The organism is Shewanella sp. GutCb, assembly GCF_002836135.1.
Lineage (GTDB): Bacteria > Pseudomonadota > Gammaproteobacteria > Enterobacterales > Shewanellaceae > Shewanella.
The window spans coordinates 1-57,671 of sequence record NZ_PJBL01000012.1 but is presented as its reverse complement, the minus strand read 5'-3'; the positions used below and the strand labels follow the sequence as shown (position 1 = coordinate 57,671).

Here is a 57,671-nt window from a genome sequence, read left to right as displayed (position 1 = left end):
TTTGTTTCATCAATCTCTTTGAATTTGTTTAGATCCAGCGAACCTTCAATAATCCCAATAGGACGGTATGCATTATGGGGAGCATAAAGAGGAGCACTTATCGCGACAATAGGATCGTTACCAAAACCTCGGCCTAAAAAGACCGGTGATATGAAATTTCGTTGGTTTACAAACGATTCAATAAAGTAATCTCGATCAATAATACTGAGGTCGGTATCGTTACCAGTGAGATCTTTTAATCGTGAAACTGGACTCGCTCCCTTGATATGTCCTTGTTCGTTGGCAATGAGCATAGTGATAAAGCCTGGGTACATTTGATGCAGTTTAGACAGCGATAATTGCTGTTGAGCTAAGGTTGTTTCGCTTAAACTTAATCCGCTAGCGGCATTGTTTAACGCTTGAACATGAGTATCTATGTAGGCTTGAGCCAAGGTTCCTAACTGCAGTGCTGATTCTTTAATGTTATCGCTTAATAGTGATTGATAACGATTAATAAACTGATTATTAAACAATAGTGCAGCTAAAAGTAGCGCTAAGGAAATGACGAGAGTAAATGCGTAGGTTAACTGCGCATTAAAAGTGCGTCGTTGCTTGTGTTTAGCTTTCGGTTGAAAATACCAAAAAGAGGGGGTTAAGATAACAAGTAATGAGCCTATTCCTGTATAGAAAACCCCATTAATACCTTGCTTTAGTATGATAAATGGTAGGTGACTACTCGGTAAATTGGTATTGAGTATGGCGTACACATAAAACAGTGGCATCCCAATAACAATCCAAAAAGCGATACTTGCATAGAGCGAGTAGAGATCTCTTCTCCTTGCTAAACCTAGGCATACAGCTTCTATTGGAAACAGTAAATAAACATGCCAACTATCCCACCCGATAAACAGGCCTGACACGGTTATCATTGCTGTATAGAGTGCATACCAAGGGCCGAATAAGATGGCGCAAATAACGTAAGTGGCATTACCGAGAATAAGTTGTATATTGGCAAATAGAGGCAATGGGTAGAGGTTAATGATGAAACCTACTAGCCCTAATATGGATGCGATGAGAAGTTTTTTCTGGTTGATTTTGTCCAAAAGCGAAACCTTTGATTTGGCTAAGCAAGATTACACGTTAGCCATTTTTTATTATAAGTCACACTTTACAATCTATTAACTTTTCTACCGGATAGCAACTGTTATGGTGCCACCGAACTGGATTTCGATGTATTTAGTCATTGTGACTATGGTCATTGTATAAAAAATCGCTATGTGAATTTTTGTTTAGTTTTTCCTACCTTATTTAGTCTTAGTCGCTTGCGGACATGACCGAGTTCACAGCATTGATATCCAGTCATTTTTTATCCAGCATTTATTCATCAATAGGGCATCTTTTAATATTCAGTTAATATTAACTCATATGATATTAGTCATGGGATCCCATGGTCTAAGTCTCTATTAATTAATGGACTTTAGCTGGTGGGGTTTTTGAACGTGCATCTTAAATCGACGGTGAAAAATCGTATTTAAGTGCAACTACTCCGTGATTAAGGAACCGTTATGAAATACTTATCTATGTTCGCAGTGCTGGTCTTTTCCGCTTCAGCTATGGCGGTTGATTGTACCGATTGCCACGAAAAAATCGACGTGGCTGCTCACACTGAAATGGAAGCGACAATCAACACTTGTAACGATTGTCATGATATGGCGAGTGCACATGAGCTTGATGCTGAGCTCCACACTGTCGACTTAACAATCAAAGAGTGTGCTGATTGTCACGACTAACGACATCGTTAGCTGTGAGTTCCCAATAAAAAAAGCCAGCTTTTCAGCTGGCTTTTTTTATTGATATTTGGTCGGGATAACAGGATTTGAACCTGTGATCTCTTGTCCCCCAGACAAGCGCCCTACCGAACTAGGCCATATCCCGAATTTTGCTACAGAACAAGTTATAAACTAAGGGGCATTCTGAAGAGCAAGCACTGTATCAAGTCATAATTGTGAGTGCAAGCGCTTCATTAAAGTCTTCGATTTGTTTGGCTAGTTTATACCCAAGTTGTTTGGGTATGTCTTCTTTTGACGCTATTTTAATGAATATAAAAGCGTCTTCCTTCGCGCATCACTTCAATTAGCTCGGGTGCACTCAACTTCTTTTTAAGGCGTTTCTTATATTCACTATCGTAAATTCGATATTTACCGTGGCGATCAATCGTGGTTATTTCAGATTCTTGGTAAATGGCGAAAATACGGTTATCACCAGTATAGACCCATGACTCATCACTGGGCTGCATAAGACTGCTGCCGGCGCTGAAATCAGTGGCTGGGTTAGTGCAACCCAATGTTTGGACCATTAATGTCGGTACAAGGGCATTGTGGGTCGTTCTGTAGTTGATACGCTTGGCAGCCCTTTGGTTTGGCCAATGGATAACCATTGGTACTCTAACACTGTCAGGAGATAGATTGGTTCTGGCTTCGTTAGGATTGCTGGTAAACATTTTCCCGCTGACACCAGTAATCACAACCATGGTGTTCTGGGGTAGGTCGCTCAAGATTTTTTCGAGTTGAGTATCGATAAAATTCAAAGATTGACGGTATTGATTGAATAATACTTTTTGTGCAGGCTTAAGTGCTTTGTCTGCTTTTACCGTTTTAATCCCCAAGAAACCGATAGGAGTATCATAGCTATCGGGTGATTTTAGGTTTAATAACGTAAACCAAGGTTTTGTTGCTGCTTGAGTCCATTGGCGCCAGTTGTTAATCGAACTGAGGTCTGAGCGGGCATAACTATCTTGGTGTTGAGCATCAATACGTTCAAAGTCATTAAAAATTGCTTGCGGGCGAGCAAGAGTATCGACGGTGGTAAATAAACCTAATTGGTAGCCGCTGGCGATGAGTTCTTGAGTCAATACCGGGCTTTCATAGTGCAGGTCTATTGCGTTCATATAACTGCCTTGCAAGCCATAAAGTAGACTAAACATGCCGCTATTAAACTGGTTGCCGCCGCTAAGATGCTGTTGAAAAGAGAGGTTTTTATTAGCGTAGGCTGCTAAAACGGGCATGGTCGTATCATTAACAAGCTTTGCTTGAAGGCTGTCAATGGCAATAAATAGGATATTGGGCTTATCATCCGCCACGCACTGCATTGGCGTTAGAGGATATTTAAGACTGATTTTCGGGCGGAGGTTCGTTTGATGAACTTGAGTGTTATCAATGCCATAACTTTCCATAAAGCTTCTTGCTGTCGCGGGATAGGATAGTGGATAAGCATCATCAAATTGTGTTATTTCAGTGACTTCGGCAGCATCTCCCCATATGTGAATAAGGTGACTGGCGATAAAGCACATACCAACAACGACAACAACTTTGTTGCCATAATTGCGCTTACGAATTTTTTCGATACGCTTCCATAGATAATTAGCGAGGGTAAGCTCAATCGCTAAAATACCGATAGGCGTAATAATATAGGAGGTACCTTGCAGTAGCCCGTTGAGATCAGTCCACGCTAAGTCAAACACAAAAGGGCTAAGATGCAGACCGTAGTCGTCATAAATAATGGTGTCGTATAGCAATATACACAAGCTTAAGGTCGCCACAACGGCCGCATAGCCTCTGAGGATTTTTGAGTAAGGTAGCAACAAAGTGACGGGGAAAATGAATACCAGATAAACCATGAAAGCAAGAAAACTGAAGTGGCCAATGGTACTGAATGCGAGGTAAACCGAGCCTATAATCGATTCAGGAAAACCGACAGTGTCGAGATACCGATAACCAACCACAATAGCAAGTAAGCCATTAATGAAAGCGAACCAATGTCCCCAGCTTATTAAGCGTGAAACTCGATCTCGTCCTAACTGTTTTTGTCGCTCAACCATGTTGACCCATTATTCTGTAAATGCGGTTAATGGGTTTAATCACTATCGTTAAACCCTTACTCAATGTGGTTCCTACATTTAATCTTAGTTATTTTTTACTGACTGAGATAATGCTTTGGCAAACTGCTCGGTAACAACGGCGCGAGATTCTGCAGGCACTTTGTTTTGCAATAAATGTGTAACGCAATTGCCAAGTGCCATCAGACTCAAGTCTGTGGGGGCTTGGTGTTTCTCTAATACTGCTAAAAGCTCAGCAATGATAGACTCAACTTGCGTGTTTGAATTTTTTGATTTGATAGCCATAATTGAAAAATTTCACTTTAAGTCCTGATTAACGGCATATAATAACGGATTTTTTCAATAAGCTCTGCACTTTTTACCATTGAGCGAGTGCTTTTATCATTTAACTAATCGATGCTGTGAGTAAGGTCGTGCTTCCATATTATTCTGAACATAGCGGTTAAATGCATAATCGGCAAAGAGTATTAATCAAACTAGGTTATTCAACCTACATCTTTTAGTCAGAAATACGTTGATTTATTCATCTTTTATTGTCTTTCATTAGCGTGCTTTTTCAGTGTGATCGATTACACTTCTAGCCACTATTTTTCGTATGGATTTCTGGGTTTTGTCTGGTATGATGTCTGCCTAAATGTTTCCGGCACAGCAGATGTTATCTTACGGCTGTGGTTGTAAACTGACTTATCTATTTCATATAGAGCTGACTATCAGGCTATCGCTCTAAGCAACTTTCTATCGAGGCTCAATGAGTATTAACGTCGAACAAGCAATTATCCATGCCATTTCTCAAGATGGAGAAGGTCAGCTCAGCTGTCGGTTACGCCCACAACCGCTATTAAATAGTCAAGCCGTTGAGACGATGTTAGATGAACTCCATCACACCTATACAGGTAAGGCTGGTAAAGGCTTTGGCCACTTCGGTATTAGTGGTGAAGATGGTGAAGCTAACACCCAATTTGAAACCGCACTGAGCCAATATCGTAATAACGCACTGGGCTTTGTTGAGTTTTCGGGTATTGCTGGAAAATTGTTGCAAGAAGAGTTAGCCAAGTATGACTTTAGTACCGGTGGTTTCCTGTTACTGTCCTGTTATACCTACATGACCAGTGATTACCTTTTTGTGTCGCTACTGAACGCCAAGTCATCAATGACCGTTTTAGATGATATGGAGTTAACCCAAAATACCCACCTTGATCTCAACAATATACTACTTGCTGCTCGGATTGATTTAACGGAATGGCAAGCCGATCCTGACTCTAAAAAGTACATATCTTTTGTCCGTGGACGAGCGGGCCGTAAAGTGGCTGATTTTTTCCTCGATTTCATGGGCTGTGTTGAAGGTGTTAACACCAAAGCGCAAAATAAATCACTATTGAATGCGGTTGAAGATTTTGTCGGCGGCAGCGAATTAAACAAAGATGAGCGTCAAGTCGCTCGTGAGCGCGTGTTTGATTACTGCACCGAACGTTGTGATGAAGGGGCTGACATTCACATGAAAGATCTCGCTGATGAGTTAGCGGATCAAGGAATGGATTCATTTTATGAATTTGCTCAAGGCGGTAACTATGAGCTTGAAGAGGAGTTCCCAGGAGACAAGCCAACACTTCGTCAGTTGAAGAAGTTTTCAGGTACGGGTGGTGGAGTAACGTTGAGCTTTGATAGTCAACACTTGGGCGAAAGAGTTATTTACGACCCAGTGTCAGACAGCATTATCATCAAAGGCGTCCCTGCAAACCTTAAAGATCAACTGGATCGTCGCTTGAAAGGCGAATAAAAAAAGAAGAGTTTAACTCTGTTGGGTTTAAACCGAGTGTATTAGCACTCGGTTTTTTTATGGCAGCAGATAATAGCCTTGATTAGGCTTAAAGTGGTCGAATAATAATGCTTATCATTGTAAGCTACAGAAATTCTAAAGAGGGCGGCTAAAAAGCTGCTTTTTACCTGTTATTACATCCTGCAGCCATCGCTGCCTGGACGGTGCAAGGTAGACTGTTTTTCTACCTAGGAGCTCAAATGCAACTGTTTGTTAAAGATTTAACTGTTATTGATTTTTCTTATCTTTGTCCTATTCGTGGCATGGTAGGAGAGAGCTGGATTGTCGATGTTTTGCTCGACGGTGGTTTAGATGAGCAAAACATGGTGCTCGATTTTGCCAAAGTGAAGCGCGTAATTAAAAGTACTATAGACGATATTGCTGATCATCGTTTGTTGGTGCCTACTGCTTGTAGTGAAGTTCGTTGGCAACAGCAAGGTGACCGAGTATGGATGGATTTTAGTAGCCAGCAAGGGGATATACATTTAGCGTGTCCTTCGCAAGCATTTGCCTTAATTCCAAGTGAAATCATCGATTTTGAAAGCGTAAATGCGTTTTTGCAAAAAGCGCTTAAAGAGGTCTTGCCTGCAAACGTTGAGGGGATCTCTTTGACGTTGAGAAATGAGTTCCATGACGCTCCATTTTACCATTATACCCATGGCCTAAAGAAGCATGATGGCAACTGTCAGCGTATCGCTCATGGGCACAGAAGCCCCGTGACCGTATTTGAAAACGGCGCAGCAGCGCCTAAATGGGATGAGTACTGGGCTAAACGCTGGCACGATATCTACCTCGGTAGCGAAGAAGATTGTGTCTCGGTGAACACCCTAACGCTGTCACCACAGACAAACGTCAGCGACAACACTCATTTTGGTTTTCATTATCAAGCGCCACAAGGTGATTTTCAGCTTGCAATGCCAAAAGAGTGTTGCGATGTTTTGCCACATGATACGACGGTTGAATTGTTAGCTGACTACATGGTGCAAACCTTGTCAGAAAAAGTACCCCGCAGTGATTTTAAAGTCATCGCTTATGAAGGCGTTGGCAAGGGTGCAATTGCCAGCCGAAAAGCCAATAACTAGTCTTTTTTAGGATCTCACTTTGAGCAAAATAATCCCTATCGTCATTGCAAGTCTCGTGAGCAGTTTATCGTTGCAGGTAAATGCTCAAGTTGAATTGAATGGCGAGCTTAAACAAGGTTCGTTAATTCGCGCCAAAGTTAAACCGGGTACTCAGGTTTATTTAAACGATGCTGCTATTGATGTAAATTCTGAAGGGCAATTTGCGTTTGGTTTTGCTCGGGAGGCACAACTCAAGCAATTGCTTAAACTTGTTTATCCTGACGGATTAACAGAGTTAAAGCCGCTGACTTTAGCAAAGCGACAATACAAGATCCAAAATGTGAATGGGATCAGTAAGAAAATCATGAAGCCTGATCCCAAAGCCCAAAATCGTGCGGCACAAGACAGTAAGCAAGTCAAAGCGGCACGAACACAATTTACTAAAAGCAACGCGTTTAACCAAACGTTTATTTGGCCGCTAACGGGGCGTATTTCAGGCGTTTACGGCAGTCAACGTGTCTATAATGGTAAACCTGGCACTCCACATTATGGGGTCGACGTTGCCGCAAAAACCGGGACTGTTGTGGTTGCACCTGCTGATGGTGTTATATCGCTTGCTGTTGATGATATGTTCTACTCTGGTGGAACGATGATTATTGATCATGGCTTCGGTGTTAGTTCAAGCTTTTTACATTTAAGTAAGTTGTACGTGAAAGAGGGCCAAGAGATTAAACAAGGCGATAAGGTCGCCGAAGTTGGCGCGACAGGTCGTGCAACAGGGCCTCATCTTGACTGGCGAGTGAATTGGTATCAGATGCGACTTGATCCAACCAGCATCGTCCCTTCGATGAAAAGCGTACTGGAAAATCAAGCAGTGCATTAGCGTCTAAGATGAACCTCTTACATAACAAAAAAAGCAGCGATAAGCTGCTTTTTTTGTTATTAAGATTATTTACGTTATCAAAGCCTGCTGTACAGCATACTAAAAGAGATGGCGTGCTATTCCTTGTTGCGTTTTTTCCACTTAAAGAGCACTGAGTACTTCCATAACGTTTTAATGGTGAAGTAGGACGTAACCGAACACAGTAATCCAAAAACCAAGCAGCCTATTAGAAAAGAGGGGCCAATGGTTTCTATGGATGACTCAACCCATTGCCAACTAGCCTCGAAAGCAAACTCTTGCGGATGATGCCCCAATATTTTTGCCCCTAGTATATAGGCCATATAGAACATAAACGGCATAGTAACGGGGTTTGTGATCCAAACAAGCGCTACGGCAACGGGTAAGTTGACGTTAAATAAAATCGCTAGCGCTGCAGCCAGTACCATCTGAAATGGCATTGGGATCCACGCAACAAAAAGTCCTACAGCAAACGCCCCCGGTGCTGAACGCCTATTGAGAGCCCATAAGTTAGGCTTTAGTAATAGATCGCCGAACATGCGTAGATTTTTATGATTACGCAGTGTTTCAGGCTTGGGCATAAATTTTTTTATAAGTTTTTTTGGCATAACTCGAATTTACTGTCTTAACTAACTTCATTATGAATGGATTCATGTGTGGCTTCTGCGCCACGATATTATCAGCAATGATCTGGCCATCGCTCCCTCAGCTATCCTTGGTGCCGTTGTGTATTCTAATGGCTGTGGTCGTGATTCAGCGTGCCCCTATGTTAGCTGGTTGCTTATTAGCACTCAGCTGGATAACGATGTTCTATGCGTTATTAATGGACTGGGACACGGGTGAAAACACTGACGCTATCAATGTTAGGGGCGAAATCATATCACTAGTTCATGCAAACGGCGACTGGATTAGTATGGATATTATGCTGGTTGATTCAATTTTGCCCCACAAGCTCACAAGAAAGCTTAGATTATCGTGGTCAAAACCGCCAAAAGTTAAGGTTGGCCAGCAGTGGTTATTCACTATTAAGCCCAAGTCGATTACAGGCCCTTTAAATGAAGGAGGGTTTAATCAACAGAAATACCTACTGAGTAAACATGTTTTTGCTAAAGGCAAGGTGACGGCAGGGCTGTTACTCGGCGACAAAAAAGGTGTTAGAGACAAGCTCATTGAACAGTTAAAACCCGCATTGGCTGAGTACTCTTCACAAGACTTGCTGTTTGCTCTTTTAGTTGGCGATCGAAGCCTAATGACATCAGAGCGTTGGTTACAGCTGAGAAATACCGGTACGGGTCACTTGTTTGCGATATCAGGCCTACATTTATCAGTGGCTTGCTTTTGGATATTCCTGCTGAGTAAAACGTTACTGTTTCACTTTTTGCCGACTCAAGGACGGCGTAACAATGTTATCGCTATGGTGCTTTGTGCCGTGACGGCAATTGCTTACGCGTATTTAGCGGGTTTTTCGGTATCAACTCAACGCGCCCTCATTATGCTATTAGCCTATATATCGTCATGGCTATTGAGTCGTTTTTCAAGCAGTTGGGAGAGATTGTTGTATGCGCTATTTATGGTGTTGTTACTGGATCCTTTGAGTCCACTTAGTGCCAGTTTTTGGCTGTCATTTATGGCGTTGACGGTTATTTTAATCACTATAGCAAGGTTTAATCCGCAAAGGCTTGAAGCCTTAGAAACTAACGTGGCGACCAATCAGCCTGCAGTTAGCTCAATTGCCAAAGTATTGCGTATAAAAGTGGCTAATGGCTGCAGTGGCATTCAACACTGGATTGTTGCATTTTGGGCGATACAGTGGCGATTGGCTCTTGTGTTAGGGCTAGTACAAGCGACTTTCTTTGCTGGTACGTCGATAATCAGTATTGCAATCAACTTTCTTCTGGTGCCTTGGTTTAGTTTTGTTGTTTTACCCGTTGCTTTATTATCACTGTTGATATTTATCATGGCAATGTTGGCGGGTGTTGCTCCTGAGTCACTTAATCTTTTTTGGCTGACACAGTTAACGATGGAACCGGTACTGATGCTGTTAGACATGGGCAGCAGTATCGAGTTTGCTTGGCTTGATCTGTCAACACAATGGATAGCTGCTGGACTGAGCGCGATACTTGGGATTTGGCTCTGTTTGCAATTTCGCGCTATGCATTGGCGCTTCGCCTTTAGTGTCATGTCGCTGCCGGCCCTAATACTGGCTTATCAAGCGATATTTGGTGTGCAACATCAGCAATGGAAGGTACATTTATTGGATGTAGGCCAAGGGATGTCAGCCGTGATAGAGCGCAATGGTCGAGCTATTATTTACGATACCGGAGCCCGTTTTGGTGAAAACTTTAGTTATGCCGAGCGTATAATTTTGCCGTTTTTAAAGAGTAAAGGCATTACTAACATTGATTACTTAGTGATTAGCCATGCTGATAATGACCATGCTGGTGGCGTGTCAGTCGTTATGACGGCTTACCCCGAGGCCATCGTTATAGCAGATGATAAAAGGTGGGGCACGGTTAATTGTCGACCTAAAAATATTGTGTGGCAAACCATCAATCTCGAGATTATTGGTCCTTTAATACCTGCTAAAGGCAATAATGGCTCATGTGTGATCCGTTTATTCAAAGATAACAACAGTATTTTGCTCACGGGAGATATTGAACATGAAGCGGAGCAAAAACTTATACATCATAAAGGCATTGCCAGTTCAGTGATGACAGCGCCACATCATGGCAGCAGAACCTCTTCAAGTGCACGTTTTATTGATGCGGTATCACCAACACTGGTGTTGTTTCCTGCGGGGTTTAATAACCGATATGGTTTTCCCAAGAAAGATGTTTGGGCGCGATATGATGATTTGGGTATTGATACGTTAGTGACTGGAGAACAGGGACAAGTCAGTGTTGTTTTTCAGTCTGACAGTACCAAAATTTATACATATCGGTCAGATTTTGCGCCATTTTGGTATAACAAAGTGTTTAGGTTTGGTGAGATCAAAAATCCAGAGTAGAATGCTTCTTTTGCCAATACGTAAATTCTCTCAATGACAACATCTCCTAAAAATGAAGTCTGGACAGTCTTTAAGCGCCTTCTCGGCTATTTGAAACCGCTTAAGAAAGTACTGTTTTTTGCCGTTATTGGCTTAATCATGTATGCATTAGTTGATGCCACATTTATTGCCGTCATCAAACCTTTCATTGATGAAGGTTTTGTCGGGCAAGCAAGTCAAACAGCTTCTGGCGGCCTAAGTAATCTTGATCTTGGTACGAGTGGTGGCTTTAGCTCTAGTAGTGACGTGTTACTGATCGCTCCTATTGTGGTCATTGTGTTGTTTAGCCTACGTGGCTTAGCAAACTTTCTGTCGACCTATTGCATCGCTTACATGAGTGCTCGAGTGATAATGGATATGCGCCAAGAGGTGTTTGAACATTATCTGACTTTGCCTGTGAGTTATATGGACAATGAGAACACGGGTAATCTTATATCCCGCGTGACCTACGATACAGAACAAATCGCCCGCGCGACGGGTAGTGCGCTGATCACTATCGTGCGCGACAGTATTACGGTTGTCGGCATGATAAGCGTTATGTTCTATTTCTCTTGGAAACTATCATTAGTTATTCTGGTTATCGGTCCCATTATCGGGTTGATCATTGCGGTGGTTAGCCGCCGATTTAGAAAAGTGTCGAAGAATATCCAAGCTGCAATGGGTGGTGTTACCGCCGCGACAGAGCAAATGCTTAAAGGCCATAAGAATGTATTATCTTTTGGCGGTCAGGAAACGGAAGCGCAGCGCTTTGCAAAAGTAAATGATCAAAACCGCTATCAAACAATGAAACTCGCAACCGCTCAAGCGATTAGCCAGCCACTAGTGATGATTATTGGCTCATTTGCGATTGCGTTTATCTTATATGCAGCAAGCATTGATAGCATGAAAGCAGAGCTCACAGCAGGTACCTTTGCGACAATTTTGGGTGCTATGCTGGCAATGTTACAACCCATTAAAAACCTTACCCGCGTTAATGCCGAATTCCAACGGGGTATTGCAGCTTGTACGACCGTGTTTGCATTGCTTGATATCAAGCCTGAAAGGGATAACGGAAAGCTTGAAGTTGAACGTGTTAAGGGTGAACTTGCATTTAATAATGTTGATTTCAGCTATTCTGGGCATGAGAAATTGGCGCTAAACGGTATCGAATTTAAAGTTGAACAAGGTCAGACGTTGGCGTTAGTGGGCCGTTCAGGATCTGGTAAATCGACTATCGCCAGTTTGATCACTCGTTTTTATACGGGGCTAAAATCGGGCGAAATCACCCTCGATGGCGTCAATATTGATGAGTACAAGCTCACCTCTCTACGCAGCCAAATAGCGTTAGTCTCCCAACAAGTGACCCTATTTAATGACTCCATTGCCAATAATATTGCTTACGCCTACCCTGGTGAAGCTACGCGCGAGCAGATTATTCACGCTGCGACCCTAGCGCATGCGATGGAGTTTATCGACCCTATGCCACAGGGGCTTGATACCCAAATTGGTGAAGATGGTGTCATGCTCTCTGGTGGTCAAAGACAACGTATTGCGATTGCGCGGGCGATATTACGTAACTCGCCTGTATTGATTTTAGATGAAGCAACATCGGCCTTAGACACTGAATCAGAAAAAGCGATTCAAGGCGGGCTTGATAACCTAAGACAAAACCGAACTTCGATTGTTATTGCGCACCGATTATCAACCATTGAAAGCGCCGATCAAATTCTTGTTGTTGACCAAGGCAAGATTGTTGAGCGAGGCACTCATACGTCTTTGCTTGCAAAGCAGGGCGTATATTACAACCTGTATCAGATGCAGTTTGGAAGCTAAATGCAGTCTTGGGTAAACAAACTCTGGTATGACGGCCATATACTCAGATTTGCGCTGTGGCCGCTATCAATCATTTTTGCAGCTGTCAGCTGGGTTAGGCGAAAGCTGTATATCCTAGGTGTAAAATCGGCAGTCAGATTGCCGGTTCCTGTGATTATAGTGGGCAATATTACGGTCGGGGGCAGCGGTAAAACACCGATGGTCATTTATCTAATTGAACTTCTACGTCAGCATGGATTAAAGCCCGGTGTCATTAGTCGGGGCTACGGCGCGAATATCGATGGCGTGCGCAGTGTACGCCCTAACGATTCTGCAGCGGTGGTCGGAGATGAACCCGCGATGATAGTCGCCAGAACCTCAGTGCCTATGGTTGTGGGGTCTAAAAGGGGGGATGCCGCACATCAGCTGTTATCAGATTTTGATGTCGATATCATCATCAGTGATGATGGATTACAGCATTATGCATTGGCCCGTGATATCGAGCTGATCATTCTTGATGGTGAAAGGCGTCTTGGTAACGGCATGCTGCTGCCTGCTGGCCCATTAAGGGAAGGGTGTTGGCGTACCTCTACGGTCGATCACGTTATTGTTAATGGCGGGGCTGCTAAAGCGAATGAACAGCAAATGCGACTGCAACCAACACTCTGGCATTCTGTCAGCGCTAATAGAAGTCAATTAAAAGCCCCTGAACCTGAGCAAGCCGTGGTGGCGATGGCGGGTATTGGTAACCCAAGCCGCTTTTTTGATACTTTATCGGACTTAGGTTTCAGGCCTGATAAAGTACAGGCATTTGACGACCACAGCGCTTATACCGAAGCAGAACTAACAGCATTCGCGGGTGAACATCCGTTACTGATGACAGAAAAAGATGCGGTGAAATGTCGCGAATTCGCAAAAGATAACTGGTGGTATTTAGCCGTAGATGCGAAGCTACCACCTTCATTTGATCAACAACTTTTGGCCCGCATTAAACAACTGGTCATAGATAAACAAAGGTAACAGCATGGCATTTGATAAAAAATTACTCGAAATTGTTGCTTGTCCAACGTGCAAAGGAAAGCTTGAATATAATAAAGAAAATAATCAGCTTATTTGTAAGTTCGATAAAATTGCTTACCCGATCAATGAAGGCATTCCTGTATTGCTTGAAAACAAGGCCGTGCCGCTGACTGAAAGTTAATCCCATTATGAGCCATTTTCAGACCTCTTACTGATAGGACAAATTTTGGCACTGGAGTGACATATTACAAAAAAGCGCTATTTAGCGCTTTTTACTTTCCGCCACTCCAATGTGGCTTAGTCGTGACTCAGCACGTACAACCCGCTCGCGTAACCCTCTATTTATAAAATGAATATCTGAAGTTGTTAAAACGAGTCATCATAAAATGATACTTTTTGACGTATCTAGGCTTAATATCTGATAACAATTCTCTATCATGGTAGCTCGAAAATCAAACAGACTTGGCCAGCTATACCTTTTCAATTACTTAGCGAACAGTCAGGTTAAAAAATGAGCGATCGATCAAAATTTAACCATATTCATTTGTTGTTCCGCCAACTCCTTTGCTAGTATGCCGTCAGTTTTTACTGGTCAGCCCAGAGCTAGCATGCGCTATAGCTCTCTGCACATGATGATTTAATAATCCTTGTATCAGAAAATTCAAAATAAGAAATCTGTCATTAGATCGATTTAGTTAGGTAAGTTTTACTTTTAGGGGAAATGATTTTTGAACAAAGAAAATGCCATAGTGGCATCGAACTCGGCTGCCAATTTTTTAAAGTTCCCAGCCACGGCATTACTGGTTTTTTCAGCCATCACTTTTTCCGCATCTTCGTTTGCTTCATCTGCACACGAAGAAACACATGCTAGAGTCGGAGCTCATGAGAGAGCTTCAGCCCAAGGTCAAGCAAACCGCCAAACTAGAGATAAACAAGTTTCTAAGCAACAAGTCGAAGAACAGACCTTGATGCTTGCTAATCGTATGGCTGAGTTTCGTCGTGCGAAAAAATCAAATAAGAAGCAGCTTAAGCAAGAGTTAATTGCGTACACTCAGGCCCGCCAAACTCTGCTCATCGACTTAGTTAAAACCGATCCCTCTGCGGCAGTGCGTGCAGTGTTGCCAGTATCTGCCAGAGCCGGTATGCCGGAGGACATTCTGGCTATGTTGACTCAGAAGCGTGAGCTTAAGGGTGAGTTGGAAGTGGTATACGTGGATTATGAAGATGGCAGTCAAGGTCACCTGCGTCATTCGTTAATGACAGATACCGGGCCCGTTGATCTGCACCTGTCCAAGAATAGCAAATTTGATGAACTGAAAACGGGCGTTCGTGTTAAAGCTACAGGCTGGATGTTCAACGGCTCTGATGCCGATCAAATTGATTCAGCTTTAGTGCTCAATGATGAGCTAACGAGTTTACAACTTCTCGCTGATACGGCGATAGCCAGTGTCAGCGAGACTACATTGTCGGGTACATTGGGTGAGCAACGTACACTGGTTATTCTGGTAAACTTTCAGGACAACACCAGCGAGCCTTGGACTGTAAAGGAGGCTGAGGAGTTAGTCTTTGGTACCGTCAACAACTTTTACCAAGAAGCATCTTACGGCCAAACTTGGCTCAGTGGTGATGTAAATGGCTATTTCACCTTGCCGATTGATGCAACGTGTAGCACCAACTCAATCGACAATTATGGACGTCAGGCGGTTATCGATAGTGGCATAGATACCGCGAGTTATGATCGCTGGGTGTATATCTATCCCGAGAACACTAATTGTGGCTGGACGGGCCAGGGAACAATCGGTGGCAATCCTTCACGTGCTTTCATCAATGGCTCGATGACCCTGCGTACCGTTGGCCATGAGTTTGGCCATAACCTTGGGCTACATCATGCCAAAGATCTTGATTGTTCTGATGGGGTATTAGCGGGTCGTTGTTTGTCATTTGAATATGGCGATACTATGGATATCATGGGTAAATCTGGAATCACAGGCCATTTCAATGCTTTTAGTAAGCAGCAACTCGGTTGGATCACCTCTTCAGCGGGCGAAGTTATCACTGCAAGCAGTGATGGTAACTATCTGTTGGATGCCTATGAGACAGCACCGACGGGTGCAGCCAAGGCACTTAGAGTACGCCGCGGTAACGATGCTGTTACTGGTCAACCGCTGTGGTATTACCTCGAGTATCGTCAGGCAATTGGTTTCGACAGTTTCTTAGCCGATATGAGCGGTATAACAGATGGCGTGGTATTGCATCTGGCGACTGAGAACGACATGCAGAGTAACCTGTTACTCGATATGACACCTAACAGCGGCCTTAATGATTTCGATGATGCAGCATTGTTGGCTGGCACCAGTTATCAAGATCTTGATGCTGGCGTGACGATAACGACTGAATGGACCGATACTACCGGAGCGAGCGTCAATGTTAGCTACTCAGGTCTAAGCTGCGTTAAGGCTAATCCAAGTTTGTCATTGCTACCTAATGAAAGTGCTTGGGTAGAGGCGGGCACTGCTGTGACCTATAGTGTATCGGTCACCAACAATGACAGTGCTGACTGTGCAATGTCTGATTATGATGTGTCAGCGCTTGTTCCTAATGGCTGGACGGCGACACAAAAGAGCCTCAGTTTATCAGCAGGGCAGAGTGGTACAGTGACACTTAATGTGAACTCATCAAGTACCGCAGCCGATGGTTTTTACGATATTGCAATCAGTGCAGCAGACCTTAGTGATCGCAACTACGCTCAGACGGGGATGGTGAGTTATGTTGTGGACTCTCCAGCAGCGGTGTGCGTAATGGCTAGCCCAAGATTTACCTTGTCGGTCGACAGCAGTGGTGAGCTCGCATCGGGAGCAATAGCAACCTATCGCGGCACATTAACCAGTCAGGATAGTAGCAGCTGTGCCAGTAGTGATTTCGATGTGACAGCTAACGTTCCTGCCGATTGGCGCTCTGACAACCTTGTGGTGAGTTTAGCACCGGGTGAGAGCCGCAATATTAGCTTAAATGTGGAGTCATCCACAGTGGCTAAAGACGGCACTTATGATTTCGATTTAAGTGCTCAAAATAGCGTAGAAAATAGCTATATAGGCAATGATTTAGCGAGTTATACCGTATCAAACCCACTCGCGACATGTACGCAAACAGCGCCTACTATTGTGGTGTCGAATCCTCAGGGAGCAGAAGTGGTAGCCGGCACGCAGGTTAGTTACAGTGCTACTGTGACCAGTCACGATAGTGAAACCTGTTTGGAGGCCAGTTTTGATGTATTTGCCGATGTCCCTACAGGCTGGAGCGCGAGTAATACCAAGGTGAACCTCGCACCCGGTGCCAGTGCTGTGGTGAATATTAGCATCACCTCTGATGCAGTAACGGCCGAGGGTTCATTTAACATCGCAGTTAATGCGCAAAATGCCACTGACACAAGCTATTTAGGCAGTGACAGTGTCAGTTATACGGTTAAATCGATTGCTAATACGGCCCCTGTTGCGGTTAATGACAGTGTCAGCATGTCATCTAAAACTTCGGTGGTTATCGATGTACTTGCCAATGATTGGGATGCAGAAAGCGATGAGCTTATTATCGTCTCGGTGAGCCAAGGCGCAAAAGGCAGTGTACAAATCACTAGCAGTGGTCAGGTGTTATATACACCAGCAAAGAGCTTTAAGAGCAGCGACAGTTTTAGCTATACCATTAGCGATGGTGATATGACGGCAACGGCTTCGGTTAGCCTTAGCCTGAGCGGTTCTAGCGGTGGTAATGGAAATGGTCATGGCAATGGTAAAAAATAGTCTGTGATATCGTTTACATCTTAAGTCAATTCTTATCGATTGCGATATAAAGAGGGCGGCGGTAATTACCGTCGCCCTCTTGCTATGTCACATTTGAATTATGGTTAACTTTTGAGTGCTATCTGTTACTCAATGGTATTAACTTCAACGGAAACGCCGTTGATTACTTCCGTGCCTTCATCGTCTGCTACGATTGCGACTACGCCGTTAACACCTCCAGCTAAGAAACTGATAGCATCAGTATTCTCGATTCCAGGCCTTAATTCTAAGGTAAAGGCACAACTATAGGTATCGGTACCCGAGCCACTGTAACCAAGCACTGTTCCTATGGCACAAGCCGAATAGGAAACTCCTGCATGTTCACCGCCTATTGCGTTACGGAAAATAAAGTCAGCACCTGCAGCACCATCGACAACGTCAACGCCCATAACAGTAAGATCTGTTAAGGTCACATCTTCGAAACCGCCATTAGATAGCTCTAGCACTACTAGCATACTGGTGGCAAACGCCATATCAGTATCTGGAGCCAGTGGTGTAAAGGTCACAAGAGCGTCATCCGATGCGTCCACATCTTGGCCGTCTTCATCGACACCTCTGATGGTGGCCGTATTTAGATGGGTGTCACCGGCGTTACCTTGCAGACTCTTGGTGATATCACAACTTGCATAATCGCCAGGTTCTAATACAAAGCCACTAAGGGCTGTGTCAGCGATAGGATTGCCATTCACACTGTCGACCATACAGTCACCGGTTAGAATACCGAATGGCACGTCGACAAGACTGCTGAAGGTCACATCATCCACACCTGCAGCGTTAACGGTAAAGGTAAAGTTATAGCTAACATCGCTATAGTTGTTTGGATCGTCACCGGTTTCTAGTACCTCGGTTGGTGTCGCTGTTTTAACCAGGGTGATAGACGATGGCACATCGCGGATATCAACCATTGCTGAGTCATTACCCGTTGCTTGATCAAGCTCATCATCTACCGCTGTAGCTGACACTACATTGGAGTGCAGATCGCCCGCATTGCCGCCAATGAACTTAGTGAAGGTACAAGTGTAAGTACCATTTTCGGCGATACTGGTGGAAAGTGCGGAACACTCATCGGCTAGAAGATCACCAAATACGGTGTCATTTAACGCGGTTAGCGTCAGTGGAGAATCCCAGAACTGGGCATCATTGTCGACCGTAATGGTAAACAGAACATTAGCACCCGGTTCCAAGACTTCCGTTGGGTTAGCGGTCTTGGTTACGGTAATCGCCGGTGCCAGATTGGTGATCTGTACCGTGACTTCGTTACTACAGTGATCGCCTGCAACGCTACTTGGAATAGCTGCACAGCTATCACCGTCAGTGACGATATCACCGTTCTTATCCAACAGAGCTAGCTTGACTAAGTCATCATAGAACTCAGGGCTTTGATCATCGGGCAAGTCTCTGTCGACAATATGAACCGTGAAGGCACAACTGTATGAGGCGCTAGGCAATATTTCACCGCCGTTAGCAGGTTGTGAACAGTTGCTTGCAGTCAGGTACACACCGTCTACCAAAGGCAAGACAGTATCTAGACCACCCCACAGATCGACCGTTCTGTCGAAGGTTCCTTCGCCGCCAATATCAATCTCATCAGTGAGTGATGTGATAAACAGTGAGGTCTGCGCATTAGGGTTAGTAAAGGTCATGGTATAGTCAAATGTGCCGCCTGGCTCAGCGCGAGATGATGGGTGGCCAATGGCTAGTGCTTTAATTACCGTTGGTGGAGCTGGTTTAATAAAGACATCGATATTAAAGGTGTCACAGTTACATTTGGATTTGTTGTTGGGGATCTGCCCAGCGTATGGATCTTCTCCATAGGTACAATTACTTCGTTCGATGTTATCCCAAGCCGCACAGTAAGTGAAGTCGGCGCGATTGTCCTGATCACCATCCGCACACAGCATGGTGATGGTCTCACCCTGTAGTACGTATTCATCTGGGCCATTTGCCTTGGTGATGTCACCACATTGATCGCCGTCTAACTGTACATCAGCGGTCTCGCCACTGTCACCCGGGATCGGTAAGATCATACTACAGTCACGCAGACCGGGACCATGCACGACCTGAGGGCTTGCATCTGTCAAAGGGAGATAGAAGGTGGTATCCCAACGCGCGTTGGCGTTGGTTCGTACGGTCACATCTGCCTCGAAGGAGAATACGTCACCTAAGTTACATTCCGCGCTAGGGTCGGTCGGTGTCACCCTAGTGATCTCGACGTCATTTGCGGTACAGTTAAGTGCATCCTGCGCTAGCTTATTGCCATCTTTCATGAGGTAGGCATCGGCCATACAGTACTTTTCAGTCGGTTCGTTCAGAGCGAGCCAGTCGTAGGCGCCAGCGTTGGCGGTCGTCAGACTCGTGACACCATAGAGGCTTGTTGTACTTATCAGCGCAATACCTAGCGCCCTGATAAGCTGTTTGCATTTAAATCGTTTCATAATATTTACCATCCTATAAGTGAATACGGATAAAACGTGCTAATTACTTGTTGTTTATTAACAACTTTAAACAAAGTTGTTGCTTGGGGTGTTTCAATATTTGGCGTAAAAGCATGGTTGCGCCATGGTTGGCATATTGCCGATAAGGCTGATTACCTGGCTGAAACAAGCGTTTATGACTGGGTTACAGTGAGGTTTATTTCAAACTTATGGTTAAAGAGTAAGCAAGCGTTAGGCCGTTTTGGTAGGTTATTGAATATGTTGATTAAAAACTTAATCGGCTGCGTTTTTAATGCACTTCTGTATCGTTGATGTAACAGCGGCTAATGAAGATTTATCTTAAGTGGTTGTTTGTAAATGATTTGGTTGTAAAGCTGTTCACATTGGCGCTGTAACGCCTGTTACAGTTGCTGTTGTAATACAGAGTAAACAGACTGGCTCAATTGTTGTTTTGCAGAATAGGTTGAAAATATCAATTGGAAATATATTGATCATATTCGGGTTGTGGGTCGTGGTAGACGTAACTTTAGCTCGGTTTTAAATTTAATGAGCAGCGGGGCAGTTTGGCTTGGGTAATAGTGAAAGTCAGGCTGGAGTCATAGAGTCAGTGCAATAGAGCTTTATAAATAGCAGCTCTGTAGTTAAGTGGGTTTAGCGGCTAGGGTAATGGCTGGCCCTTTAACGGATTTTACAGTACCGGATCTTAATCACCGAATTGAGCTGTTATCAAGGTGATAATCCGTTGATGTAGAGTTATTGATAGGACAATTGCCAGTAAGAGATTGATATGAACTGTACTGGCATTGTGCAATCTAATATTGCAACGGATTAACCGATAGCGCCTTCTTGCCTGTGGCTCATTAATCGTTTGCTGCAGGCTTTGCGAGCAGGTCATCGATAAGTAAGGCAAAGGTTTCATAACTTTGCGCGCCAACGACAAGTTTTGGACTTATCAATTGATTGTTTTCAACTCTACCAATGATGAAGCTTGGCGTGCCTCTAATCCCTAAGGAAGTGCCGTAGGCGACATCTTGCTGTATTTTGCTTGCTATCGCTTCATCGAGCAGACAGCTGCTAAATTTGTTCATGTCTAAGGATAAGCTGGTGGCTGCCTGTTGATATACCTCATCACTGAGTTGCTTCATATTTTCAAATAGTGAATCACGCATAGACCAGTATGCACCCTGTTGTAGACTGCAATTTGCGGCTATCGCGGCCCCCTTGGCTTTTGGGTGAAAATTTAACGGGAAATCTCGAGTCAGGTATTGAACTTTACCGGTATCGATGTAACTGGATTTAAGTTTAGGAAAGGTTTGGTCGATAAAACGTTTGCAGTAAGGGCACTGGTAATCAGAAAACTCAATAATGGCAAGTTGTGCGGTTTTTTCGCCCAATAAGGGCAGAGTGCCATTTGCCGTTAAGTCAGTTTGAGTGGGCAAGGTTTTATATTGCGGTTTCTGTGAGCTCATTGCGATGGTATGTATATCGTTAACTTGGCTGCCTATGCGACTGATATCCTTTTTCAATAGGCTAACGTCTTGCTTGAGTGAGCTTATCTCCTCTTTTAATTTTGCGTCACCTTGTGGCTGGCAAGCTACAATAAATAGCGATGTCAGTATTAACACAATAGATTGTTTTTTATATCTTAACATTGCCGCGATCCTCGATGTCTAAATGAATGTGGGTTGCTATTGCTATTGCTATTGCTAGAGTTTGATTTTGCATTTTTTAATGAGACGATAAAAAGTCGTTCTGGATATTTTTAGTTCGCGCGCGGCGGCTGATATGTTGTGGTCATTACGTTTGATAGCGTCTAGTAGCAGTTCTGTATCTATCTCAACTCTATGTTGCGCTAGGTTGACGATGTCGCTTCCATCTAACGGATATTTTGGAACTTTGATCCCTAAGTCCGTTTCGCTTAAATTTTCACTCTCGGCCATAATAATGGCACGGTGTATACGATTTTTAAGCTCTCTCACATTGCCTGGCCATTCATACTCAAGCATCGCCGCCATCGCTTGCGGTATAAGGGCGTATGGTTGGTGGGTAGGACTATATTGATGAAGGTACTCCTTTGCGAGCAATGTAATGTCAGCTTTATGATCTCTGAGGCTAGGCGCATGAAGATGTAATATATTGATCCGGTAGTAGAGATCTTCTCGGAAACGTCCCTCTTCGATTGCGGTTTCTAAGTTAATATGAGAGGCGAATATAATCCTACAATTAATGGTAATTGTTTTACTGCCACCTAAGCGTTCAATGATGTGCTCTTCCAGAAACTGTAATAGATTCACTTGCGACTCTAATGAAAGATCACCAATTTCATCAAGAAACAAAGTGCCATTGTTAGCTCGTTCTATGTGGCCAATATATTGTTTGTCGGCGCCAGTGAAGGCGCCTTTTTCATGGCCAAACAGCTCTGAGTGGATCAAACTGGCAGGTAAAGCCCCGCAATTGATGGTAATGAATGGACCATTGCTACGTTTTGATTGGCTATGAATCAAATGTGCGCACAGGCCTTTACCCGTGCCCGTTTCTCCACTGATTAAAACCGCCTCATCGACCTTAGCGACTTTAGCTATATTTGATCTTAGTGTATTGATCAGGCCTGAGTTACCTAATAACGGGTTTTCATGGTGAAGGTGATTAACTGGCGGTGGACTTTGTTGCTTTAATCGCGCCATACCATAGGCATGACCTAATGTTTGGTTGAAGTGTTCCCAGTCGATGGGTAGATGATGATAGTCGGTGAAGTAACGGGGTAGACACGATGCTAATTGATCATTATCAAGCGTGCTGTCCACCGATATAGCCACCCATATGAGGTTGTCTTGGGCCTCATTAAGCGCGTTGATAGTATGCAATACTCGTTGCAGCTGAGTCGCTGATATCAGCGCTATAGCGACATGGAAATTATATTTTTGCAACGATTTTATAGCAGCCGAAAGCGTATTGGCATGGAAACAGCGCCAATGAAATTGTTTAAGTTCTTCTCCGCAGCAAATCCTTTCACTTGTGAGATCGAGTATTAAAATATCTCTATAAATGATATCTACTTTATGCTGGAATTTGTTCACGATATTCCCTTAGAGGAATGCTGTGTCAGTACTGTGATAGCGAAAGATTAATGGTTAAATTCTAGGAAGGATTAGAGGGATCGCAAGTCAGTTGTAAAATAATACGCCATATAATTGACGAGTGGCAATATTTTAACGCTGCTAATGGTGCTAACACCCTCATATTATGTTGATGTTATCTTTGTAGGATAAATTGGTATTATGGATTTAAATGCTAGAGGCCTTGGTACAAGGTCTCTATCCATTGTTCTTCAGAGATAAATTTCCAACTCCAGTCTTTCCATTTTTCAGGCATACCTGTTGCCTTTAATTGATCTAAGGTTAGGCCTGATGCTTTTTGGTCTTTCATCCAGTTAATTGATGCATCTAACATGTGTTTAAAGCGTGTTAAATCACTTTTGTTAGCTAACGCACCATGACCTGGAATGACTTTGGTTTGTGCGTCTAAGTCACGCAATACTGCTGCAACATTATCTCGATACCCCTCAACAGAACCGCCAGCGTTCAAATCGATATAGGGGAATTTATCCTTAAAAAATAGATCGCCCATATGAACGATATTGTCGTTACTCCATATAACCACACTGTCTCCATCGGTGTGGCCAGGTCCCATATGGCGAACCTTTAAAGCATCACCATTAAAATGTACCGTAATGCCTTGTTCAAAAGTAATAACTGGCAATGCATCAGCTGTCGTTTTACTGTCTGAAGCCAAGCGTTTTAACACATTATGGTGCGCCATAATGGTGCCATTTTTTCCAAAGTGTGCATTGGCGCCAGTATGATCGCCATGGTAATGGGTGTTAATAATGAATTTTGGCGCTCCAGCTTGAATTTGATTAAGCGCTGCAGATATTTTGTCGGCAAGTGGGGCAAACTGGTCGTCAATAATAAGTATGCCATCGGTTCCTGCGGAAACACCAATATTGCCGCCAGAGCCAACAAACATGTAGGTCGTTTCACTGAGTTTTATGGGTTTTATTTCGACATCTTTAAATCTATCGTCAGCGCTAGCCAAGTTGCCCAGTGTCAGTGCAAATAGAGTGCAACTGAGCAAGGACGATTTGATGATTTTAGGGAGCATTGTCATATTTTAAACCTTACATTAAGCGGCTTTCTGTATTTGACGATGTTACAGGTAGGTTAATTTTATTGCATTAGTTATCTGCACAGTCGTGCCAAACGATAAAAGTGTTGGTAGGTGTTTAGAGCTGTGTTTTTAAATTTGAAAACTCAAATGCTGAGAGTTTGCGCTTTTATAACTAAGTGTCGATATGGCTGAGGCCTTCGAAAACAGGGACGTTTTCGTTGAGCTCACAAGGACATGATTGCAGGTCATTGGGATCATTTAGGCCAAAGCTAACTTTCTTTTGGCCAAAAGTGTGTTGGCGAATAATTTCATTCGCTCGTGTTACACGTCGTTTTTCCATAGAAAAAAATCAAGTTATGGGTTATTCATGTCTTTGAGTTTTGTTCGAAAAAGGCCTTAAATTGTAAGTGTTGCTAAATTTTACTCTGTTCCTAAATACAAGGGTCAGTAATGATGTTGAAGGATTATATTTTATTGGGCTTCCTTGGCTTTATACGGGAGGATCTGCAGCATCGGGATGGATGGGTAGATGCTGAATGCTTGATATTAATATTATTTATAATCAATGGCTTTCGTAGCGGCTCCTGATTTTTTCATTTGTAGTAAGTTGATGACGTTTGGCTATAGTGTCATCGTTTAATTATACCTGTAAGCATCGTGGCGGTAGTACATCGCCACGGCCTATTTCTTAATTGTAGAGCAGGTACTTTTACAGCGAGGGAGGCATTTGAAAATATGAATTAAACAAAAATAACGCTTAAAATAATACCTTCTATCCCCTTTAAAAAGGCCGCTGAGATAGCCGTAGGTAAAAACAGTATCAGTAATATTATTTCATTAGCCATTCACGTGTTACAACTTCGATGTCTTGACCTTCCCGAGATACTTTGTAATCAAGTTCGGCAATAATTTCATTGGAAAAACACAGGTTATCCAACTGTACTCGTTGCTCTGAAGTAAATTTATATGCTTGATCTTGGCGCAGCAGCAATACAGCGCGATCAACTGTGCCTAATAAGCCTTTCGGATCGGCAATTTCTCGAATATTAAATTTATGGTGTAAAAACTGCGGTTTCCAGAGGGGGACAATAAGCCACTCCTTATTCGCAACAGCACGTTCAAACGCACCAAAGCAATCTTCTTCTGATCCTGTATGAAAGTGATAACCGGCTTCGTTGAGGTGATATTTTTCCATCATTTCGATAGAAAATCGGGAGATACCCGCCCCTGGATTAATACCTTGAATGTGTTTTATTGTACGCGACAGTACATGAGGCTTCAGGAGATCACTCACTTGTGATATAGCCTCGGTTGGTACGTAATCAGGTACCCCCCAATGTGCGTATGGTTCATAGTGCAGGCCTAATTCTATTAATGGTTCAAGCTCTTCAACATCTGCTTTATAAATTCCGTGACTTGAAGGCAACCAGGCAGAAGAGAGCATATCAACATCACCAGCCTTGAGATTTTCAAAATTAGCCTGATGCGAAGCATAGCGACGAGTAACGTCAAAACCCATATCAGATAACACATGTGCAATGATAGCCGCTGTAACCCGATGAAATGAAAGATCGGTGACTCCAATAGTAATAGTTTTAGACATAATGAGTACCTATATAAAGTTTGGAGGTATGCCAATATTGCAGTGTGCATTTGGTATGTCAGTATATTAATCTGTAATTTGGAGGTTTTAAACAGGATAATAATTGAATTATTATCAAATATAGATTGATAATAAGCGTTCATTTACGAGTATATATTTTGGTGCAGCAAGCACTGCTAATGTTGTCATGTTAATAGTTGATGGATGTTAAATCGCTGAACGTTATCTGTATCAGCCCACTTCAATGTGCTGGAAAAATACAAGAAGTTGCATTTTTTGAGGAGAGGCATAAATATAGCGATGATTAGCTATCGCTAAGTTGTGCTTTAACTGGGTAAGGACTTGGTTGATTTATACTGTGAAAATGCTTGCTTCATTTATCCTAAAACTCCAGCATAAAAAATCCGAGCACTATGACTAGAACTCGGATTTTGATACTAATACTTAATTAGCTAACCACTAGGTGGGTGGTTTATTTTGCTAGCAGACCACGGCTGCGTAGTAGTGGGTCAATACCCGCTTCTTTGCCACGGAACTGCTTATATAGCTTCATAGGGTCTTCACTGCCACCTTGCGATAACACGTTATTTCTAAAGGCATCTGCAGTGGCTTTATCGAAAATACCATTCTCTTTAAAGGCTTCAAATGCATCAGCCCCTAAAATGTCAGACCAAAGGTAGCTGTAGTAACCCGCAGAGTATCCGCCTGAGAAGATATGTGAGAAATAAGTACTGCGGTAACGCGGTGCAATCTCACTGATAAGGCCCATTTTATTTAAGGATTCAGCTTCGAACTTAGCCGCATCTTTAGGCATAAAGTCGGTCACTGTGTGCCAATCAAGATCAAGTTTGGTCGCGGCCATATATTCAACAGTGGCAAAGCCTTGGTTGAATTTACTCGCCGCTTGAATTTTCTTAACAAGCTCTTGTGGGATCACTTCACCTGTTTTGTAATGCTTTGCAAACTGCGCTAGCACTTCAGGTTGTGTCATCCAGTTTTCCATCACTTGAGATGGAAACTCAACATAGTCGCGAGGCACTGAAGTCCCTGCTTGTGAACGATATTTAACATCAGACAACATGCCGTGCAATGCATGACCAAATTCGTGGAATAACGTACTAGCTTCATCAAATGTCAGTAATGCAGGAGCATCACCAACGGGACGAGGGTAGTTAAGTACGTTGACGATGATAGGCTTAGAGTCAACGCCATTCATGTTGTACTGTTGGCGATAAGAGTTCATCCAAGCGCCGCCACGCTTACTGTCACGGACATAATAGTCGCCCATGAAAATAGCCATGATCTCGCCATCTTTGTCATATACTTCCCAAGTACGCACTTCGTCGTTGTACTTTGGCAGATCTGTACGCTCTTTAACGGTAATGCCGTATAGACGGTTAGCCGTATAAAATACACCTTTAAGCGTGTTTTCTAGTGAAAAGTAAGGGCGAGTTTGTTGCTCGTTAAAGCTATATTTAGCCACACGGATTTTATCTGAGTAATACCACCAGTCCCATCCTGCTAGCTTAAAATCACCGCCTTCAGAATCAATTAACTGCTGCATGTCTGCAACTTCAGCTTCAGCTTGAGCTAACGCTGCTGGCCATACTTTATTTAATAGGCCATAAACATTTTCAGGCGTCTGAGCTGTGCGCTCTTCTAATACAAAATGAGCATGAGTCTTATAACCCATGAGCTGTGCGCGCTCGGCGCGAAGTGCAGCCATTTTGGCTAGGATTTTTTTGTTGTCATGCTCGTTATTGTTGTTACCGCGCTCAACATAACCTTTGTAGATCTTTTCGCGAAGTTCACGGCTATCTGCATAGGTTAAAAAAGGCGTGATAGAGGGACGTGAAGTGGTGAATACCCATTTGCCTTCATGGCCACGTTTCGTCGCTGTTTGAGCGGCAATACTGATAACATCTTCAGGTAGACCTGAAAGATCATCTTTACTGTCGATAACCAATTCAAAAGCGTTGGTTTCCGCAAGTAAGTTGTCGCCAAACTCTAGGCTTAACTTGCCTATTTGATCATTTAAAGCACGTAGCTTTGTTTTGTCGGCATCATTTAGGTTAGCGCCGCCACGAGTGAACGACTTATAAGTATCAGCTAATAGTTTTGCTTGAGCTACATTCAGGTTTAACGTGTCACGTTGGTCATAAACAGCTTTAACTTTTTGGAACAATGCGTCGTTAAGTAATACGTCATCGCCTGCGGCTGATAGCATTGGTGACACTTCTTTAGAGATAGCTTGCAGCTGCTCATTAGTGTCGGCACCGGTTAAATTGTAAAAAACACTGGCGACTTTAGTTGTTAGTTCACCAGAAAACTCCATCGCTTCGATAGTGTTTGCAAAGGTGGGAGCATCTGAATTATCGATAATCGCTTGAATTTCAGCCTGATGCTGTGCAATACCAGCTTTAAAAGCCGGTAAATAATGTTCTGCTTTGATTTTAGAAAAATCTGGGATGCCAAAATAGGTATCATATGGCGCAAAAAATGGATTGCTCGCATTGTTTTCAATAATTTTCTGAGCAACAACATTAGGTGCTATTTGGCTGTCGCTGCTGTTATTTGCACTGCTGCATGCGCCAAGAGAGAGCGTGATTGCAATGGCTGCAACCAATGGTTTAAGGGTAGATCCCTTCATATTTTAAATCCCCGATTCTACTTGTTTTAATTTTCATCAATATCTTTGCATTGACGTTAACGTCATTAAATATCACGGTTGGACATGTTAAATCTATTAAAAAACCGTATTGTTTGTAACAAATATTTTGATTGGTTACTTTTTATCACTTTAATGGCAAAAGTTATGGCAAACTTGGCGCGTTTTCGAAATATAATAATAAAATGGATGACTATGAAACGTTTACCTTTGCTATTTATCGCTTTATTTTGTTTGCCTACCTCTGCCGTTGAACCTCAATCTGAACAAATTGCCGATTATGCTGTTGGTCATTATGCCGACGAGATGGTGACAAGCCTGCAAAATTTGGTCAAATTCAATACTGTTGCGGTTAATGGCAAAACGCCCGATACCAACCCAGAATTTATCGGCTTTAAAGATGAGCTTAAAAGCCTAAGCCAGCAATTAGGCTTAGACTATGTTGATCATGGCTACGTGATCTTAATCGGACTGGGGCAGCAGAGCGATAAACTGGGGATTATCACCCACGGAGATGTACAACCGGCTAATCCAGCGTTATGGCAGCAAAGCCCTTATGAACTCGATATGACATCAGAGCCAGGAAAACTCATTGGCCGCGGTACAGAAGATGATAAAGGCGCCATTGTCACGGCTATGTATGCGATGAAGTCGATAAAAGACCATGACATTAAGCTTAATAGGCGCATAGAACTGATGGTTTATTTGGCTGAAGAATCTGACTGGACACCACTTAAAACGTTTTTGACGACTTTTACGCCCGCGGATATTAATATCACCATTGATGCAGAATATCCGGTTGTCACCGCGGAAAAAGGCTGGAGTAAAATTGAATTTGTGATCCCCAAAGTCACTGATGAAAATGTGACAACGCAGCGGCCAACGCTTAATCAGTTTTCAGGAGGTTATTTTGGTAGTCAAGTACCTCAACAAGCCCAAGCAGAAATTAGCTTTGCAGATCAAAAGCTGATTAATCAATTAAAACAGCAGGCAACAACCCAGCAAGGGATGCATTATCGTTTTGAACAGCAAGGCAGTCGTTTACTTATTTTTGCTGATGGCAAGGCCGCACACTCTTCAACCCCTGAAGATGGTGTTAATGCTGTCACGCATTTGGCGCAGTTACTTGCCATTCACCCGTGGCCGAAAACCACAGCCTCGTTAACTCAACTTTTTATTCACGAAATGATAGGGATGGGTATTTATGCTGAGCAATTTGGTGATATTGCTTATCAAGATGACTTTATGGGGCCGATGAGTTTAGCGCCGACAATTGTAAAATCAGGCGAAAAGGGCACTCAAGTGATGATTAACCTGCGCCGTCCTCTGGGGAAAACGCCTGAGCTGCTTGATAGCCAAGCACATGCAGCCCTAGAAAACTGGCAAGCCAAGCATCAGGTTAAGTTAGTCGGTCTGGAGACCTATTGGGGAGAGCCAATGGTGATGAAAGACGCGCCGCAGCTTGATACTCTACTTGACGTTTTTGCCCATTTTACCGGTGTTGAAAATCCGCAGCCAGTGGCTATTGGCGGCTCAACCAATAGCAAATTATTCCCTAATGCGCTGAGTTTTGGACCCGCTATGCCGGGTGTTGAATATACGGGCCATACCGAGCATGAATTTATCACTTACGATCAATTTATGCTGAACCTTAAGATGTATACCGCTGCATTTATCGAGTTGGCTCAGTAGCGCCTTTTGATAAATGGTAGTGAGTGGTCGCCATTCAGCGTTGCTCACAGCCTCTTTTTTGGAAAAAAGGGGTAATAATAAAACTATTTTTCACTTCTACTTAAAGCTGCGGAGCGAGTTAGGTATAATCCTCGCTCTTTTATAGTGAACTATGCTGTGGATTATGACTTAGTATTGATTTCTGAGTTCGTCATAGCGAGTTTCTACTGCAATACGTAGGTACACATTTTACGTGTTTAGCCCGATTATAGAGTTTGGTAAGTAATAGATGACAGAACAGCACATTGAAGTAACTCCGCTGAGTATACTTGCGCTTGATACATGTACAGAGTCATGCTCTGCCGCGCTAACGCACAATAGTTTGCTCTTTAGCGAGCAAGCTGATGCTCCGCGCGAACATAGCCAAAGGTTATTACCCATGGTGAAGTCTGTGTTATCACAAGCAGATATAAAACTGACTGAGGTTGACTTAATTGCTTATGGCAGAGGCCCTGGCAGCTTTACTGGGATCCGGATCTGCACCAGTATTACTCAAGGGTTAGCCTTGGGTCAGTCGTTACCCGTGATAGGTATTTCTACGCTCGCGACGATGGCACAAGCTGCGATTGAAAATGGTGCCAAGCAAGTATTAGCGGCTATTGATGCGCGTATGGGTGAAGTGTATTGGGGACAATATATCAACGTTGATGGCGTAGCAACTCTCGTTAATGAAGAGGTTGTCAGTGCTCCAGAAGCAGTAGTGTTAAGTTTGAATGAAGCTAACACGATTACTGCCTGTGGGACGGGTTTTGAAGCATACCCGCAGTTACTGGCATTGGCGGGAGGCCTTACAGTATGTGAGTTAGCTAAATATCCAGACGCCAAATTCATGGCGATTTTGGCTCAAAAAGGGCATGCTTTAGGACTGAGCACCAGTGTGGATGAGCTAACGCCTGTTTATCTACGTGATACGGTGACGTGGAAAAAACTGCCTGGGAAAGAGTAGCATCTAGGTATCTAAATTAGAGTTCGCGGCGTTATTTTATAAATTAAGGACGATTTGATGCAAATTAATTCAAATCAACTTGCACCTTCAAAAGTTGAAGTTAATAAGTCGATAGGGATAAACCAGCACGCTAAGGTGCCGGTAGATGCCACGGATCCTGTATTGCCAATCCAAGCGCAGCAGTCCTATCAGTTTAATGATTATACTGAAGATGCCGCAGCACTAACATCTAGGCTAGGGGCTCATGTAGAGTATGAAAATGAAACTCAAGGCCACCGCGGTGCAGTGGCTGAATATCTTACTAATCAACATGCTGCCAAGCGTGAAGAGATCCAACAAATGGTGGGTATAGACACCTATGCCTAGCATTCGTCCGACAACTCAATCTTCTCCGCTGCACTCAAGCGAATCTCCTGCTCAGTCCTCTTCAGGTACGCCCAGTCGAAGTCGCTTTTTTCTCGAACTACTGATTGCATTTTTAGTGACTAAACTGCCTTTTATTAGTGTGCCGTTTAAATGGTTAGAAAGTTACTTTCATGAGTTGTCTCATGGTTTAGCAACACTAGTCACTGGCGGGGCTGTGAGCCATATACAGCTGTTTCCTAACGGTGCTGGTTTGTGTTTTAGCCAAGGTGGATGGCCTTTGGTTATTGGTTTTTCGGGCTATTTTGGCGCTGCGTTATGGGGCTACTTAATTTTTACGTTTGCGACTTGGCCTAAAGGGATCCGCTTTAGCTTTGGCTTGTTAGGCGCAGGAGTCATCTTAACGACATTACTTTGGGCTAGAGATCTACTGACGATATCGATATTGGTGTCATTGGCACTGCTCTTTTTAATGCCGTTAAAGCTTAAGCTAAATAAATACTTAGCCACTAGTTTACGCATTATGGCATTAATGGTGATTTTAAATGCTCTTGCTAGCCCTACGGTGTTATTTGGCCTTCAAGGGCAGGGTGACGCCAATATGTTAGCCGGACAAAGCTGGCTCCCTGCATGGTTTTGGGTGCTTGTTTGGTTAGTCACCAGCGCATTCATGTTATTTCTCTGCTGGCGTAGAGTCGACAGTCAAGCGGATAAGCGAAACTCAAAATAATATAACAAAGTGTAAATCTCTGTTTCTTGGGCTTGGATTTTAACCTATTGACTGCTAGGTTGATGCCAGCCTATATATGGAGATATCGAATGAAAATGAATACCCTCGCTGCAAGTCTTATTCTTACCGGTGCGTTTGGTCTATCAGTTGTTAGTCTAACTGCCGCTGCGCATGTTCATGAAAACACCGCACTAGATACTGCTGTTAGTAGTGACTTCCGCCAAAGTAAGAATGCCGCAAGAGATACTTACCGACATCCAAAAGAAACCATCGCATTTTTTGAGATTGAGCCAACGGATACCGTCATTGAACTCTGGCCTGGCGGAGGTTGGTATGCTGAAATCTTAGCGCCTTACCTTGCAGATAAAGGTCATTACATTGGCGGCAATTTTGACGCTAATCCAAAAGATGAAAAACAACGTAATGGTTATCGCGCCAAAGCCGGTAAAAAGTTTGAGCAATGGCTAAAAGATAACCAAGCCAAATTAGGTAATGGGTCAACGGTAACCTTCGATCCTCCTAGCTTTTATGCGTTGGGAGATGACAATAGTGCCGATGTAGTACTTACCTTTAGAAATCTACATAACTGGGCAATGAAAGGTTATTTAGAATCCGTGTTTGACTCTGCTTATAAAGTGCTTAAGTCAGGCGGAACTTTCGGTATCGTTGAACATCGATCGAACCCTGGTATGGATGCTAAAACGGGTTACATGGATCAAGCGGAAATGATAGCGCTGGCTAAAAAAGCGGGATTTACATTTGTTGAAAGCTCAGAAATTAATGCTAATCCTAAAGATACAAAAGATTATGCAAAAGGAGTTTGGACATTACCACCGCGCTTAGCGCTTGATGATCAAGATAAAGATAAGTATCTCGCCATTGGTGAAAGCGATAGAATGACGCTCAAGTTCACTAAAAAATAATTATAATATGGATCTGTCCTGCGAAAAAGAAAACGAAATAACAATTCAATTACCTCATATTACGTTAGCAGCGAAAGTATGGGGCACGCAGGACAAGCCATTAATATTGGCTTTGCATGGTTGGTTAGACAACGCTAATAGTTTTCTGCCGTTAAGCCGTTATTTAACCAACTACCAAATAATGGCGATTGATTGGCCTGGTCATGGATTATCTGAGCACCGACCAGGTAAATACCCGCTGCACTGGATTGATTACCTCTACGATTTAGATGCATTGTTAGATGCACTTCCCCAACATCAACAACCCGTTGCGATTTTAGGACACTCTTTAGGAGGGATTATTGCGTCAGCCTATACGGCTGCATTTCCGAATAAAGTGGGTCAATTGATCCTTATTGAAGCCTTGTCCCCGCTTTATGAAAAAGAGAGTAAACTCAAGCAGCGGCTCAACAATAGCTTTGTTGCACATCAGCGTTACCGACAAAATAAGCTAAATAATTCCAGCACCTATAAAGATATTTCTGTCGCTGTCAATGCACGCCATAAACTTACTGCTTTAGATGTGGCATGGTGCGAAATTATCACTCAACGTAATATGAAAGAAATTGATTCTAGAGTATGCTGGCGCAGTGATCCCCGCTTAAAGTTAGATTCCCCATTAAGACTCGCTTACACCCAAGTTGACGCATTAATGCAAGAACATGAAGTCGAAACATTACTTGTTTTGGGCCATCAGGGATTTTCCCAACTGAACAGTGCAATACCTACTGCTCAACGTTGGTTTAAACAGCTTGAAGTCATGGAACTTGAGGGAGATCATCATCTTCATATGGGTAATGCGAAAGAGGTTGCTTTAGCAATTGAATTATTCTTGGCTGCTAAAGGCAAAAAAAGAGACTAGGTTTTTTGTTTTATTTATGTGATGATAATCAAAATTTAAACGCTTGTATGATTTATTGGCGTTTCTTATAAATATAAAGATTTAACAGTGTTTAGCTTGTTTATTGGCAAGCTGCAAACGACCGTTGAGGTATTGTTTCCATTAGGTGGAAATATTAGGAGATTTTTGTGGACCAACTTTGGATTGATAATCTACCAGACGATGTACCTTCTGAAATAGATGTGGAGCAATATGCTTCGCTAGTGGATCTATTTGAAACATCGGTTTCTAAATATGCAGATCAGCCCGCATTTGTAAATATGGGCGCGACCTTGACGTATCGTAAACTGGAAGAGCGTAGTCGAGCATTTGCGGCTTATCTGCAAAATGAGTTAAAGCTAAGTAAGGGCGACCGTGTTGCCATTATGATGCCTAACTTACTGCAATATCCCATCGCTTTGTTTGGCATATTACGCGCAGGTATGGTTGTGGTTAACGTCAATCCACTCTACACACCTCGTGAGCTCAAACATCAACTGACGGACTCTGGCGCTAAAGCGATTGTGGTTGTATCTAACTTCGCTCATACGTTAGATAAAGTGGTTGCTGAAACACCCGTCGAAAGCGTCATATTAACGGGGTTAGGTGACTTACTCAGTGCGCCTAAACGTACTCTAGTCAATTTTGTGGTTAAGTATATTAAAAAGATGGTGCCTAAATACCATTTGCCACATGCCATTTCGATGCGTAAAGCCCTTTCAAAAGGGCGTCGTTTACAATATGTAAAACCCGTTGTGAAAAAAGAGGACTTAGCCTTTTTACAATACACCGGTGGCACTACGGGTGTCTCTAAAGGTGCGATGTTGAGTCACGGCAACGTGGTGAGCAACTTACTTCAAGCTGATGCTTCTTATGGGGCGCTGCTGGTTAACGGTAAAGAGTTTGTTGTTACCGCACTACCGCTTTATCATATTTTTGCATTAACCGTTAACTGTCTGTTGTTCTTGCATAAAGGCGCAAATAACCTGCTGATCACTAATCCAAGAGATCTACCAGCCTTTATTAGCGAACTTGAAAAACATCCATTTACGGCATTAACAGGGGTTAACACGCTATTTAATGCATTGGTTAACTCAGAAGCGTTTACTAAGCTCGATTTCAAGGACTTAAAACTGTCTATTGGTGGCGGCATGGCGGTACAGCGTGCTGTCGCAGACAAGTGGCAGGGGATCACTAAGACACGTTTGCTAGAGGGTTATGGCCTAACAGAAGCCTCACCATTGGTGACATGCTGCCCTTATAATCTGGAAGGCTACAATGGCTCTATTGGTTTCCCTGTGGCTAACACTGACATCCAAATTAGAGATGATGACGGTAAAGTGTTAGCACAAGGCGAGACGGGAGAGCTATTTGCCAAAGGTCCACAGGTGATGGTGGCTTATTGGAACCGTCCTGAAGAAACCGCTAATGTCATCGATAAAGGGGGCTACTTAGCCACTGGTGATATTGGTTATATGGACGAGAAAGGCTTTTTCTTTATTGTCGATCGTAAAAAAGACATGATTTTAGTTTCAGGGTTTAATGTATTCCCAAATGAAGTTGAAGAGGTTATTGCTCTACATCCTAAAGTCATCGAAGTCGCCGCTGTGGGTGTACCGCATGAAGCTTCGGGTGAGCTGGTGAAAGTATTTGTGGTGACAAACGATAAATCTTTAACCAAAGAGGACATTATCAAGCATTGTCGCGTACATTTGACGGGATATAAAATTCCTAAGCTGGTAGAATTTAGAGATGAATTACCCAAAACGAATGTAGGTAAGATCCTACGTCGTGAATTAAGAGATGAAGCTAAGAACGATTAGCACTCTTGATCATTAGTGGTAATCGCCACTTTTTATAAACTAAAGCCGGCATATGCCGGTTTTAGCATTTCTAGACCGAATTCAGGTTATTTCAGGATTTTTGGAGAAGACTTTGTTAGCGTTTCAATATATTGACGATGATGCCAGTTTAGCGGCGCTCGTAGCGCAATACCGTGAAACCAAGTTACTTGTGATAGACACTGAGTTTGTAAGGACTCGCACTTATTATGCTCGCCTTGGGCTTATTCAAGCTTATGACGGTAAAACGTTAGCATTAATCGATCCCGTTGCAGTCAGTAACCTTAGCTTGTTCTGGAGCTTGTTAACCGATGACAATATTATCAAACTGCTCCATTCTTGCAGTGAAGATCTAGAGGTCTTTGCCAATAATGGTGGCTGCCAACCTAATCGTCTGTTTGATAGTCAAATAGCAGCAGGCCTTTGTGGTATGGGGTATGGTTTAGGTTATGCCAAATTGGTAGATCAAACCCTTGATATAAAACTGGATAAAGGTGAGTCTCGCACCGATTGGTTGAAACGTCCCCTAACTGAAGCTCAATTAAGCTACGCTGCGAATGATGTCTATTACTTGTACGAACTTTACCCTCAGTTAGTCGAAAAGCTAGAGTCTCAGGGAAGATTAGATTGGGTCTATGAAGATGGAGAGCGGATGACGTTAGGTCGACTTGATGCTCCCGCTCCAGAAGTGGCTTATCTTAAAGTTAAAAATGCATTTCAGTTGTTGCCTCGGCAGTTAGCCGTATTGAAAGCGTTAGCAAGTTGGCGTTTAAATCGAGCGTTAGTTAAAGATTTAGCATTAGGCTTTGTGGTTAAAGATCATGCTCTGATTGCTTTGGCGAAAAAGATGCCGAAAACGTCTAATGAACTGTATAAAATGACTGAGGTTACAGAACAAGAAAAACGTATTCATGGTAAAGATATCTTAAATATCATCGAAAACGTTAACTTTGACGACCTCCCTAAAGCATTGGATGTTTTAGCGCTTAAGACGGGCTATAAAGCGGCCTTTAAGAGTATTAAACAGTGCATAGCTGAACAAGCTGAAGCGCAAGATGTACCGATTGAGCAACTTGGTTCGAAGAAATTGATCCATGAATATCTGGAATGGGTATGGGATGGCAAAAAAGGTAAGCTGCCTTTAGTATTAAGTGGCTGGCGTAAAACGGTGGTTAGCGACGCACTTAACGCGCTTGCGTTGTAGAGCGTTGCGTTATATCTACAGCTCTGCTCAAGAGCTTTAGTCTCAAATATTAGACTGACAAAAAAGCCCGCATATAGCGGGCTTTTTTTATCTGCTAAAAGTGACTTTTATAGGTCACCTTAAATCAACGTGGAGCGATAAAAGCGCCGTCACATAGCCAAGACATGCCGGTTGCACCTTTTACTCGTTATCCTTGATCTGGCAAGGTTACATTGAGTTCTAATACCGATAAGTTGTCGTCATTTTGATCAAGTTGCACTGACACTTGATCGGCTCCTACTTTTACGTATTTGCGAATAACGTCGATGATCTCCTGCTTCATTTGCGGGAAATAATCGGGTGCATCGCGTTCACCACGCTGGTGGGCGACAATGATCTGCAAACGTTCTTTGGCGGTTGCAGCAGTACTCGGGGTCTTCTTCGTTTTAAAATAATCAAGTAATGACATAATTAGCTACCAAAAATTCGTTTCAGGAAACCTTTCTTCTCTTCCGTAATAAATCGGAAAGGCACTTCTTCACCAAGCAATCGCTCTACAGCATCGCTATAGGCCATACCAGCATCGCTCTCTGTATCAATAATAACAGGTACACCAGAATTCGACGCTTTTAATACAGCTTGTGATTCAGGGATAACACCTAATAGCGGGATGGCGAGGATCTCTTCAACGTCCTCCACACTGAGCATTTCGCCAGTCTTGACACGAGCTGGGGAGTATCGAGTCAGTAAAAGGTATTCTCTTACTGGCTCAAGTCCTTCTTCAGCCCGCTTAGACTTGCTTTGCAACATCCCTAGAATACGGTCCGAGTCTCGAACCGAGCTTACTTCTGGGTTAGTGGTTACAATGGCGATATCCGCGAAGTAAAGCGCCATCATGGCACCTGTTTCAATACCCGCCGGAGAATCACAAATGATATAGTCGAAATCTTTCGCTAAGTTATTAAGTACCGTGCCCACACCTTCTTTGGTGAGCGCATCTTTATCGCGCGTCTGAGATGCTGGTAATACAAATAGCTTAGGGCAACGTTTGTCTTTAATCAGTGCTTGGTTTAGATTTGCTTCACCGTTAATGACATTAACGAAGTCATAAACGACACGTCGTTCACAACCCATAATTAAATCTAGATTACGTAGACCGATATCAAAATCAATGACGACGGTCTTATGACCTTTTAATGCAAGGCCGGTGGCAATAGCTGCGCTTGTGGTTGTTTTCCCCACACCGCCTTTTCCTGACGTGACAACAATTATTTGCGCCATTTGTTATTCCTTTTTATTTGCGCTCTTACAGAGGCAATGATTCAACCGTAAGCGATTCGCCCTCTAGGCGAATACAACCGCTCTGAGCGGCTCCGTTTTGTTGAAGATTTTCAGTTAACCAGTATTGACCTGCAATCGATACTAGTTCAGCTTCAATTTTTTGCGCCATTATCACGGCATTTCTATCACCCGCGGCGCCAGCCATTGCTTTTCCTCGCAGCGTGCCATAAATATGGATACTGCCATCTGCTATCACTTCTGCACCATTGCCTACAGCACCTATCACAATCAAGTCACCGTTTTTAGCATAGATCTGCTGACCTGAACGGATGTTTTGTTTGACGATTTTGGTGGTTTTTGGCATCTGAGGTTGGTTAGAAGCTGCTTTGCCTGATTTAATAATGGCTAATCCTATTGATTTAGCCATTTCGTTAATTTCAGGCAAGGCACTCGTGATCCCAACAATAATAAGCTGGCGGCTGGTTAAAATTTCTTTCAAGCCTAATAAGTCGAAATTACTCGTTTTAATGGCACTTAAATTAACCACTAAAGGCGCACCAAGAAAAAACTGAGGTGCAATAGCAAGTTTACTGTCTAACTCCGCTGTTATAACTGCCATATCCTGACTATTAATATGCAGAACAGAGAGAGTAAAAGAGGAGCCTTTTAATTCGAGGCGGGGTGTTTGCATTCCTGTATAACTCTCTAGAAAAGTCAGCGTATCGCTGATATCCATTATATTCCTAACAGTCCATGTTATAGTGTGTGGCATAAGCTGGCAAGTTGAATAGTCTGGAAATCGAGTCGTATATGATCTGTGCTGTATATAAAAGTTTAAGAAAAGCGGATAGCTATCTTTTTGTTGAAAAACGTGATCATTTTGAACGCGTTCCTGCCGCTCTAATGGAGATGTTTGGCGTACCTAAATTAGTGATGATGTTGCCGCTGGTAAAGCGCGATCATTTAGGTTTTGCTGATATCAAAAAAGTGGAATCCGAATTAAATGCCAAAGGATTTTATTTACAGCTACCGCCACCTGTGATTAATTTGTTAGAACAACATAAGAAAGATATTGGTTATAACCCTGATTAACAGCATTTAGTCAGGACAAAGGGAGTATTTATGCTACTGAATAAACAGGCTTTTACATTAACGTGTGGGTTAATGCTCTCTTTTACTGCGATGGTAAGTCATGCCAACACTACCGATAGAGGTAGCTTTAGCGATTATGTTGCTCAGCTAAAACAAGAAGCTGTGGAGCAGGGCGTTAGCACACAGATCATTGATGATGTTTTTCCCAAAATCAAAATGTTTAAGAAAGCGGTAGCCTCTGATAAAGCACAACCGGAAACAAAGTTAACGTTAGAGACCTACCTTCCAAGAGTGGTTCCTGCGTGGAAAGTTGATAAAGCACGTAATTTGTTCAAAACTCATCAAGTAGAGCTTGAGCGCATTGGTAAGCTATACGGCGTGCAACCTCGATTTATAGTGGCTTTGTGGGGAGTAGAGTCAAACTTCGGCAAGTTAACCGGTAATTATCCAGTGTTATCGGTAACAGCTTCATTAGCTTATGAAGGTCGCCGAGAAGCCTTTTTCAAAAAGGAATTTTTTGCAGCGCTTAAAATCGCTGAACAAGAGCAGTTTTCCTTTGAAGAGATGAAAGGTTCTTGGGCTGGGGCAATGGGGCAAACTCAGTTTATGCCCACCTCCTTTTTAGCTTACGCTCAAGATGGCGACGGTGATGGTAAAAAAGATATTTGGAACAACGCCAGTGACGCGTTTGCGTCCGCAGCGTATTACCTGCAGCAAGCCGGTTGGAAAGAGTCTGAAACGTGGGGCCGACAAGTTAAAGTCCCTGATACATTTGATAATACCCTGGCAGATTTAGCGGTTAAGAAAACATTTTCACAATGGCAAACGCTAGGTGTTAGACGATTTAATGGTAGCGATCTTCCCAACCGAGATGACATGATGATCTCTATGGTGATGCCAGATGGTGCGAAAGGTCGAAAATACTTGGTATACGATAACTATCGCGGATTACTACGTTGGAATAAATCGAACTACTTTGCCATTTCAGTGACTTATCTTTCAGAAAAAATTAAGTACCCACCGATCAGTTAACGGTAATATAAAAATAGCGGCTTTTAAGCCGCTATTTTTGTATGCGCCACATATAAGCCAAGTGTCAATTTAGCTAAGCAAACCTATTTTTATGGCTTGAACTGTAGTGCAAGAGAACATATTGCTGGTGTACAATAGCGTCTCTTTGAGCAGAATAGAGTTAACGATTTTAGATGGCATTTTGGAATGAAAAAACACTAGCACAGATGAACACAACGGAGTGGGAGTCATTGTGTGATGGCTGTGGTAAATGTTGCCTCAATAAGTTGATAGACGATGAAACCGAGGAACTTTATTACACCAACGCCGGGTGTAAGCTATTAGATGCCAAACAGGGTCATTGCCAGAATTATGAGCAACGTTTCAGCTTTGTTCCATCTTGTACCAAAGTTACCATCGATAACTTGGCGATGCTAACTTGGTTACCCGATAGTTGCACTTATAAACGTCTCAATGAAGGGCGTGGTTTGCCTACTTGGCATCCGTTAAAGACAGGCTCAAAGGACGCGATGATCGAAGCGGGAATGTCAGTTGCGGGTAAAGTGACTTGCGAAACCAAAATTCGTTATATGGAAGATCACATCGTTATTTGGCCAATGAAAGATGTAGATTGAATCATCTATATTGACCAGGTAAACAAAAATGCCGATAAGTTAAACTTATCGGCATTTTTGTTTTTCGAACTTAGGGGACGGTCTCAGTGCTAACGTTCAGAGTTAGCTGAGCTTATTTATGCTCTCACTTTTGTCATATCGACATATAATTTAAGCGTTTGTCCTGGCTGAATATACTTACTTTTCTCAAGTGAGTTCCAACGCACAAGATCGCTTACCTTAACGTTAAACTTGCTCGCAATTCTCGCTAATGAATCACCGCTACGCACTTTATAATTAATCGTACGCATCACTTCACTTAAGCCTTGCTTACTGGCCGTGCGACTTCCAGTCCAAATCGCCAATTTTTGACCAATTTGAAGTGGATCTTTGGGCGCCATGCTATTCCAACTTGCCAGTTGTGATATTTTAACTTGATGTTGCTTGGCTATTTTCCAAAGTGAATCACCTGATTCTACTTTGTATGTTAGCTTCTGCTGCCCACGAGTCTTGTTTTGCTTACGGTTTTTACGCTGATCAGCTGACAGTAAATACTCATCTAAATTCTTGGCTGCGACAGGAATTAATAGAAACTTGCCAGTGACAATGGTATTGCCATTGATATTATTGACTGATTTTAACGCCGACACTGTAGTGCGATAACGCTTGGCGATCAGGCCCAAGCTGTCACCTGATTTTATCTTATAACGCTCCCAATTTAGCCTGTCGCTAGTTTGGGTCTCGCTTAGGGCAATTTTAAACGCCGCCGCTTTTTCAACGGGTAGCACCAAATTGTGTGGGCCTTCAGGCGCGGTTGCCCAGCGGTTAAATCCTGGGTTGAGCTTATGCAGTTGGGACGTCGTCATATTGGCGAGATCTGCAGCAAGCGCGAGATCAATTTGACTGCCAATTTCAACAATTTCAATCTTTGGTTCATTGCTGATTGGGGTTAAGATAATGCCATACTTATCGGCATTCTTAATTACATCGGCTAGCGCTAATAGTTGCGGAACATAGCGCTCTGTTTCGCGTGGCAAATCTAAATGCCAGAAATCAGTCGGTATACCTTTGCGCTTATTGCGCTTAGCAGCGTTGATGACTCGGCCTTCACCGGTATTATAAGCGGCAATCGCATATAACCAGTTATTACTTGTCTTATCATATAAGTATTCAAGCATATCAAGTGCGGCAATGGTTGCAGCGGGCACATCACGGCGACCGTCATACCACCAGTTCATCTGCAGGCCAAAGTGGCGTGCCATTGGAGAGGTGAACTGCCATAAGCCAGATGCTGCACCGTGAGAGTAGGCAAAAGGATCAAATGCACTTTCAACGATGGGCAAAAGTGCCAATTCGATCGGTAAGTTGCGCTTTTCCAACTCTTCCACAATCAAGAACATGAACGGTGTAGCTCGTTCTGAAATACGTTTTAAGTGTTCTGGATGTTTGATATACCAATCACGGTACTGTCTGATTAACTTTTCATCTGGAATGTCCATCTGCATATCGAGACGGATCCGTTGCCAGATATCAGTGATTTCGACCACCTCAACAACGTCAGCTTGAGCGGGTTCTATGGTGACTTTTTCTGCCACGACTGGCGCAGTTGAAATTCCTTCTGAAGTCGGTTGGTTGCTTAACGTTTGGCAACCAGTCAGCAGGGCAATCCCCCCCGCGACAAATAAAATGGGTACGCGCATGTAAAATGTGTGTCCTTGATTTAGGCCCAAAAAAGCCAGAGTATATCTGGCTTGGTGGCGCTGGATTAGCGAGTTATGATAGAGTATTTTTTAGAAATTGTCTTTCCATTGGCGCAGAAGTGCAAAGCTTTTCACATTATCGATTATAGGTTGTTGGAATTTATCAGCTAAAGAATTGCGTATTTCTTCGGTATGGCTGCGTAAAAATGGGTTTATCGCTTTTTCTAGGGCGATAGATGACGGTAACGTCGGGGTGTTAGTTGCTCTCAACTGTTGTGCTTGCTCGGTGTATTGTCGCAGCTGTTCATTGCTGGGGTCGACGGCATTGGCAAAGGCGAGGTTAGCGAGGGTGTACTCGTGAGTACAACAAACTTTGGTGCTATCGACGATATTACTTAACTGCGTTAGCGAGGCTAACATTTGCTCCGGCGAGCCCTCGAACAAGCGGCCACAACCAGCACTGAATAAAGTATCACCGCAAAATAAGACATCTTCAATCAAATAAGCAACATGGCCTAAGGTGTGCCCTGGTACTTCAATGACCTCTGCGTTTAGCTCAATATTGTGTAGCTGCAGGTTTTTAGTCGCACTAACGGGCTGATTCACACCTTCAATATTCTCCTTCAAAGGTCCATAAACAGGGGTGTTACTGCCATAATGACTAAGGAGTTTAGCAATACCACCGGTATGATCATGGTGGTGATGCGTTATCAGTACACCCAGTAAAGGCATCTGGGCCTGATCAAGAAAATCGATAACGACATTAGCATCACCGGGATCAACGACATAGGCACCGTGGATATGAGCAACTTGCAGTGCCCAGATATAATTGTCATCAAAAGCGGGTAATGGAGTGACTGTTAACATAGTAAATCCCGATAATTTGAGCGTTAAAACAAGTTTACTTATCAAAGCTATTGCTTGTATACCGCTTTCGTCATTAAAGTAGAGCTTCAGCCGATCAGGAGATTGCTTTGACTCATACAGGTATTCCGCTAAAACCTTATCATTGGTCAGAATTACCAAACGGTGCCGTGATACGTGAAAGTATAGAAGAGGCGTTGTTTCCATGGTGGCCGAGGGTGTTTGGCTATTATATGCTAAGCCTAGGGCCGCTCAGTGCCAAGCTGGATAAAACCGGTGTCGGCGTTAGTTGCCAGTATTCGCTTTTTGATGAACCTGAAGCCGATATTGTGGCTGATTATAGTCAATTGCCCATTCAAAATGCGTGTGTCGATGCTGTGGTGATGAACTTTCTTCTTGAGTTTGAGGCAGATCCATATCGGTTACTTCGCGAAGTCGACCGAGTCCTCATTTCGGGCGGCTATTTGATTATTGTTGGGTTTAATCCGTTAAGTTCAATGTTCTTGGGTAAAGTGCTACCAAAGCATCAACAAGAGATCCCCTGGAATGGCCGCTTTTTCATGCCTTCTCGCGTTAAAGATTGGCTTGGTCTTCTAGGTTATCAAGTGGTTGCCGACGAGCGACTCCTGCACCATCACCTGTTAAATGAAGTTAAAAGTGACAGTATTTGGTCTCATGCTTTAAAATCCTGGTTACCGAGTACCGGCAGCCTTTATGTTTTGGTAGCAAGAAAGCTAGAAACACCGCTCACTCCAATGAGATCAAAGCGAAAAGTTAAGCAACCCAATTGGTCGACAGCACCGAGTGCGGGTCGAACAGGCCATACTTCTCAATCAACCAAATGAATGGTTAAGACTATTAATGCGTATTACTTTGAAACAACTCGCTATTTTTGAAGCTGTAGCCCGCAGTGGCCAAGTGGCTAAAGCGGCTGAAATCGTTAACTTGTCCTCTCCCGCAGCATCAATGGCACTATCAGAGCTAGAGAAGCAACTGGATACTCGACTGTTTGAGCGGATTGGTAATCGACTGCAACTAAACTCACAAGGCAGTATGCTACTGCCACTGGCAACCGATGCGCTACACAAAATAGATCAGATAGAAAATGCATTTTCTCCTGCAGGCACTGAGTTAGGCGGTGACCTTAATGTCAGTGCTAGTTCAACCATTGGCAACTATTTATTAGCAAAAAGTGCAGTGGCTTTTTGTCTGCAGCATACCAACACAATGGTTAACGTTGATATTGATAATACCCAAGCGGTGATTAATGCGGTGCTCGAATTTAGAAGTGAAATGGGCTTTATTGAAGGGCAGTGTCTCGATAGCCGTATTACCGTTGAAGCTTGGCATAAAGACCGTTTATTGATTTTTTGCCAGCCAGAGCATCCTCTGGCGGGGAAAACAGTGAGCCCGCATGAATTAGCCAGTCAGTCTTGGGTGATGAGAGAAGAGGGCTCAGGCACCCGTGATTGTTTTGTCAATGCAGCCAACATGCTTGATATGCAGCCACAAGAAAAGTTTAGGTTCTCAACGCCTGATGCAATTAAACAAGCCGTGAATCAGGGGGCGGGGCTTGGTGTGCTCTCAGAGTTAACCCTTGAAAAAGAGATCAGCCGTAAAGAGCTCGCTGTTATCCATGTCGATGGGCTGTTGCTTGAGCGAAAATTTTATCGGATCCATCATAAAAGCCGGAAATTCAGCGCAATTGGCAGCGCGTTCACCACTTTTTGCCAAGATTTTTTAAACATTGATAGTTAGTTTTTATAACTGAGTCGCCGTTAAGCTTGTTGTGCTAAGTAGCCACTGTCTTCTTGAGTTGGTTTTTTCTCAGCAGCTTCACGGGCTAAGTCATCACAACGTTCATTTTCGATATGGCCAGCATGCCCTTTAACCCAACGCCAGTCGATTTTGTGCAATTGCGACACCGTATCGAGACGTTGCCACAAATCGACATTCTTTACCGGTTGCTTGGCTGAAGTGACCCACCCATTGCGTTTCCAGCCATGGATCCACTGTGTGATCCCTTGGCGCATATATTGGCTATCGCTCGTTAGGATCACTTGGCAGGGGACTTTTAATGCTTCTAATGCCACAATAGGCGCGAGCATCTCCATGCGGTTGTTCGTTGTTAGCGCAAAACCATCGGCGAGTTCGTTGGTCTGCTTTTTATACTTCATTACAATGCCGTAGCCGCCAGGTCCAGGGTTGCCTAAGCAAGAACCGTCGGTAAAGATAGAGATCTGTTTCAGTCCAGTCATCAAGTTGGTACCATAGCTAAAGTGCTGGGCGAGTATACCCAAAAAATTTAACTGAGAAATGCATTAATTCACATGAATATTATTTCAAGCGCTAAACGTCAGATTATTCTTGATACCGAAACGACAGGTATGAACCAATCCAGTGGTGCCATTCATCTTGGTCACCGAATTATTGAAATTGGTTGTGTTGAAGTCATTAACCGCAAGTTAACGGGTCGACATTACCACGAGTATATTAATCCGTTACAGCCTATCGACCCAGAGGCCATTGAGGTTCACGGGATCACCAATGAGTTTGTGGCGGATAAACCCAAATTTCATCAAATAGCCAAAAGCTTTATTGAGTTTATTGATGGTGCTGAAATTGTGGCCCATAACGCCAGCTTTGACGTTAGCTTTATGGACCATGAGTTTTCGATGTTACAGCCTGTTGGGCCTAAAACCGCAAATATCTGTCAAATTCTCGATTCACTTGCGATAGCAAAGCACCTGCATCCAGGTCAGAAGAATAACCTGGATATTCTGTGTAAGCGTTATGGCATTGATAACTCACGTCGCGATCTCCATGGCGCATTGCTCGATGCTGAGATCTTAGCTGACGTTTACCTCATCATGACTGGTGGGCAAACAAACTTTAACCTATCGAGTGAGAAAGCAGGGCAAGAAGGCGGAGGTATAAATAAACTGCCTAGAGACCGCGCAATACTTAAAGTGATCAGCGCAACGGCCGATGAACTAACTAGACATGAAGAGCGACTCGATTTAGTTGCTAAATCTGGACAGTGTATTTGGCGAGGATAGACCTCATTCTATGATTAAACGCGTAACAACTTGTGTGGTGATGGCATATTTGGGGCTAATGATAACTCATTGTGCCGTCGCCGAAGTGATGCTTTCATCGCAGGCATCAGAGTTAAAAAATCGATTTAGAATTGACCATATGGTCGACAGTGTCACGCTACTTATCCATCGTGAATACGGCAGCTCACCGGTTATTATCGTGCAACCTGACGGCAGTAAATGGTATATCAGTCGTCATCCTGAGCATGTTAAATGGATGGATGGCCTAACTGGCGACATGATCACTATCAAAGACCCAATGCCAGGCCCCTGGCAGTTAATCGGTAAGGTGGTTGAAGGTTCTGTCATCGATAAAGTGTCAGTGCTGTCCATTGATGTAGATCCGATCCCACAGCCGCTGTACCAAGGCGAGCGCTTAAAACTCACCGCCCGCTTGATAGGTGACGAGCAAAAGGTACGCCTACCCGGGTTAGATTACTTAATGAGCTGGACGGCAAAATTTATCAGTGATAATAATCCAGCCGATGAAAACTTTGCAGCCGGTAGCGTTATCGTGGGGACCTATCGCGATAATGGCGAGTCATTAGACGAGCGACCCGATGACGGTGTATTCACCAGTAAACTGAATCTAAACCAGGCTTGGGGCAGCTACACACTGCAAGTGATGGCTAAAAATGCGGTGCTTGAACGTAAGTATTCTGAGCCCTTTAGGTTGTCAACTCGACCCATTGCTGTCGATATTGTTGCCCCACAAAACCTCGATTCAGGTGAGTGGGATCTGCGGATCAATGTAGATGAAAATGAACTGGTTTTGGCTGAGACTCATGTTGAAGCTGAAATCGTAGGGCCTGCGGGAATGCGTCTTCAAGTCACGGTTTCCGAGATAAATAGCCCCGAGACCTTGTATAGCCTACGCAAGGTGAATGACTTTGGCAGCTATAGAATAAAGCTCACGGCGGTCAGCACCACCCAAAACGGCCGAGAGATCTACTTGACGTTACCGGAACTGTTTTTTAATTTTATTAAACCGCCAGAACCACCACCGTCAGCTGAAGAACTCGCCGCTAAAGCAGATCTCCAAGCTCAAAAAGCTGAAAGCACAGCAAAAGAAGAAGCGGTGTTTTGGCTGATAACCGTGAATACGGTGTTGTTTATTTTAGGCATATTGGTTTTGTTGTTTGTTCGTAAACGCAGTAACTTAAAGAAAGCACTCGCTGCGACGCAGGCGAGAATGGATAAAGAAAGTCAGCAACAGAAAATGACATTAGCGTTGGACGAGATTGATTTATCGATGCCTGAAGATTTCGATGATCCAAAAGCTGGATAATTAACCACCGCGACAGCCGTTGCAAAGCGTTGAATATCGGGATTGGTCATTTTTTAGCTGGTTAGTCATGGTTGACGCAAAAAATGATTGACTGAGTTTGGCAGTCTACGTATTATTCATCGCACTTGATGTGGAGCGGTAGTTCAGTTGGTTAGAATACCGGCCTGTCACGCCGGGGGTCGCGAGTTCGAGTCTCGTCCGCTCCGCCAATCAAGTGCTAAATTTAAAGCTATTTGTTAGTGACATAATGAATAGAATAAAAGCTAATCTTTAGTTAGTTTTTATAAGAGTTTAGGAGTGGTAGTTCAGTTGGTTAGAATACCGGCCTGTCACGCCGGGGGTCGCGAGTTCGAGTCTCGTCCACTCCGCCAATTTAGTGTCAAGTTTCAAACTATTTATTAGTGACATAATAAATAGTATAAAGGCTAATTTAGTTAGTTTTTATAAGAGTTAGGAGTGGTAGTTCAGTTGGTTAGAATACCGGCCTGTCACGCCGGGGGTCGCGAGTTCGAGTCTCGTCCACTCCGCCAGCATAAAGACGAAAGCCTCATCGAAAGATGAGGCTTTTTTCGTTTATAGCCGCTTCGTACACCCATCAGGCATTTGCACTAACTCACATTCCCCAATGCTGGTAAGAGCCGTTACTGATTCATAATATATTCAGTTTAACTAATCCGATATTTTCTTATGTAATACCCGTTGCATTAAAAGTTTGAGCATTCAGCGGGAATTAAAACCCTATAGGCAAGATGGGGAGATTGAAGCTAATCGTTATTCTCGGCTCTGGCATCCTCGGTAATTGCTCCTGCATTATTCTACCTTCGTCCATTCTTGGACTCGTACCTCCTAAATCTGGCCGCCAAGGGTGGGAATGTCTTATTTGGCATGGCAAGTTGACGAAGCGTCAAAGCTTTCTTAACTGCGCAGAAATATTGTTTAATTAGTATCCAAATCGAATGCATAAGATGATAATTAGTTAACTCAGTTAGCATTCTCATCAAAAAGCATGCTCTTTACAAATCGATTAATGATAGTGTGTGGTGATTAGTCGGGGAGCCAATAGGCTGAGATCATAAAATGAACCCGTTGAACCTGATTCAGTTAATACTGACGTAGGGAACTAATGGTCATTTGAGGCGTTCTTCCTGATCCGTTTCTTTTGCTGAGATAGCACCTTTTGGCGCATTTATTCTCACACGACTGTTTTTTCCTGACTGTTAGTTAGGGAAATAAATATGTCTTCATTAGTCACCACAGCATCTTTAACTCCATTCGTTACGACTCCTATTGTATTGACCATTGCCGGTTCAGACAGCGGTGGTGGTGCCGGTATTCAAGCCGACATTAAAGCCATTTCAGCGACTGGCTGTTATGCATGCTCTGTTATTACGGCATTAACGGCACAAAATACACAAGCGGTTACGGGTATTTACCCGATCAATGCAGAGTTTGTCGAGCAACAACTTGATGCCGTATTTTCGGATCTCAATGTGATTGCCGTAAAAATTGGCATGTTAAGTGATTCAAATATCATTCGTTCTGTCGCTAAAAAAATTAAACAGTACACCCCTAAATATCTCGTAGTTGATCCCGTCATGGTCGCAACCAGCGGTGATCTTCTTCTCCACTCCTCTGCCATTGATAGCCTTAAATCGGAACTGCTCCCTCTGGCTGATGTCATTACCCCTAATTTGCCAGAAGCCGCTGCGCTAATTGGCTGCTCAGTCCCCAAAAACGAAGATGAAATGATTGCTATGATCGACGAACTTCGTCAATTAGGCGCTAAATCTGTTTTGCTAAAGGGTGGCCACCTAGAAACCGATGACAACAGCACTGATTTACTGATCCTTGCCGACAATGTTGAGCGTTTATCAACGGAGCGGATTAAAACTCGCAATACACACGGAACAGGTTGCACCTTATCTTCTGCAATCGCCTCTTACTTAGCTCAAGGGCATGAATTATCAGCGGCGGTAAAACGGGGCAAATACTACATTACTCAAGCGATTGCCCATGCTGATGAGTTGAATATTGGACAAGGACATGGGCCCGTGAATCACTTTTTTGTCTTAAACACTCAAGGGCAGTCGTAATGAAGCTAGAGCCATGTAATAACAGCCTCGGTGCAGTTATCTCAAATGGCACTTTGCAATACAAAGACAGCGCAGCGGCCATTATGTCGGGTTTAAACATGTCCATCGCTGCAGGAAAGTGGACGGCGATATTGGGTAAAAGTGGTTGTGGTAAAACTTCAATTTTGCGTTATATGGCAGGTTTATTGACAGATAAAGTGATGTGGTCGGGTGACATTCACATTGATGGGGGAGAATGCTTAGAAGGCAACATTGCTTACATGGCGCAACAAGATCTATTGATGCCGTGGTTAAACGTACTTGATAACGTCTGTTTTGCTCACAAATTTTCGGTGAACACTCAATTTAATGCCAATCAAGCCCGCGCGATTGAATTGCTAGAGCGTGTTGGATTAAAAGGGCATGAACAGAGTATGCCCGTGCAACTGTCTGGAGGAATGCGTCAGCGTGTGGCGTTAGCAAGAACGTTAATGCAAGACAAGCCGATGGTATTAATGGATGAGCCCTTTTCTGCGTTAGATGCGGTTACTCGCCATCGACTGCAAGCGCTTGCAGTCCAAGTCTTGGCGGGTAAAACCGTATTACTCATCACGCATGATCCGCAAGAAGCACTTAGATTAAGTGATGCGATTTATATCATGCAAGGTCAACCAGCCTCAGCGGTGCTTTTACCGGTGCCAAACTCAACCATTCCACGAAAATTTGATGCGGAGCTAGCGATTCTTCAGCAACAGATCATTGATACGTTGGAGGTTGACTATGTCTAAGCTACTTTCAATCAATCATGAGCACTCCGACAACCACATTGCATCTCAAACGATTGTGTTACAAACGGAGAGGGCAGAGCCAAAAGCGTTACCGAAAAGCGCTAAATCGATAGGAAGAATCATCGTCAGTGCTGCTGTAATACTGGCGATATGGCAGTTTGTTATTATGATTTTCGCGTTGCCCAGTTTCATTTTTCCGAGTCCGATAGCGGTGTTTGAAAAACTAATACAGCGTTACGATGTGTTGTTATTCCATTCATGGATCACCGCGCAAGAGATTATTCTTGGTCTTGGTTTGGGCCTTTCTATGGGGTTATTGTTTGCACTCCAAATGCTGCTGTTTGACCCACTTCGACGTTGGTTATTGCCTATTTTAATTGCGAGCCAAGCCATTCCTGTATTTGCTATCGCCCCGATTTTAATGCTGTGGTTAGGTTACGGCATTGCGTCAAAAATCGTGATGGCGGCGCTGATTATCTTCTTTCCGGTGACAACTTGTTGTTACGACGGTTTACGTAATACTCCAACCGGTTACCTCGATTTAGCGCACACCATGGGCGCATCAAAATGGCAGTTACTTAAACACGTTCGCTTGCCTGCTGCCTTACCTTCATTAGCGTCTGGGATCCGTGTTGCAGTGGTCGTTGCGCCTATTGGTGCCGTGGTGGGGGAGTGGGTAGGATCAAGTGAAGGGCTTGGTTATTTAATGCTGCAAGCTAATGCTCGAATGATGATTGATGAAATGTTTGCCGCCTTATTCATTCTTGCTGCTTTATCCGTCAGCCTTTATTTTCTCACTGATGTACTGATTCAAAAACTCATACCGTGGCAACACGATAAATAGATTGATAGCGTAAGGGATTTAAACAAATGAAAAAGATCATGATTAAAGGAGCGATGGCTGTGCTTATTGCAAGTTACTCCTTGATGGCGAGTGCTGAAGATAAAGCGATGACATTAATGTTGGATTGGTTTGTAAATCCAAATCATGGCCCTGTGGTGATTGCTCAACAAAAAGGCTATTTCAAAGAAGAAGGCTTGAACATTACCATTCAAGAGCCTGCGGATCCCAGTATGCCAGCCAAATTGGTGGCCGCTAATAATGTCGATTTAGCGATATCCTATCAAACCAGTTTAACCATCGATGTGGCTGCAGGATTGCCACTGATCCGCTCTGCGACACTGATTGCGACACCACTCAATACCTTAATGGTGCTTGATAATGGAAACATTAACTCACTGGCTGATTTAAAAGGTAAGAAAGTCGGGATCTCGATTGCGGGTAACGAAGAAGCGACCATTGGCACCATGTTAAAAACAGAGGGTGTGGATTTCTCTGAGATAAAAATCATCAATGTTGGATGGGCGCTATCGTCATCATTAGCGTCGGGTAAAGTTGATGCGATTTGGGGAGGATTACGTAATTTTGAAACCAATCAATTAGCGTTAGAAGGCTATAAAGCAAAATCCTTTTTTCCTGAAGAGCATGGAGTACCATCGTATGATGAACTGGTTTTTGTGGCGAATGCAAAAACCTATGATGCCGAAGCTTTAAAGAAGTTTAATCATGCAATTGAAAAGGCAACACAATTTATTGTGAATCACCCAGAAGAAGCATGGAGAACCTTCGTTTCTTACGCGCCAGATACCTTGAATAATGAATTAAATAAGCGAGCATGGAACGATACGTTAACGCGCTTTGCTTTGCGTCCTGCCGCCGTTGATTTACAACGCTATGATCGTTTTTCTGCATTCATGTATCAACATAAGATCATTAAAACGCTGCCTAAAGCACAAGATTTTGTACCCGTTTTGTAAACAACTTCCCCCTTTTTAATGTTAGAGACAAATATGAATCATCAAGACCTAATTCAAGCGTGTCAAAGTGAATGGAATGAATATACTGAGCACTATTTTGTGAAGGCATTAGCGGTCGGCGAGTTAGCTCATTCGTCTTTCTTACATTATTTAAAACAAGATTTTTTGTTTTTAAAGCAATATGCCCGAGCGTATGCCTTGGCGATTTACAAAGCGAGAACCTTAGCTGAAATGCGGATGGCATTACCGAGCGTGCAAGCGTTATTGGACTCAGAAATAGCCCATCACTTAACGTATTGTGCTGAATGGGCCATTTCAGAGCCTGAGATGGAAGCGGAACCCGAAGCCTTTGGTACGGTGGCGTATACGCGCTTTGTATTGGATACGGGAATGTCCGGTGATGTGATTGATTTATATGCCGCGCTAGCGCCATGTTCAAAGGGATATGCTGTTATTGGCGCGCAATTATTAGCAAGTGAATCCACGATATTTGAGGGTAACCCCTACGTTAATTGGATCAAGATGTACGGTGGAGAAGAGTTCCAATCTGGTGTTCAAAAAAGCATGACACAATTGGATGAGCTGCTGGCTGATATTGATATAAACAGCCAACGAGGCCAGCGTTTATGTCATATTTTTAAAACCGCCACTCGAATGGAAGTCGCATTTTGGCAACAAGGTCTCGACGGCGCCTAAATGGGCACACCAAATACAAAATAGGAAAGCATCATGACAGTTATGAATACGCAAAAAATTATTGCAGCATTAGCGACACTGCGTGAGACAAAACCATTGGTGGTGAATATCACAAACTACGTTGTGATGAACAATACTGCGAATGCCTTATTAGCGTTAGGTGCATCCCCCATCATGGCGCATAGCCAACAAGAAATGGCAGAGATGATGAGTTTCTCCGGTGCCTTAGTGATTAACATTGGTACGTTAGACAGTGTTTGGACGCCACGAATGCATTTTGCCGTCGAGCAAGCCAATGCCAATAATAAAGTGGTGGTACTTGATCCTGTTGGCTGTGGTGCGAGTCAACTTCGTACGCAAACGGCTCGCCACATTGCTGATGCCGCGAATAAGCTGATCATTCGTGGTAATGCGTCTGAAATTATCGCATTAGCGGGTGAAAACGCGCAAAGCAAAGGGGTTGATGCATTAGACAGCAGTGATTCCGCATTAGGTGCTGCGCGGTATGTGGCGCAAGAGTATCGGTGTAACGTCGTTATTTCTGGTGAAACCGACTATGTGGTTACCCTTGATACGCAGTATCAATTGAATAATGGTCACGCGATGATGCCTTTTGTGACTGGAATGGGCTGTACGCATACGGCATTAACAGGGGCTTTCGCTGCGATTGGTGATGATACTGGCGTAGCAGCAACGGCGATTTTAGGGGTGGCGGGTGAAATAGCGGCAGAGAAATCAGCAGGTCCAGGTAGTTTACAAATGAACCTGCTGGATGCACTTTATCTATTAGATGAAGAAACACTGACTCGTCGTTTAAAATTAACCGTGAATGCATAGGCAACACTGTATGAATAACCCTTATAAACTGTATTTAGTGACCGATGATCAGCAAGACATTGATACGTTATGCCAAGTTGTCTCTGAGGCGGTAAAAGGTGGCGTTACTATGGTGCAAATACGTGAAAAGCACGGCAATGTACGCGCGTTTATTGAAAGAGCGGCTGCGGTCAAACAGGTATTGCAAGGCAGTGGTGTGCCATTGATTATTAATGATCGAGTCGATGTAGCATTGGCGGTTCAGGCCGATGGGGTGCACTTGGGGCAATCGGATATGCCTGCCATTGTTGCTCGTGAGCTGATTGGCGCTGATATGATATTGGGCTTGTCTGTTGAAAATGAAGCACAGTTACATGAAGCACAAAATTTACCTGTTGATTACCTTGGGATCAGTGCTGTTTTTTCGACGCCAACGAAGACAAATATCATTAAAGAGTGGGGCATTGAAGGCTTAGCAAATGCGGTAAAAGAGAGTCGATTGCCTCTGGTTGCCATTGGAGGAATAAATGACGCTAACATTAGACAGATAGCGACTACCCAGGTTGATGGGATTGCGCTGGTATCAGCCATTTGTCATGCCGTCTCTCCTAAACAAGCAAGCCAAGTATTGTTAGGCTTGATGGCAGCAGAAAATGATGAGTTTATTGTTCGCGATTATGACTCACCATGATTAATGAGCAGCCTAGAATAACGCTCTCATAATGATGGGATCAATAAACCCATAATGTACAGCAGATTGATAAGGTCACTGGCGTGGTATTTCAAGCTGTGACTGCGTGAATCCTAGTCTAATCTTTTTAGACACAAGCCTGTTATAAAAAGAGCTGGTTATAAATATACAGAAATATAAAAGCCCCACAGCTTCTATTATCTAGAGATTGTGAGGCTTTTTGGTGTTTAGAATCTTTACATTATAATTACGCTGTTAGGGTGATTTTACCTACCGCTTTACCTGATCCTAGGTGATCATGTGCTTGTGCTACTTCCCAGATAGAAAAATTGCTGTTATCAATGATTGGCGTGATCTTACCTGCATCAACCAGTGCTGCAATTTCAGTTAAGATACGGCCGTGTGATCCATGGTTAATGCCGTGACATAGTGGGATCAACATTAATACACTGTGGAATGATAAGCTTTTAAGGGCCACTTGCAGTACGTTTTCAATGGGTAAAATTGTTGTTACGTGACCATAGAATTTTGCTGCTTCAAATGACTTTTGGATATTTTCGCCAGCTACCGTATCAAAGATCTTATCAAAACCTTTGCCGCCAGTGTGTGCTTGCACATAGTCAGCCACTGTTTCTGCTGTGAAATCAACTAGGTTATCTGCACCGACTGTTTTCGCTAGTTCAGCAGTCGCTGGTGAATGAGTTGATGTCACCGTGGCGCCCAGTACTTTTGCAAGCTGCACTGCGATGTGACCGACGCCACCCGTTGCACCATGAATAAGTACTTTATCGCCAGCTTGTACGTTCATTTTGTGTACAAGTGCTTCGTATGATGTGATCGCAACGAGGGGTAATGCCGCCGCTTGTTTCATGGTTAGTGTTTTTGGCTTTTGCGCCATTAAACGTGCATCTACTAACATAAACTCTGCTAGTGCACCATCAACACCGTTAATCCCGCCTGCCATACCGTAAACTTCGTCACCAATTTTGAAGTTTGCTACATCTTCACTTACTTCAACAACGATACCAGCAACATCACCGTGTAATACTTCGGGTAAGTTTGCAGACCAAGGCAGTTCAATTGAACGTAGCATAGTATCAAGTGGGTTTACGCTGGTTGCTTTTACTTCAACAACCATGTGGCCTGATTTTAATGTTGGTTTTGCTTTTTCTACTAATTGAAAAACGTCGCTTGAACCGATTTCTTTAATGATCATTGCTTTCATGGTTGCTGCCTTTTAATAGAATAGTATGGGACTTGCTTAACAAGATGGGGCTATTCTATGTTTTGTTCAATGAACCAACCATAACCCGTGAGGCAAACCACTTTTGCTTTCTAGGCAAAAATAGGATTTAACAAGCAAAGAAGCATAGCGATGTACATGGCAATGGTCATCGAAAGACGCTGGGTTTATCACTCGTTGCATATGACTGCTGACAAAGGATCAGCTTGTTATTAGGCTCACAGGGTGAGTGGCGGAGCACAGTTTTAGTGCAAAGACCAACGCTACCATGAGGGTATGAATGATGCTCGCTGTTGCTAATATTGTCCACAATCCACCGACTTACCAGCAGTAGATAAAAATAAAGTCATCGGCACCGTCGCCGGAATAAACCTCAGCAGATATATAGTGGGTTGGTAAATTTATCATTCTGCAACGGGTGTTTTTGTTTGCTTTGTAATACCGACGCTGAGTAAATACGCTGTAAAAGTGGTTTTTCATTCTTTTTATATGACCAGTACATATACTGGTATGTATTAAAATTCTTTATTTTCAAGTGACTGCATTCAACTTCGTATACCCGTACACTGCATATTGATCTGTATCATATTCGCGGTTAAAAAATCAGCATTTATACCACTAAAGGGCTATGCTTGGGGAAAATTATAGGTTCAATAATGGGGCGTTATGACTATTTGTAAAACAGTGTTGGTGTTGTCCTCGGTTTTTTGGCTTGGGGCTTGTGGCAGTGATGGTGATAGCACTGTCACTGCACCGGAATTGCCCACGGGTAAATTCTCTTTAGCCATTTCTGATTCACCTATGGCTGGGGTTTCCCATGTGGGTATGGTCATGGGGGAACTGGTCATGACAGACGCCTCTGGCGTTATCCATAGGCATGACTTACAGAATATGGCATTTAATCTACTTGATTTTCAGGGGATTGATAGCCATCTTATGGTCGATAGCATCGACTTGCCCTCAGGACAATACCATGATGCTTATGTCACCATTCATCAGGGTGATGGTAATCAGGGCTGCTATGTTGAAGATGGTCAGGGGCGCCACGGTTTGCATGTTGAAAATGGACAGCTGCCCATTTCAGATGTTGAGATTGTTGTTGGGCAGCATCTTGCCATCACCATGGAAATTGATTTGTATCGTGGCCTGTCTCAGGAGCAGGGACAATACAATTTAAGCCATGAAGCCATGTGGTCCATCGATAATAGTCATATGGGCCACTTGTTGGGTGAGGTAGACCCCCAATGGATTGCTGATTGTGAGACGGATTACGCCGATCTGACCCCAGCGGGAGGCCAATTTAACCATTTGGCCTACTTGTACCCAGAACAGGTAACCAATATAAACCAAATGGCGGATATGGGAACCAATCCGCCAGCGAGTTTCACCGCCCCTACAGCGGTAAGTCCTATGATGCAGGACATCGACGGTAACTGGCACTTTTCCATGGGCTACTTGCCAGCCGGAAACTATCGGGTTGGCTACAGCTGTTTAGGCCATTTAGATGACCCAATCGCCGATGATATCAGCAGTGGTTCGTTTGTAATGTTTAAAGATTCTGGTTCAATTACCATAGAGACTGGAACACAGGGCGGCCAGCAGACGGTACATGAGTGCGGTAATGGTAATGGTGGCCATCACGGTGGCATGCACGGCGGTATGGGCGGCTAGCGATGATGAGTCAGGCTCTGATTCACTTTTGGAGCCTGGAACACAAAGTGACAATTAGTTTTCTCTGTAACAGGCTA

At 43.4% G+C, this 57,671-nt stretch carries 50 protein-coding genes, 4 tRNA genes and 1 riboswitch (1 of these 55 running past the window's edge); of the genes, 35 read left to right on the top strand and 19 right to left on the bottom strand.

What is annotated here, in order from left to right; translation table 11 throughout:
- Positions 1–1,082, bottom strand: partial view of a sensor domain-containing diguanylate cyclase gene (locus tag CXF86_RS07375; protein WP_102038689.1) — the 5' portion only. The gene continues 1,108 nt to the left of window position 1, outside the view; 1,082 of the gene's 2,190 nt are visible here — the first part of the coding sequence; its start codon is at positions 1,080–1,082; the stop codon falls past the left edge of the window.
- A 462-nt stretch (positions 1,083–1,544) separates the two neighbouring features.
- On the opposite strand from CXF86_RS07375, the gene CXF86_RS07370 reads away from it, so the two are divergent.
- Positions 1,545–1,769: a cytochrome c3 family protein gene (locus tag CXF86_RS07370; protein ID WP_101091833.1), complete on the top strand. Its 225-nt coding sequence runs from the start codon at positions 1,545–1,547 to the stop codon at positions 1,767–1,769.
- Positions 1,770–1,837: 68 nt separating this feature from the next.
- Here CXF86_RS07370 and CXF86_RS07365 read toward each other — a convergent pair.
- The 3 genes from CXF86_RS07365 to CXF86_RS07355 form a co-directional block, all read right to left on the bottom strand.
- A tRNA-Pro gene (locus CXF86_RS07365) sits at positions 1,838–1,914 on the bottom strand.
- 157 nt (positions 1,915–2,071) lie between these two features.
- Positions 2,072–3,856, bottom strand: coding sequence for a DUF3413 domain-containing protein (locus tag CXF86_RS07360; protein ID WP_101091834.1), 1,785 nt, complete (start codon positions 3,854–3,856; stop codon positions 2,072–2,074).
- A gap of 84 nt (positions 3,857–3,940) precedes the next feature.
- Complete coding sequence (locus CXF86_RS07355; RefSeq protein WP_102038688.1) at positions 3,941–4,159, bottom strand: YejL family protein; 219 nt, start codon at positions 4,157–4,159, stop codon at positions 3,941–3,943.
- 463 nt (positions 4,160–4,622) lie between these two features.
- Between CXF86_RS07355 and yejK the strand changes: the two genes are divergently transcribed.
- From yejK to CXF86_RS07340, 3 genes are all read left to right on the top strand, one after another.
- Positions 4,623–5,651: a nucleoid-associated protein YejK gene (gene yejK / locus CXF86_RS07350; protein WP_101091836.1), complete on the top strand. Its 1,029-nt coding sequence runs from the start codon at positions 4,623–4,625 to the stop codon at positions 5,649–5,651.
- 239 nt (positions 5,652–5,890) lie between these two features.
- A complete protein-coding gene (locus CXF86_RS07345) occupies positions 5,891–6,772 on the top strand; it encodes a 6-carboxytetrahydropterin synthase (protein ID WP_101091837.1) in 882 nt (293 codons plus the stop codon).
- A 19-nt stretch (positions 6,773–6,791) separates the two neighbouring features.
- On the top strand, positions 6,792–7,634 hold the full coding sequence (locus CXF86_RS07340; protein ID WP_101091838.1) for a M23 family metallopeptidase: 843 nt from the start codon (positions 6,792–6,794) through the stop codon (positions 7,632–7,634).
- Between the two features lie 116 nt (positions 7,635–7,750).
- Here CXF86_RS07340 and CXF86_RS07335 read toward each other — a convergent pair whose 3' ends face one another.
- Positions 7,751–8,260, bottom strand: a complete 510-nt coding sequence (locus CXF86_RS07335; protein WP_101091839.1) for a DUF2062 domain-containing protein — start codon at positions 8,258–8,260, stop codon at positions 7,751–7,753.
- Between the two features lie 32 nt (positions 8,261–8,292).
- Here CXF86_RS07335 and CXF86_RS07330 point away from each other — a divergent pair, with 32 nt between their 5' ends.
- The 5 genes from CXF86_RS07330 to CXF86_RS07310 all read left to right on the top strand — a co-directional run bounded on the left by CXF86_RS07330 (position 8,293) and on the right by CXF86_RS07310 (position 17,303).
- Positions 8,293–10,659 (top strand): DNA internalization-related competence protein ComEC/Rec2, encoded by a 2,367-nt coding sequence (locus CXF86_RS07330; RefSeq protein ID WP_102038687.1) that lies wholly within the window; start codon positions 8,293–8,295, stop codon positions 10,657–10,659.
- 33 nt (positions 10,660–10,692) lie between these two features.
- Positions 10,693–12,510 (top strand): lipid A export permease/ATP-binding protein MsbA, encoded by a 1,818-nt coding sequence (msbA, locus tag CXF86_RS07325; RefSeq protein ID WP_101091841.1) that lies wholly within the window; start codon positions 10,693–10,695, stop codon positions 12,508–12,510.
- The gene (lpxK, locus tag CXF86_RS07320; protein WP_102038686.1) at positions 12,511–13,509 is read left to right on the top strand and encodes a tetraacyldisaccharide 4'-kinase; all 999 of its coding nucleotides are present in this window, start codon (positions 12,511–12,513) and stop codon (positions 13,507–13,509) included.
- Positions 13,510–13,513: 4 nt separating this feature from the next.
- Positions 13,514–13,690, top strand: coding sequence for a Trm112 family protein (locus CXF86_RS07315; RefSeq protein WP_102038685.1), 177 nt, complete (start codon positions 13,514–13,516; stop codon positions 13,688–13,690).
- 547 nt (positions 13,691–14,237) lie between these two features.
- Positions 14,238–17,303, top strand: coding sequence for an Ig-like domain-containing protein (locus CXF86_RS07310; RefSeq protein WP_102038684.1), 3,066 nt, complete (start codon positions 14,238–14,240; stop codon positions 17,301–17,303).
- Positions 17,304–17,428: 125 nt separating this feature from the next.
- Here CXF86_RS07310 and CXF86_RS07305 read toward each other — a convergent pair whose 3' ends face one another.
- The 7 genes from CXF86_RS07305 to CXF86_RS07275 all read right to left on the bottom strand — a co-directional run bounded on the left by CXF86_RS07305 (position 17,429) and on the right by CXF86_RS07275 (position 28,197).
- Entirely contained in the window at positions 17,429–19,777 is a 2,349-nt protein-coding gene (locus CXF86_RS07305; RefSeq protein ID WP_257985309.1) for a hypothetical protein, read from the bottom strand.
- Positions 19,778–20,637: 860 nt separating this feature from the next.
- Positions 20,638–21,429: a DsbA family protein gene (locus CXF86_RS07295; protein ID WP_102038681.1), complete on the bottom strand. Its 792-nt coding sequence runs from the start codon at positions 21,427–21,429 to the stop codon at positions 20,638–20,640.
- A gap of 54 nt (positions 21,430–21,483) precedes the next feature.
- Positions 21,484–22,854, bottom strand: coding sequence for a sigma-54 dependent transcriptional regulator (locus CXF86_RS07290; protein ID WP_102038680.1), 1,371 nt, complete (start codon positions 22,852–22,854; stop codon positions 21,484–21,486).
- 214 nt (positions 22,855–23,068) lie between these two features.
- Positions 23,069–23,944: an MBL fold metallo-hydrolase gene (locus CXF86_RS07285; RefSeq protein WP_180961028.1), complete on the bottom strand. Its 876-nt coding sequence runs from the start codon at positions 23,942–23,944 to the stop codon at positions 23,069–23,071.
- A 172-nt stretch (positions 23,945–24,116) separates the two neighbouring features.
- Positions 24,117–24,284 (bottom strand): hypothetical protein, encoded by a 168-nt coding sequence (locus CXF86_RS22700; RefSeq protein ID WP_180961027.1) that lies wholly within the window; start codon positions 24,282–24,284, stop codon positions 24,117–24,119.
- Between the two features lie 489 nt (positions 24,285–24,773).
- Positions 24,774–25,547: a glycine betaine ABC transporter substrate-binding protein gene (locus CXF86_RS07280; RefSeq protein ID WP_102038679.1), complete on the bottom strand. Its 774-nt coding sequence runs from the start codon at positions 25,545–25,547 to the stop codon at positions 24,774–24,776.
- A 472-nt stretch (positions 25,548–26,019) separates the two neighbouring features.
- The gene (locus tag CXF86_RS07275; protein ID WP_101091851.1) at positions 26,020–28,197 is read right to left on the bottom strand and encodes a M3 family metallopeptidase; all 2,178 of its coding nucleotides are present in this window, start codon (positions 28,195–28,197) and stop codon (positions 26,020–26,022) included.
- Between the two features lie 213 nt (positions 28,198–28,410).
- Here CXF86_RS07275 and CXF86_RS07270 point away from each other — a divergent pair, with 213 nt between their 5' ends.
- The 8 genes from CXF86_RS07270 to rnd all read left to right on the top strand — a co-directional run bounded on the left by CXF86_RS07270 (position 28,411) and on the right by rnd (position 36,872).
- Positions 28,411–29,907, top strand: coding sequence for a dipeptidase (locus CXF86_RS07270; protein ID WP_232775094.1), 1,497 nt, complete (start codon positions 28,411–28,413; stop codon positions 29,905–29,907).
- Positions 29,908–30,175: 268 nt separating this feature from the next.
- Entirely contained in the window at positions 30,176–30,892 is a 717-nt protein-coding gene (tsaB, locus tag CXF86_RS07265; protein WP_101091852.1) for a tRNA (adenosine(37)-N6)-threonylcarbamoyltransferase complex dimerization subunit type 1 TsaB, read from the top strand.
- Between the two features lie 57 nt (positions 30,893–30,949).
- Complete coding sequence (locus tag CXF86_RS07260) at positions 30,950–31,258, top strand: hypothetical protein (RefSeq protein ID WP_101091853.1); 309 nt, start codon at positions 30,950–30,952, stop codon at positions 31,256–31,258.
- The gene (locus CXF86_RS07255) at positions 31,251–31,985 is read left to right on the top strand and encodes a M50 family metallopeptidase (protein ID WP_101091854.1); all 735 of its coding nucleotides are present in this window, start codon (positions 31,251–31,253) and stop codon (positions 31,983–31,985) included. The genes CXF86_RS07260 and CXF86_RS07255 overlap by 8 nt, the downstream gene beginning before the upstream one ends.
- An 89-nt stretch (positions 31,986–32,074) precedes the next feature.
- The gene (locus CXF86_RS07250; protein WP_102038678.1) at positions 32,075–32,908 is read left to right on the top strand and encodes a class I SAM-dependent methyltransferase; all 834 of its coding nucleotides are present in this window, start codon (positions 32,075–32,077) and stop codon (positions 32,906–32,908) included.
- Positions 32,909–32,915: 7 nt separating this feature from the next.
- Positions 32,916–33,809 (top strand): alpha/beta fold hydrolase, encoded by an 894-nt coding sequence (locus CXF86_RS07245; RefSeq protein ID WP_101091856.1) that lies wholly within the window; start codon positions 32,916–32,918, stop codon positions 33,807–33,809.
- 167 nt (positions 33,810–33,976) lie between these two features.
- Positions 33,977–35,650: a long-chain-fatty-acid--CoA ligase FadD gene (fadD, locus tag CXF86_RS07240; RefSeq protein ID WP_101091857.1), complete on the top strand. Its 1,674-nt coding sequence runs from the start codon at positions 33,977–33,979 to the stop codon at positions 35,648–35,650.
- A gap of 112 nt (positions 35,651–35,762) precedes the next feature.
- Entirely contained in the window at positions 35,763–36,872 is a 1,110-nt protein-coding gene (rnd, locus tag CXF86_RS07235; protein WP_101091858.1) for a ribonuclease D, read from the top strand.
- A gap of 187 nt (positions 36,873–37,059) precedes the next feature.
- Here rnd and minE read toward each other — a convergent pair whose 3' ends face one another.
- Genes minE through minC form a run of 3 tightly spaced genes read right to left on the bottom strand, consistent with a single transcriptional unit; the run spans position 37,060 to position 38,823 of the window.
- Positions 37,060–37,320, bottom strand: a complete 261-nt coding sequence (gene minE, locus CXF86_RS07230; RefSeq protein ID WP_101091859.1) for a cell division topological specificity factor MinE — start codon at positions 37,318–37,320, stop codon at positions 37,060–37,062.
- Between the two features lie 2 nt (positions 37,321–37,322).
- Positions 37,323–38,132, bottom strand: a complete 810-nt coding sequence (gene minD / locus CXF86_RS07225) for a septum site-determining protein MinD (RefSeq protein ID WP_101091860.1) — start codon at positions 38,130–38,132, stop codon at positions 37,323–37,325.
- A gap of 25 nt (positions 38,133–38,157) precedes the next feature.
- Positions 38,158–38,823, bottom strand: a complete 666-nt coding sequence (gene minC, locus CXF86_RS07220; protein WP_101091906.1) for a septum site-determining protein MinC — start codon at positions 38,821–38,823, stop codon at positions 38,158–38,160.
- 119 nt (positions 38,824–38,942) lie between these two features.
- Here minC and CXF86_RS07215 point away from each other — a divergent pair, with 119 nt between their 5' ends.
- The 3 genes from CXF86_RS07215 to CXF86_RS07205 all read left to right on the top strand — a co-directional run bounded on the left by CXF86_RS07215 (position 38,943) and on the right by CXF86_RS07205 (position 40,870).
- Positions 38,943–39,224: a YcgL domain-containing protein gene (locus tag CXF86_RS07215; protein WP_101091861.1), complete on the top strand. Its 282-nt coding sequence runs from the start codon at positions 38,943–38,945 to the stop codon at positions 39,222–39,224.
- Positions 39,225–39,296: 72 nt separating this feature from the next.
- Positions 39,297–40,256 carry a lytic murein transglycosylase gene (locus CXF86_RS07210; protein ID WP_374702329.1) on the top strand — a complete coding sequence of 320 codons (960 nt, stop codon included), beginning with the start codon at positions 39,297–39,299 and terminating at the stop codon, positions 40,254–40,256.
- Positions 40,257–40,429: 173 nt separating this feature from the next.
- Positions 40,430–40,870 (top strand): YcgN family cysteine cluster protein, encoded by a 441-nt coding sequence (locus CXF86_RS07205; protein ID WP_101091863.1) that lies wholly within the window; start codon positions 40,430–40,432, stop codon positions 40,868–40,870.
- Between the two features lie 116 nt (positions 40,871–40,986).
- Here the strand turns inward: CXF86_RS07205 and CXF86_RS07200 are convergent, their stop codons facing one another.
- The gene (locus tag CXF86_RS07200) at positions 40,987–42,549 is read right to left on the bottom strand and encodes a LysM peptidoglycan-binding domain-containing protein (RefSeq protein ID WP_102038677.1); all 1,563 of its coding nucleotides are present in this window, start codon (positions 42,547–42,549) and stop codon (positions 40,987–40,989) included.
- A gap of 90 nt (positions 42,550–42,639) precedes the next feature.
- Positions 42,640–43,416 carry a hydroxyacylglutathione hydrolase gene (gloB, locus tag CXF86_RS07195; RefSeq protein ID WP_102038676.1) on the bottom strand — a complete coding sequence of 259 codons (777 nt, stop codon included), beginning with the start codon at positions 43,414–43,416 and terminating at the stop codon, positions 42,640–42,642.
- A gap of 107 nt (positions 43,417–43,523) precedes the next feature.
- Between gloB and CXF86_RS07190 the strand changes: the two genes are divergently transcribed.
- Together CXF86_RS07190 and CXF86_RS07185 are read left to right on the top strand one after the other, a co-directional pair.
- The gene (locus CXF86_RS07190; RefSeq protein WP_101091866.1) at positions 43,524–44,258 is read left to right on the top strand and encodes a class I SAM-dependent methyltransferase; all 735 of its coding nucleotides are present in this window, start codon (positions 43,524–43,526) and stop codon (positions 44,256–44,258) included.
- A 16-nt stretch (positions 44,259–44,274) separates the two neighbouring features.
- Positions 44,275–45,171: a LysR substrate-binding domain-containing protein gene (locus tag CXF86_RS07185; protein ID WP_102038675.1), complete on the top strand. Its 897-nt coding sequence runs from the start codon at positions 44,275–44,277 to the stop codon at positions 45,169–45,171.
- Between the two features lie 20 nt (positions 45,172–45,191).
- Here the strand turns inward: CXF86_RS07185 and rnhA are convergent, their stop codons facing one another.
- On the bottom strand, positions 45,192–45,671 hold the full coding sequence (gene rnhA, locus CXF86_RS07180) for a ribonuclease HI (protein ID WP_101091868.1): 480 nt from the start codon (positions 45,669–45,671) through the stop codon (positions 45,192–45,194).
- A gap of 72 nt (positions 45,672–45,743) precedes the next feature.
- Between rnhA and dnaQ the strand changes: the two genes are divergently transcribed.
- The 12 genes from dnaQ to thiE all read left to right on the top strand — a co-directional run bounded on the left by dnaQ (position 45,744) and on the right by thiE (position 54,680).
- Positions 45,744–46,472, top strand: coding sequence for a DNA polymerase III subunit epsilon (dnaQ, locus tag CXF86_RS07175; protein WP_101091869.1), 729 nt, complete (start codon positions 45,744–45,746; stop codon positions 46,470–46,472).
- A gap of 10 nt (positions 46,473–46,482) precedes the next feature.
- Positions 46,483–47,799, top strand: coding sequence for a TIGR03503 family protein (locus CXF86_RS07170; protein ID WP_101091870.1), 1,317 nt, complete (start codon positions 46,483–46,485; stop codon positions 47,797–47,799).
- Positions 47,800–47,931: 132 nt separating this feature from the next.
- Positions 47,932–48,008 (top strand) — tRNA-Asp (locus CXF86_RS07165).
- Positions 48,009–48,093: 85 nt separating this feature from the next.
- Positions 48,094–48,170: transfer RNA gene (locus tag CXF86_RS07160), tRNA-Asp, on the top strand.
- An 82-nt stretch (positions 48,171–48,252) separates the two neighbouring features.
- Positions 48,253–48,329: transfer RNA gene (locus tag CXF86_RS07155), tRNA-Asp, on the top strand.
- A 509-nt stretch (positions 48,330–48,838) separates the two neighbouring features.
- A riboswitch (TPP riboswitch) is annotated at positions 48,839–48,935 on the top strand.
- A gap of 99 nt (positions 48,936–49,034) precedes the next feature.
- On the top strand, positions 49,035–49,892 hold the full coding sequence (thiD, locus tag CXF86_RS07150) for a bifunctional hydroxymethylpyrimidine kinase/phosphomethylpyrimidine kinase (RefSeq protein WP_102038674.1): 858 nt from the start codon (positions 49,035–49,037) through the stop codon (positions 49,890–49,892).
- Entirely contained in the window at positions 49,892–50,659 is a 768-nt protein-coding gene (locus CXF86_RS07145) for an ABC transporter ATP-binding protein (RefSeq protein ID WP_102038673.1), read from the top strand. Before thiD ends, CXF86_RS07145 begins: the two co-directional genes overlap by 1 nt.
- Positions 50,652–51,503, top strand: coding sequence for an ABC transporter permease (locus tag CXF86_RS07140; RefSeq protein WP_102038672.1), 852 nt, complete (start codon positions 50,652–50,654; stop codon positions 51,501–51,503). Before CXF86_RS07145 ends, CXF86_RS07140 begins: the two co-directional genes overlap by 8 nt.
- A 26-nt stretch (positions 51,504–51,529) precedes the next feature.
- On the top strand, positions 51,530–52,477 hold the full coding sequence (locus tag CXF86_RS07135) for an ABC transporter substrate-binding protein (protein WP_101091873.1): 948 nt from the start codon (positions 51,530–51,532) through the stop codon (positions 52,475–52,477).
- A gap of 33 nt (positions 52,478–52,510) precedes the next feature.
- Positions 52,511–53,173: a thiaminase II gene (tenA, locus tag CXF86_RS07130; RefSeq protein WP_102038671.1), complete on the top strand. Its 663-nt coding sequence runs from the start codon at positions 52,511–52,513 to the stop codon at positions 53,171–53,173.
- A 33-nt stretch (positions 53,174–53,206) separates the two neighbouring features.
- Positions 53,207–54,010, top strand: a complete 804-nt coding sequence (gene thiM / locus CXF86_RS07125) for a hydroxyethylthiazole kinase (protein WP_102038670.1) — start codon at positions 53,207–53,209, stop codon at positions 54,008–54,010.
- Between the two features lie 10 nt (positions 54,011–54,020).
- Positions 54,021–54,680: a thiamine phosphate synthase gene (gene thiE, locus CXF86_RS07120; RefSeq protein WP_101091876.1), complete on the top strand. Its 660-nt coding sequence runs from the start codon at positions 54,021–54,023 to the stop codon at positions 54,678–54,680.
- A gap of 247 nt (positions 54,681–54,927) precedes the next feature.
- On the opposite strand, the gene CXF86_RS07115 is transcribed toward thiE, so the two are convergent.
- Positions 54,928–55,905, bottom strand: a complete 978-nt coding sequence (locus tag CXF86_RS07115; RefSeq protein ID WP_102038669.1) for a zinc-dependent alcohol dehydrogenase family protein — start codon at positions 55,903–55,905, stop codon at positions 54,928–54,930.
- Positions 55,906–56,589: 684 nt separating this feature from the next.
- Between CXF86_RS07115 and CXF86_RS07105 the strand changes: the two genes are divergently transcribed.
- Entirely contained in the window at positions 56,590–57,594 is a 1,005-nt protein-coding gene (locus CXF86_RS07105; protein ID WP_102038668.1) for a DUF4382 domain-containing protein, read from the top strand.
- Positions 57,595–57,671 lie beyond the last annotated feature (77 nt).

Excerpts from the sequence above, each read along its gene's own strand:
- CXF86_RS07370 (WP_101091833.1), top strand. The coding sequence starts at position 1,545 with ATGAAATACTTATCTATGTTCGCAGTGCTGGTCTTTTCCGCTTCAGCT.
- CXF86_RS07360 (WP_101091834.1), bottom strand. The coding sequence starts at position 3,856 with ATGGTTGAGCGACAAAAACAGTTAGGACGAGATCGAGTTTCACGCTTA.
- CXF86_RS07355 (WP_102038688.1), bottom strand. The coding sequence starts at position 4,159 with ATGGCTATCAAATCAAAAAATTCAAACACGCAAGTTGAGTCTATCATT.
- yejK (WP_101091836.1), top strand. The coding sequence starts at position 4,623 with ATGAGTATTAACGTCGAACAAGCAATTATCCATGCCATTTCTCAAGAT.
- CXF86_RS07345 (WP_101091837.1), top strand. The coding sequence starts at position 5,891 with ATGCAACTGTTTGTTAAAGATTTAACTGTTATTGATTTTTCTTATCTT.
- CXF86_RS07335 (WP_101091839.1), bottom strand. The coding sequence starts at position 8,260 with ATGCCAAAAAAACTTATAAAAAAATTTATGCCCAAGCCTGAAACACTG.
- CXF86_RS07330 (WP_102038687.1), top strand. The coding sequence starts at position 8,293 with ATGAATGGATTCATGTGTGGCTTCTGCGCCACGATATTATCAGCAATG.
- msbA (WP_101091841.1), top strand. The coding sequence starts at position 10,693 with ATGACAACATCTCCTAAAAATGAAGTCTGGACAGTCTTTAAGCGCCTT.
- lpxK (WP_102038686.1), top strand. The coding sequence starts at position 12,511 with ATGCAGTCTTGGGTAAACAAACTCTGGTATGACGGCCATATACTCAGA.
- CXF86_RS07315 (WP_102038685.1), top strand. The coding sequence starts at position 13,514 with ATGGCATTTGATAAAAAATTACTCGAAATTGTTGCTTGTCCAACGTGC.
- CXF86_RS07305 (WP_257985309.1), bottom strand. The coding sequence starts at position 19,777 with ATGAAACGATTTAAATGCAAACAGCTTATCAGGGCGCTAGGTATTGCG.
- CXF86_RS07295 (WP_102038681.1), bottom strand. The coding sequence starts at position 21,429 with ATGTTAAGATATAAAAAACAATCTATTGTGTTAATACTGACATCGCTA.
- CXF86_RS07285 (WP_180961028.1), bottom strand. The coding sequence starts at position 23,944 with ATGACAATGCTCCCTAAAATCATCAAATCGTCCTTGCTCAGTTGCACT.
- CXF86_RS22700 (WP_180961027.1), bottom strand. The coding sequence starts at position 24,284 with ATGGAAAAACGACGTGTAACACGAGCGAATGAAATTATTCGCCAACAC.
- CXF86_RS07280 (WP_102038679.1), bottom strand. The coding sequence starts at position 25,547 with ATGTCTAAAACTATTACTATTGGAGTCACCGATCTTTCATTTCATCGG.
- CXF86_RS07275 (WP_101091851.1), bottom strand. The coding sequence starts at position 28,197 with ATGAAGGGATCTACCCTTAAACCATTGGTTGCAGCCATTGCAATCACG.
- CXF86_RS07270 (WP_232775094.1), top strand. The coding sequence starts at position 28,411 with ATGAAACGTTTACCTTTGCTATTTATCGCTTTATTTTGTTTGCCTACC.
- tsaB (WP_101091852.1), top strand. The coding sequence starts at position 30,176 with ATGACAGAACAGCACATTGAAGTAACTCCGCTGAGTATACTTGCGCTT.
- CXF86_RS07260 (WP_101091853.1), top strand. The coding sequence starts at position 30,950 with ATGCAAATTAATTCAAATCAACTTGCACCTTCAAAAGTTGAAGTTAAT.
- CXF86_RS07255 (WP_101091854.1), top strand. The coding sequence starts at position 31,251 with ATGCCTAGCATTCGTCCGACAACTCAATCTTCTCCGCTGCACTCAAGC.
- CXF86_RS07250 (WP_102038678.1), top strand. The coding sequence starts at position 32,075 with ATGAAAATGAATACCCTCGCTGCAAGTCTTATTCTTACCGGTGCGTTT.
- CXF86_RS07245 (WP_101091856.1), top strand. The coding sequence starts at position 32,916 with ATGGATCTGTCCTGCGAAAAAGAAAACGAAATAACAATTCAATTACCT.
- minE (WP_101091859.1), bottom strand. The coding sequence starts at position 37,320 with ATGTCATTACTTGATTATTTTAAAACGAAGAAGACCCCGAGTACTGCT.
- minD (WP_101091860.1), bottom strand. The coding sequence starts at position 38,132 with ATGGCGCAAATAATTGTTGTCACGTCAGGAAAAGGCGGTGTGGGGAAA.
- minC (WP_101091906.1), bottom strand. The coding sequence starts at position 38,823 with ATGCAAACACCCCGCCTCGAATTAAAAGGCTCCTCTTTTACTCTCTCT.
- CXF86_RS07215 (WP_101091861.1), top strand. The coding sequence starts at position 38,943 with ATGATCTGTGCTGTATATAAAAGTTTAAGAAAAGCGGATAGCTATCTT.
- CXF86_RS07210 (WP_374702329.1), top strand. The coding sequence starts at position 39,297 with ATGCTCTCTTTTACTGCGATGGTAAGTCATGCCAACACTACCGATAGA.
- CXF86_RS07205 (WP_101091863.1), top strand. The coding sequence starts at position 40,430 with ATGGCATTTTGGAATGAAAAAACACTAGCACAGATGAACACAACGGAG.
- CXF86_RS07200 (WP_102038677.1), bottom strand. The coding sequence starts at position 42,549 with ATGCGCGTACCCATTTTATTTGTCGCGGGGGGGATTGCCCTGCTGACT.
- gloB (WP_102038676.1), bottom strand. The coding sequence starts at position 43,416 with ATGTTAACAGTCACTCCATTACCCGCTTTTGATGACAATTATATCTGG.
- CXF86_RS07185 (WP_102038675.1), top strand. The coding sequence starts at position 44,275 with ATGCGTATTACTTTGAAACAACTCGCTATTTTTGAAGCTGTAGCCCGC.
- rnhA (WP_101091868.1), bottom strand. The coding sequence starts at position 45,671 with ATGACTGGACTGAAACAGATCTCTATCTTTACCGACGGTTCTTGCTTA.
- dnaQ (WP_101091869.1), top strand. The coding sequence starts at position 45,744 with ATGAATATTATTTCAAGCGCTAAACGTCAGATTATTCTTGATACCGAA.
- CXF86_RS07170 (WP_101091870.1), top strand. The coding sequence starts at position 46,483 with ATGATTAAACGCGTAACAACTTGTGTGGTGATGGCATATTTGGGGCTA.
- thiD (WP_102038674.1), top strand. The coding sequence starts at position 49,035 with ATGTCTTCATTAGTCACCACAGCATCTTTAACTCCATTCGTTACGACT.
- CXF86_RS07145 (WP_102038673.1), top strand. The coding sequence starts at position 49,892 with ATGAAGCTAGAGCCATGTAATAACAGCCTCGGTGCAGTTATCTCAAAT.
- CXF86_RS07140 (WP_102038672.1), top strand. The coding sequence starts at position 50,652 with ATGTCTAAGCTACTTTCAATCAATCATGAGCACTCCGACAACCACATT.
- CXF86_RS07135 (WP_101091873.1), top strand. The coding sequence starts at position 51,530 with ATGAAAAAGATCATGATTAAAGGAGCGATGGCTGTGCTTATTGCAAGT.
- tenA (WP_102038671.1), top strand. The coding sequence starts at position 52,511 with ATGAATCATCAAGACCTAATTCAAGCGTGTCAAAGTGAATGGAATGAA.
- thiM (WP_102038670.1), top strand. The coding sequence starts at position 53,207 with ATGACAGTTATGAATACGCAAAAAATTATTGCAGCATTAGCGACACTG.
- thiE (WP_101091876.1), top strand. The coding sequence starts at position 54,021 with ATGAATAACCCTTATAAACTGTATTTAGTGACCGATGATCAGCAAGAC.
- CXF86_RS07115 (WP_102038669.1), bottom strand. The coding sequence starts at position 55,905 with ATGAAAGCAATGATCATTAAAGAAATCGGTTCAAGCGACGTTTTTCAA.
- CXF86_RS07105 (WP_102038668.1), top strand. The coding sequence starts at position 56,590 with ATGACTATTTGTAAAACAGTGTTGGTGTTGTCCTCGGTTTTTTGGCTT.